Genomic DNA, 57,671 nt, shown 5'->3' on the forward strand with positions numbered 1-57,671 from the left:
CGATGATTATCTGGGCGACGTTTTGAAGCTGTGCCAAGACCGTCGTGGCATCCAGATGGACCTGACCTATGCGGGCAGCCGCGCGATGGTGGTCTATGACCTGCCGCTGAACGAAGTGGTGTTCGACTTTTACGACCGCCTGAAATCGGTGACCAAGGGCTATGCGTCCTTTGACTATCAGATGATCGGCTACCGTCAGGACAATCTGGTGAAAATGTCGATCCTTGTGAACGACGAACCTGTTGATGCGCTGTCAACGATGGTGCACCGCGACCGCGCCGAAATGCGCGGCCGTGCGATGGTTGAAAAGCTAAAAGACCTGATCCCGCGCCACATGTTCAAAATCCCGATCCAAGCGGCGATTGGCGGCAAGGTGATTGCGCGCGAGACATTGAGCGCGATGCGCAAAGACGTCACGGCCAAGTGTTACGGTGGGGACGCGTCTCGGAAACGGAAGCTGCTGGACAAGCAGAAAGCCGGTAAGAAGAAGATGCGCCAGTTCGGTAAGGTAGATATCCCGCAGGAAGCGTTTATTTCAGCGCTAAAAATGGACGGCTAAAAGCCGACCATTTTTAGCGACGGTGGGCGAAAGAGTTTGGCGTAGCCAAGCGCGTAGCCCACTGGGTGAGGGTGAAGCACATTACATTAGGTATTGAAGGTCACTAGTCTAACTGCCTATGGTTGAATTTTAACCAATGGAATAAGAAAATTGACCAATTTGCCATATCTAGCATCCCCAGGAAATATACCAAAGGCACTCGATGCAATTAGGCGAGCCCCAACGCCCCCGAAAGTTACCCAAGACTTTGTCAAAACTAAATTAGGGATACCGGGTAGTTCTGGTGATCAGATAACCACATTTCTCAAACGTATTGGGTTGGCTGAAACCGATGGCAGCCCTTCTGATATTTATCGTGGTTTACGAACTTCCGATGGGGGGAAAGCCCTAGCTAGGGCGGTAAAGCATGGATACAAACCGCTGTATGATCTAAATGAGTATATGCACGATTGCTCCGAGCAAGAATTAAGAGATTTAGTAATCCAAGCGACGGGTTTGGCTTCTGATGCGCGGCCCGTAGGTTTGATACTTTCGTGTTTGCGGCACTTGATCGACGCTTCTGATTTCGACCATACCGAAGGAACGACCTTGCAAACAAATAGGCCCAGCGAGAGGCCAGATGAATCGGCTTTTCGAGAGCAAGTCCAGCAGCCTGCGACCCCCAAACCTCAGGAACTTGGCCTTAATATTGGGTACAATATAAATTTGAACCTTCCAGAAACTACAGACATTGAAGTTTTCAACGCTATATTTAAGAGCCTGAAGGAGCACCTGCTTAGAAATGACGATATCTAGAAAATCGGAAATGATAGTTCGTGCTTTTGGGATGAGCGGCGCTCAAATTCAATCTGAACTCAAAAATGTAAGCGAGCAAACAGGTCATAGACTTCTGGTTGTGAGAGATGAGCCCGGTGTACGCAAGCTGGAGCAATATAAGAATTTTGAAGGTAACGTTCGAGCAGAAGCCGCCCGTATGTCCGAATACTATGAAATCTTTTACTGCTTGGAAGTGTCAATCAGAAATTTGATAAAAGATACGCTTATAGACGCTGAAGGATCTGGGTGGTGGGAGACACAAAGGGTTGCCGAAGGTATCCGTATTGAAGTAAAGCGAAATCGTGACAAAGAACAGCATGCGGGTTTAACTTTGCGATCTGCCGACCCCATTGACTACACTACGTTTGGTCAACTTTCTCAATTGATTACTGATAATTTTGAACTTTTCGAGCCTGTGCTTTCATCCAAGTCGGCAGTTTCGCGCGTTCTTAACCAGCTAAATCTATTGCGTGGTCCAATTGCGCATTGTTGTAGTCTAGCAGCTGATGAAAGTGATCGTCTCGAGTTGTCGGTTAGAGATTGGTTTAGGCTATTGAGCTAGTGAAACCCACGCGTCACTCCCCCTCAACCGTGCGCAACGCGTGGGTTTCACCCACCCTACGTTACATACTCGCCACGTCTGATTGCCCGATGGACCGTTGAATATGGCCATTCTTCCGGTCGCTCGACAAACCCGTGTTTCACGGGGTTCCAATGGCAATATTCGACATGGGCGGCGAAATCGGCTTCGTCGCGGATGCAATGCTCCCAAAACCGCCGTTGCCAAATGCCGCGTTCATTTTTGCGCGCCTTGCTGGCACTGACCGATACGGGGTGTGGATAGTGGCGGGTGAAAGTCGATTTGATTTTCTTCCAGCGAACAGAGAAATCAGCGTCTCCGTCTGGCAATGTCCACACAGCATGAATGTGGTCCGGCAGCACGACCATGGCGTCGCAGGTCACCGGGTGCTCCGCCATGACCGAGGCATATGCAGATCGTAAAAGCTCAACTTCACGTATCAGCAAGTCTGACCCACGGTCTGCCAAGTTAACGGTGAAGAAATAGGTGCCTCCTGGCACGTAGATGCGTCGGTATCTGCTCATGATTTGATATTGTGCGATCACGGTAAACAAAAGATTGCCAGTGCTGGGTGCGCGGCCTAAACCACCGCCATGACATGCCCCCTTTGCACAATAGATGCCCCGCTCGTCGCCGTCCCTGTAACAGGCGGCCCTGCTGACGCGAGCATCGATATTTGCGCCTTGTGCGCTGACCCGCAAACGCCTGCCGATCACTTCCGCCCCATCGCGTCAACGATGTGGACCGAGGATGCTGCGCTTCAGGTTTATGCCGCGCGGACGCTCAAGCGGCTTGATACCGATTGGTCGCGTGATTTGCTGGATCAGCTGTACCTTGATGACGAAACCCAAGCGTGGGCGGATAATGTCACGGCAGAGGTCATACATACCGACAGCAACGGTCAGGTCCTCAGCCAAGGGGACACGGTCGTGTTGATCAAGGATTTGCCTGTCAAAGGCGGCGGCTTCACGGCCAAGCGCGGCACGGCGGTGAATAAGATATCGCTGGTTGCGGATAATCCGGCCCATATCGAGGGGCGCGTCGAAGGCCAGCGGATCGTGATCCTGACCGAGTTCGTCAAAAAGCGTTAACCGCGGTCAGGCGGCGGTCAAATCCGCGGGCGTCGCACCACCGTCCAAAAGCGTTGCAAGGCAGCGTTGCGTGAAATCCCAGATTGCTTGGTCATGCACGAGATGATGTGTCAGAAACCCCATGGGTTCGGTCGTGTCGGTGATCCCATGTCTGCGGTCCTGCAGCAGCTGCACGATATGCGCGATCAGCTCCTCCGGCGGTACAAGGCCACGCCCGCCGCGCCAAAATATCGGGTCGATATGGGTGTTGATCTGGGCAAGGCCTGGGGCTACCCATTTGGATTTGCGCGGCAGATAGGTCGACACGGCGGTATAGCCCAGCGGTGCAAGCTGCGGCAGCAATGACGCGTCGATGCGGTTCCACGGCGGCACAAAGACGGGCAGGAAACCTTTGCCAAACAGCGCGTTCATCCGGGTCAGCGCACGTTCTGCGTCGGCTAGGGCGGTGTCGCGAGGATGGCCAAATTCGGCTTTCTTCTGCCCTTGGGGCGCGTGGCTGAGGTGCTGCCAGCCATGAACAAGCGGGACGACCACTTCATGATTGGCGCAGAACGCTGGCAGGGCTTCTTGCGCGTGTTTCGGGATCACGGCCAAGTGGACAGGCAGATGCAAAGCTTCGGACATTTCGGTCAGGCGGTCCAACGCTAGCGTCGGTTCAACAGCGTCATCATCGCGCCACCATATCGGCAACGCGCGCTGCTCTGCACGCCATATAGACAGCTCTGCGATCAGCGGTGCCCAGTCTACTCGCATCGCTGACCCTCTCGCATTTCCTGCGTGATCCGCACGGTTTGTGCGGCACCGTCAAATCCGTGGTCGCGTGGGGGGCGCTTGGGGGCGTTCGGCACCGCCGTTACGGCGTCCAACAGCGTTGCCGCATCAAGGTTGGCGTTCCGCAGAACGGCAATACCATCCATCTGTGCCAAGGCATCGGCGCGCAGACCCTGTTCAACCTCGCCGCCCGCATCAAAGGGGATGAACACCGCAGGCGCACCGCTTTGCAGGATGTCCAAAGCGGTGTTGTACCCGCATAAAGACACAGACGCGGCGGCGTGATAGAGCATCTGCCGGAATTCGGGCCGTGCGGGTTCGATGATGACATTTGCCGGCGCATCGCGCATCAGATCGTCGCTGCGTCTTGCGGCATCTTGCCCGCCGAGCAACAGCCGCCATTGCCGCTTTTCGGGGTCCTGATTTGCCGCGGCAAGGGCCGTATCGAACACATGCTGGCCGACGTCGCCGCCGCCAGCACTAACTATGATTTCATTTGTGCCCAACCCGTCAGGGTGCGGCGTGGCGGCGGGTGGAGCGACGTATCCAGTATAGCGCAGCTTGCCTGCCAAAGCGTCCGATACCGGCCAGCTGAGCGACAGGGGCGCGACCTCTGCATCTGAATGGACCAGCACGGCGTCATAGAACTGTGCGATCAGATCATCGGCAAGCGCCGCTTTGGCGGGCTTGGAGGGCGGCGCAAGGATGTCGCGGACCGAGGCACAGATCAGCGGGCGACGGGGCAGGGTCTTTGCGGCGTTCAGCAGGGCTGTGAATTCGGCGCGAAGGATGCGTCTGCCAAAAGGAAACAGCTCGGTGATCAGAACATCGGGTTGCTGTGATTGAACCGTGTCGATCAGCATCCTTGTTCGGGCGTCAAATAGGGCCGCGTCAGCCTCGTTGCCATCGTCATCCAGCAACCGTGCAAAATTCACACCATCGGACCGAAGCGGCGGGAGCTGCACCATTTCCACGCCATCGTTTGACAGTTGCGGCGCTGCCATCCCACCCGAGATCACGACGGTTTCATGCCCTGCGTCGCAATAGGCGCGCGCCAGTGTCAGGGCGCGGGCCAGATGGCCGGTGCCCAGCAGATGCGTAACGACGATGCAAACTTTCATACGCGGTTTTCCAGTCGGATTTGGTCGGGGGATGTCTGCCATCCGGTGGGGTCGATCTGGATCAGATATAGGCGGTTCCGTTTGATCTGAAAGGGAGGATCGCCCTTGAAATTCCAACCCATCGCATGGCCGAGCAACACACGCATCACGCCGATATGGCACACCGCAACCGTATCACGGGTCAGCGCATTGGCCCACGGGATCAATCGGGCGCGCAAATCAGCTGGGCTTTCGCCGCCGGTGGGCGTGTAATCCCAGCCCCAATATTCGATGTCCCGAAAACCGCTGGAGGGGTCTGCTTTCAGGTCTACGCCGCGCAGGCCTTCCCATTTGCCCCAATCCATTTCCATCAAGGCGGGGGTGGTCTGGGGTGGCCTGCCAGCAACCAGTTCGGCGGTTTGCACGGCGCGGGCCAGCGGGCTGGATACCAGATCGGCGCTGTCCCACGGAGCGGGCAGGCACTGCCCCGCAAGCTGGGCGTGCGCATCGTCATCCAAAGGAATGTCAGTGCGCCCTTGGATACGGCCCGCGCGGTTCCAATCTGTGTGGCCATGGCGCAAAAGGGCGAGCTGGATCATCGGTACACTCCGCATTTGGCGAGGCCTGAACACAGCGTTGCCGAAGCTGCGGGCAACAGGTGATGCGCCGCTACGTGGGCTTGGGCAGCGTGGCCAAGGCGGTGCCGTAGGGCAGGATCGGCGAGAAATTGTTGCAAACGCGCGGCTAGGGGTGGGGTGCCCTTGTCAGGATCGGGATAGTAGCCGGGGGCCAGCACGTCACGCACACCGGGGCGGTCTTGCGCCACCACCGGCAAACCCGCAGCTTGGCCTTCAAGATACGCAAGACCGAAGGCTTCGTTCACGCCGGGCCAGAACAACAGCGACGACGTGCGATAGACGTCAGTCAATGCGTCGGCATCCAGCTGACCCAAGAATTGCACCGCCGGGCCAAAGGGGGCCATCAACGCCTCGACGCGTGCGCGCGCGGCCCCGTCGCCCGCAATGCGCAGCGACCAGTCGATGTCGGGCAACTGCGCCAATGTCTCGGCGATGATCTGATACGAGGCGAGCTTGTCCCCCTCGCGCAGCATACCAACGGCGAGCATGGGGCCATCGGGCACTGCCGCCGTATCGACGCGGTCACGCATCAGAAAGGGCGGCAGGTGGATCAACTGCTGGGTTCCGGAGCGGTCGCGTTCAAGCGTTTCGGCGTCGCGGTGGGTGAAATAGAATATCACATCTGCCGCGTCGCTGGCGGCTTCGGCAGCGTGGGCAAATCGCGCCCAAGGGCCGATCAGGCGCTTGCGCGCGCGGGATGCTTCGATCAGCAGATAGGGAATGCCCAAATGGCGCGCGACGGATGGCCCGATCAGGTCAGGCGCTTTGTAGTAATTATGATAGGTGATCCAGGCCCGCCATCCCTCTGCCCGCCCAACGCCGCACAGACGGGTGATTTCCCCCTGTGCCTGATCCAACAGCTGGGTCTGAAGATCAACATCGCCGCTGCCGTCTCGGGATCGCAGGGGCGAGGCCAAGGTGACAGTCGCCCCGCCATATTCCAACGCGGCAATCAACGCCCGCGCCATCGCGCGATCCCCTGACGGGGTGGGATGATCGGGTGCCTTTAGCGGCGCGTAAAACGCAAGGCGCATCAGGTCGCGGGGGACAGCATCGCCCCAAGTCGTTGGTAAAGATGGGCAATGCCGGGTGCCATGGTGAATTCGGCGTGCAGACGTTTATGCGCGGCCTCGGCCAGCCGCGGCCCCAGTTCAGGATCGGCGGCGAAATCCCGCATCGCTTGCGCCAGTGCAGCGGGGGCATCGTCGCTTAGAATGCCGCTGGTGCCGCTGTCGATGAATTCCGGGATCGCGGACACAGGCGTGCTCAGGATCGGGAGCTTTTGGCTTGCGGCCTCCATCAAGACATTGGGCAAACCGTCGCGGTCACCGTCCTTGGCGATCCGCGAGGGCAGCACGAACAGATCGGCCTTGCGCATTTCGGCGATCACCTCGGGTTGGTCGCAGGCACCGCGCCATGTGATGCGATCATTGATGCCGTGGGTTTGGGCGCGGGCTTTCATTTCGTCTGACAACGTGCCGCCGCCGATATGGGTCCAGTGCCAATCAAGCGTTTTGGGCAAAAGCGCCAGCGCGTCGATCAAATTATCGAACCCTTTCTTTTCGACCATGCGCCCGACCGACATCATTTGAAAGGTGTCAGTTACGCCGCGCACCGCGCGGGCCGGCGCGTCAGGAAACCGCGACAAATCAAGGCCGTGATACACCAAATCAATCCGGTCTGGGTCGGCGGCCAGATCGCGCAGATGTTCCGCGCCAAAGGCCGTGCATGTGGCCCCGAAGGCAGCGCCATGTGTTTCGGGGTTCAGCTTTTCGCGCAATTCCCACTCGGGCGAGGTCCAGATATCCTTGGCATGGGCAGAAAAGCTCCACGGGAGGCCACGCAGGATTGCAGCATAGCGCGCGACTGATGATGGCGTGTGCAGGAAATGGGCATAGATGCCGCGGGTGTCGGCGGGGAGTTCATGCGCCATCACGCAGGCCTGACCAAAGCGGCGTTTCCGGTTGGGGGTGTCGTCGCGGGCCAGATCCCGTGCAAAGGCGTCAAGCGCTTGGGCATAGCCCGGCATAGCTTGTGCAGCTTCGCGGGCGGCCGAGACGCGGGCCGGATCGTCGCGCAAATATTCCGGCAGATACCGGACTTGGGCGCTTAGGCGATCATGCAGCGGGTGGGTTTTCGTGTCGGTCGGGTGGCGCAGCGACCAGATGTCGAAGCTCAGGCCTGCTTCCTCTAGTGCGACAAGTTCCTGTGCGATAAAGGTCTCTGACAGGCGCGGCCAGCCTTTGACCACAATGGCGAGTGGGGGATTGGTCATTTAGGGGCATCCATCAATGCCGTGCCACGTTCAATGACCACTTTCAGCCCGTCCAGAATGCCATCTGATCCGGCTTGGGACGGCTTGTTTTGATGGGGCAGGTTGCGAATGGCCGAGATCATCGCATCGGCGGTCATGCCATCGCGGCTTTCATCCAGCATCCGCACAAGGCCCAATTCCTCGGCGCGGCTGGCCCTGATCCACTGCTCAAGCCGGGGCACGGTGCGCGGTACGATCACGGCACGTTTGTCAAAGGACAGCACCTCGCAAAAGGTGTTGTAGCCACCCATACAAACGACGCCCTCAGCACCGACGAACAGCGCCTCGATCCGGCTGTCAAAGCCTACGGCGGTGACACGACCGTTCAGTTTCTCGACCCGTGCATCAAATGCCTCGCGTGTATCGCCGGACAGGAACGGCCCATAGATCAAAACGGCATTCGGGGCCAAATCCGGGTCTTTTTCATAGGCCTCAAGCACCAGCGATACCATCGCGGCACCATCGCCGCCGCCACCGGGGGTGATCAGAACATAGGGGTGTTCGGGCAGGTCAACCTCGTCCGTGGTTTCGCGGCGCAGGTATCCGGTCCAATGCATCCGGCTGCGGGTATTGTCCGACAGGGCCAGCCCCTTGGTCGGGTCATAGATGTCGCGATCGCCATAGACCCAGATTTCATCATAGAATTCTTCTGTCGCCTCGATGGCGTTTTTACGTTCCCATTCGGCGGCCAGCACCTTGGGTTCGTCCAACACGTCGCGCAGGCCCAGCACAGTTTTGGTCGTGCCGTGGTCGCGCAGCCATTCAAGGCTGGGCAGCAGTTCACCGCGAAAGCCCGATGGCTCTTTATCAACGATGAGCAAATCGGGTTCGTATTTCTCGATAGCCGTCTTGATCAGGCCGGACCGCAACGATGTGATTTCGTCAATATCCAGCCCCAAGGTTTGCGACACATAGCTGCCATCGGCCAGTTTGGTCACACCGGGCAGGCGGATGTGGTCTACGCGCTCGGGAAAGGTAAAGCGCCCTGCGACGGGCGATCCGGTCAGGATGATAGCCGATGCGGTTTCGTCGCCTTGGGTCAGCGCCGTTGCCAAAGCCCGAGACCTGCGTAAATGGCCCAGACCGAACGTATCATGGCTGTAGAACATGATGCGGTGCGAAGGCTGGCCCTTGCGGCTTGGTCTCGTGGGCAATTGGCTCATGCGCCGATCCTAACTTGGTCTGGAAGCCTTGCGGCACAGGTCACTTCCTGTGTCGCCAAAGAACCCCTAAATGTCAAAAATAACTTTGCCGATACGGGCAAAACTGCGCGGTCTGATATTCAGCTTTTGCAAAGATGCAAACCGCGCAGGCATCTGTACGGTTCCGCCGCGTAATGCAAGGCTGATCATATGAGGGTCCTTCGTCAGGTTTTGCGACGGCTACGCGTGGTAAATGGTTAACATCACTTTGCTGATTTGGCACGATTCAATAGGTCTGGGCACGCGAACGGCCCGCTTGCGACTAGGACCGGCAGTTAGTTCCATATGGCGCGATTGCAATGGGTGCGGCACTGGCTTAGCGTCTTTTGAGGTATTTTGGCGACAGCGAGGCATTATGCGGCACATTATTTCAGTATTTTTGCTGTCACTGTTTTTGATCCCTTTTGCAGGTCAGGGCGACGCACAAGGGCTGCAAACCCTGTTCCCCACTGCTAAATCCGACACCAGCGACGAAGATGCCCGCGTTCAAGAGATTATGAAACAGGCCGCGGAAAACGGTGTCGGCGTGGTGGTCATCGACAGTAAGGGCAACTTGCTGAACCAGACGGATGCCGCGGCCGCGCCGGCTGATCCGGCGGGGGCCAATGATCCGGGGGCAGAGCCGCAGCATTCCGCGCTCATGGCTCTCCAAGAGCGGACGAACGGCTTTCGCAAGGCCCTGATCCAACGCATCATTCAATTGCCCGATGCGATCAACGAAGTTCTTTATATCCTGCGCGCTGCCAGCCCGGACGGGACGCTTTGGGCCTTTGGCAAGGCGCTGCTGTATTCCTTGATCCTGTTTGCCATCGGCGCGATTGTCGAACTACAGATTTTCGCCAGATATTTTGCACGGCAATTTGTCACCTCGCGCGTTTTGGAAAAACCCGTCGGCTATGGCGAGAAAATGCCATTTCTGGTGTTCCGCTTTTTCATGGGCGTCATGGGCATCTTGGTGTCAATGGCCGTGGCCTATATGTTGGGCGCGATCATTTTTGGCAGCCTTGAAGACACGGCGATGCAGTTCACCGTCACGCTGATTAATATCGGCTATTTCGTGTGCCGTTTCTTTGCGGTGCTGTGGCGGATGATCCTATCCCCCTTCCTGTCGCAATATCGCATCCCTGTGTTCAGCGATAAAGATGCAAGAAGGCTGCACCGCTGGCTGTGGATTTTGGCCAGTCTTGATACATGCGCCATCCTATTCGGCGTCTGGATTGGTGAGTTGGGGCTGAACTACGACGTCTATGCATTCATATCATCGCTGCTGTCTGCGACGATCGTGTTGGCCAATATCCTGATGGTGCTGGTGAACAGGCGCGCGATTTCAAACGCGCTGCGCCACGGCAGACCGGTGGAAGAAGTCAGCGTTGTCGCGCGGATACTGTCGAAGATTTGGGCACCTGTTGTTATCGTCTATGTCCTGTTCGCATGGGTGGAGCTGACCTATGATCTGGTGCTGGCCAACCCCAGTTCCATCCCGCTGATCGCGGGGGCCTACGGGATTTTGGTGTCGATTATTGTGGTCTACGGGGCCATCAACTTTGCCATTGAGCGCGGCTTTGCACGGGCGCGCCACATGCGGCGGCTGAACGAGATCCGCAGCGAACAAGCGGCGGTGCGTGACGCGATGGAGGATGGTGCGGACACCGTAGATGGCACCTCGGCGGCTATGCCAGAGGCAGAACGTCTGTTCGAGGCCGAAGAAGAGGCCCGCGCGATGATGCCCCCGCGCCGGACGCTGAACACCTTTGAGGCGCTTGCCAGACGGGTCGCTGCCATTCTGGCCTTTGTCGCAGGGGCCTATGCGTTCTTTTTCATCTGGGACAATGAAAGCGCGCAGATTGTCGAAAGCCTCGCGGACCGGCTGCTGGATGTCATGGTCATTATCTTTATCGGCTATATCATCTACCATGCTTTCCGGATCTGGATTGACACCAAGATCGAAGCCGAAGCTGGCGACCAACCCGCCGCAGAGCTGGGCGACGAGGGGAGCGGCGCCTCCTCGGCCAGCCGCCTTGCGACGTTGCTGCCCTTGTTTCGGAACTTCATCCTGATTGTCGTCGTCGTCACCATCGTGCTGATTGTGCTGATGGAATTCGGCATCAACGTCGGGCCCTTGTTTGCCGGTGCCGGTATTGTGGGCGTTGCGGTTGGGTTCGGGTCTCAGGCGCTGGTGCGCGACATCTTTGCGGGGGCATTTTTCCTATTTGATGATGCGTTTCGTAAGGGGGAATATCTGGACGTTGGCGGGGTCAAAGGTACCGTTGAAAAAATTTCGGTCCGGTCCTTTCAACTGCGCCACCATCTGGGGCCACTGCATACTATTCCGTTCGGCGAGTTGCAGGTTATGACCAACTATTCCCGCGACTGGGTGATTATGAAACTGCCCTTGCGCGTGACTTATGACACCGATGTGGAAAAGGTGCGCAAGCTGATCAAAAAGCTGGGCGTTGAGTTGTTGGAAGACCCGGTGATTGGCGAAAACTTTATCCAACCGCTGAAGTCACAAGGCGTGATTGAAATGCAGGATTCCGCGATGATCATCCGGGTCAAGTTTATGACCAAACCCGGGGATCAATGGCTGATCCGCAAACGGGTCTACGAGGAAATTCGATCCCTGTTTGAACGCGAAGGCATACGCTTTGCCCACCGCGAGGTCACGGTGCGTTTGGCCGATGGGAAGGTGGATGATCTAAGTGATCAGGAACGCAAAGCCGTCACCGCTGCCGCGCAAGCATCCATCGAGGAAGACCAGTTAGACGCGCCTGAAACAAACGGCGACGACCGCTAACGGCGGTGTGATCGAGTTCGAAATTGAAATGGATGCGGCGCGGGCTATCTGAGGTTGTAGTTTAACAGGAGGTTCCAATGACACAGTCCAGACGTACATTTCTAACCACTTCTGCCGCCACCCTAGGTGTGATTACCATGCTGCCCTATGCCGCGCAGGCCGCCGCCCATGGCGGCAACACCTTTCCTGCTCAGGGCGGTGACATCACAGTGCACCCCGTCGATCATGCGTCCTTTGTGATGGAGACGCCGATTGGCGTGATTTACAGTGATCCGGTGGGCGATGCCGCAAACTATGCCGATTTCGCGACCCCAGATCTGGTTTTGATCACCCATGAACATGGTGACCATTACAATGCAGATACGCTGGCCGCTGTGGTTGGCGAAAACACACAGATCATCACCAACCCCGCCGTTTACGAGATGTTGCCCGAGGCGCTGAAGGCCAAGGCAAGCATGGTCGCCAATGGCGAAACTGCAATGTTCAAAGACCTGAGCATCGAAGCGATCCCCGCCTATAACACGACGCCAGAGCGCGCGAAGTTCCATCCGATGGGGCGCGATAACGGCTATGTCCTGAACCTGCCCGGTTTCCGGGTCTATATCTCGGGCGATACCGAAGGCACGCCAGAGATGCGCGCGTTGGAAAATATCGATCTGGCGTTCGTGTGCATGAACTTGCCCTTCACCATGGACGCGGAAGCCGCTGCCGCAGCGGTGTCCGCGTTCAAGCCGTCATTTGTGTACCCCTACCATTTCCGTGGGCGTGACGGTGGCACGCAGGACCCGGCAGAGTTTGCCAAGATGGTCGCGGCGGGTACCGAAGTGAAAATTGCGGGCTGGTACTGAGTTCTGGTTTCCGGTTGCCTTTGGCAACCGGACCGACGCGGGGGGGCCAGCCCCCCGCACCCCCCGGGATATTTATGAGCCAGAGAAGCTGATTTAGGTTTTGTAAGGGTCCAGGCAGGCACGCAGGCCGTCGCCTAGGAAGTTGAAGGCCAAGACGACTACGATGATCGGCAGCATCGGAATGGCTGTCCACCAGTAGATTTCGATGCTGGCCAGGTTTTGCGCATCGTTCAGCATGACCCCCCAGCTGACGGCGGGCGCGCGCAGGCCAAGGCCAAGGAAGCTGAGTGCCGTTTCGCCAAGGATCATCGCCGGAATGGACAGGGTGGCGCTGGCGATCAGGTGGGACATGAAGTTGGGCAATAGATGTCTGCAAATAACCCGCGTGGGTTTGGCCCCCATCATTTCGGCGGCTTTTACATATTCTTCTTCGCGCAGGCTTAGGAATTTGGACCGGACCGCACGAGCAAGGCCGGGCCAATCCAGAATGCCCAAGATAATCGATATGACGAAGAAGACTGAAACCGGGCCCCAGTTCGACGGCACGGCCGCGGAGAGCGCCAGCCAGAGGGGGAGTTCAGGTAGTGAGCGCAGCACCTCGATCATGCGGTTCACGATCCAGTCGGTTTTGCCACCGAAATAGCCAGCCAGCGACCCAAAGAAGATGCCCAATGCGAAGGAAACCGTGATCCCGATCAGACCAACGGTGAGAGACAGTTGCGCGCCGAACAAAATCCGGCTGAACACATCGCGGCCCAATCGATCAGACCCCCACAGGAACACGGTCGCCCCTTCAGGTGCGCAGAACAGGTGGGTGTCAGAGGGGATCAGGGCGAAGATATGATAGGTTTCGCCTTTGCAGAAGAATTCAAGCGGGCGCGGTTTGGTTTCATCCGTCTCGTAGACCCAGCGGAAGTTCACCAGATCCGCGGTGCCGGTTGTTTCATAGACATAGGGGCCGATGAAATTGCCCTCGTGCCACAGGTTAATGCTTTGCGGGGGGGAATAGAGATGTTCGGCGTTGCGTTCGTTGGGCGTGTAGGGCGCGATGAAACCGGCAATCGGCAAGATCAGATAGCAAAAGGCGAGAAACAGCCCGGAGGCCAGCGCCAGTTTGTGGCGGCGGAATTTGCGCCACATCAGCCGCGCGACTGAGGCATCCATATCGGAGCGTTCGGGCGCGGAGAGGTCGACCACGTCCGTCCACGGTGTGGTGTCAACAAAGCGGTTGTCGGGTTGAATGGCCATTATCCACGCGCCCCATAGCGAATGCGTGGGTCCAGCAGGACCAGCAACATGTCTGAGATCATCGTGCCCATCAGCGTGAGCAGTGCCACGAACATCAAGATAAAGGCAGCGAGGAACTGATCTTGGGATTTGAGGGCGATCAGCAGCGCTGGGCCGATGGTTTGCAAGCCTAAGACAACAGACACCAGAACCGAGCCTGAAATCATCGCGGGCAGCAGGTTGCCGATGTCTGCCACGAACGGGTTGAAGGCCATGCGCAGCGGGTATTTCGCCAACAGCCGAGCCGGGCCTAGCCCTTTGGCCTTGGCCGTATCGACATAGGGTTTGTCCAGCTCGTCCAGCATGTTCGCGCGCAGCCGCTGCATCATCGCGGCAGCCCCTGCGGTGCCAATCACAAAGGTCGGGACAATCAGATGCAGCAGGATGGATTGCACCTTGGCCCAAGACATCTGTTGGCCCTCAAGCTCGGGTGCCATGAGGCCGCCGATGGGCAGGTCGAAATAGCGATGCCCGTAGTAGAACAGGATCAGCGCCAGCAGAAAGTTGGGCGTGGCAAGGCCAAGATAGCCGATAAATCCTGCGGTATAGTCGACCCATGTTTCAGACTTGGCCGCCGCCAAAACGCCCAAGGGCAGGGCGATGAGGTACACAAACAAGACCGCAGAAAGATTGACTAACACCGTCATCCACAGCGCGTCGCCCACGATTTCACCAACGGGGCGGTCAAATTCGAACGACCAGCCAAAGTTGCCCTGCAGCAACCCTGCATAGCCTTGCGGGCCCGGGGCGGCACCGGCCCAGATCAGGTATTGCTTCCAGATCGGTTGATCCAACGAATATTCGTGGCGTAGAAATTCGGCCTTTGCCACACCTGAGGCCTGACCCGTTGCGCGCAATTCGGCGATCTGGTTTGATAGATAATCGCCCGGCGGCAGGTTGATGATGACAAAGACCAAAACCGACACGACCGCGAGGGTCAGGAGCATGGTGATAAAACGCCAGACTGCGTATCTGAGAAAGATCATTTGCTCACCTGTACGAGAGGGTCTTTGAAATAGAATTCGTCAATGCGGTGGATGCCGAAATGCGCGCCGGGGTCATAGGCCCAAACGCCTTCCTGCGGCACGTTCATGAGACGGTTGGATACGACAACGGGCTGGGGGGCCTTGGAAAGTATCCCGATGCCAAATTGCTGTTCGGCATGGATCGCAAGCATGCGTTTCCAAATCTCGGTACGCTCTCGGGTTTCCTCAGCGCGGGTCCAAGCGTTTGCCAAATCCATAAGCTCTTGGGCCGGTTGCAGATCGGGGGCTTCGCCGAATTGGCCCATTGTTTGATAATACTGCCCCCATTTGGGCCAGGCAAAAAATTCCTGAGTGGTCGGGGCGAGGTATTTGGGCGATGTTGCCGGGCCGGGGATGCCATTATCCCAACCGAACCAGACGGCGGCCATTGTCGTGCCTGCGTAGATGCGATTGCGCAGGATATCGCGGTCGAGCGGGCGCATGATCAGACGGATACCAAGGTCACGCCATGTATCGGTGATGATGGCCAGCGCGTTTTCTTCCTCGCTCCGTTCACCGGCGGTTTCCACGACGAATTCCATCGGCCGCCCATCGGGTAGTTTGCGCAAACCAGATGGCATGCGTTCGGTCAGGCCCATGTCATCCAGCAGCGCGTTTGCAGCGTCGATGTCGAACGCCGCCCATGCATGTAAATCGGCCTCGTTAAACAGCGGGCTTTGCGGCAGCGCTGTCATCCCGCCCTCTTGGGCGAGGCCAAAATAGAGAGCACGGTTGATCATCCGGCGGTCGATGCCAAGGCTAAGCGCGCGGCGAAACCGCACGTCGCGCATCACCTCGCGCCACACCGGGTCGGCGAAATTCAGGTTGGGGTAAATGGCGATCTGGCTGGCGGCACCATTGGCCCATAAAAGGACTTTGTATTTGCCGCCGTCAACCTCGCCCTTTTTCAAAATCGAAATGTCAGGAAAATCCAACCCGCGCGCCTGAAGATCGACTTCGCCCGCATTGGATTTGGCCGCGATCAGGCCGCCGCCAACAATATCCATATTCACCACATCGATATAGGGCAGCTGGACACCACGGCTGTCGATACGATGGTAATACGGGTTTTTGACAAACAACTGACGCGACCCGTCACTGTTGCTGGTGTTAATCCAAGGCTGCAATGTCGGCTGTTGCGGGTTGTCGAATTTGTACATGTTATCGCGCTTGTTGTGCAGCGCGGCCCAGCTTTTCACGCGGGCGTTTGTGACCTCTTGGAACAGGCTGTCGGGGTCGGCGAAATCGAGGTGAAACTGTTTGAGATAATGGGCGGGGCGATAGATGAAGGGCGGGCTTGCTTGCGCAAGAAGCGGCAGGAAATCGGGGTTAGGGTCGTCCCATTCAAAGACAACGGTCAGCGGATCAGGGAATGTGACACGGCCCAGCTTTTCCTCGACGAACATGAAATCGGGCGGACCACTGGGGGTGATTTCGGCGTTGTTAACGACCTTTTCCCACCAGTATTTGAAATCATCTGACGTAAAGGGGGCACCGTCCGACCAGCGATGCCCGTCGCGCAGGTGCAGCGTATATTTGCGACCCTCTTCAACATCGACAGCTTTCAGAATGTCGGGGGCCAGCGAATAGTCGGGCTGATAGCCCACCAGCCGGGCATAGCCATAGACAACCATCTGCCTTATGTCTTTGGAGCGCGACACCAGGGTGCGCAAGGTGCCGCCCTGGGTACCGAAACTACGCCCCTTTGCCGCCAGGTCGACGATCAGCGGTTCGCGGGGCAGGCGGGCCTCAATCGGGGGCATGTTGCCGCTGTCGACCTCTTGCGCCCAGAAGGAGCTTTCTTGCAGCGGCGGCAACGTGGGTTGCGCCCAAAGCGGCGAGGTGAGAAGCGAAAGGGCAAGGGCAAGCTTACGCATGGCATCTGACTTTGTGACCGGGTTCCAGTTCGCGCAGCGCAGGTGCTTGCATCCCTTCAAAGCGGTATGCCTCGGGCCACAGCCGTGGGGAACCGGCCCCTTTGGCCACCAGATCAAGGTCGATCGGGCGGCTGATGTCAGGCTCTGGCTGGGCGGCGATCAACGCTTTGGTATAGGGATGCTGCGGGTTGTAGAACAACGTATCGGGGGCGGCCTGTTCAACGATGACGCCCGCGCGCATCACCGCGACCTCGTCCGCGATCCGGGCCACAACGGCCAGATCATGGCTGATGAACAGATAGCTTAGATTGGCACGTTCGCGGATGTCTTCGAGCAGCGACAGAATTTGATCTTGGACAGACACATCCAGCGCCGATGTCGGTTCGTCACAGATCAGCAATTTCGGGTCCAAGGTCAGTGCGCGCGCGATCGATAGCCGTTGACGTTGCCCGCCTGAAAAAGCGTGGGGAAAACGGTGCATCATGCTGGCGTCGAGGCCGACCCAGCTTAACATCTCGGCCGCTTTTTCGCGGCGGTCGGATGCCGACCCGATGCCGTGAATTTCCATCGGTTCGGTCAATGCCTGTTGGATGCGCATACGCGGGCTAAGGGATGAATACGGGTCCTGAAACACCATCTGTGCTTGGCGCTGAAACGCCGTGCGCTCGGCGCTGTTCATGGTGTGAACCGGTATGGCATCTGCGTTTTTGTCTGGCCTGAACAATACCTCGCCACCCAAGTCGGGCGTCTCGGCACCCATGGCGATCCGTGCGCAGGTGGTTTTGCCGGATCCGCTTTCACCGACAATGGCTAGTGTTTTGCCCCGCTCTACTTGCAGATCAACGTTCTGACAGGCGGGAATGCTGATCGGCTTGCGCCACGCCCCGGCCCGCATTGTATAGGTTTTCGACACGTCGCGCAGATCAAGGATCACATCATCATGCTTGGGTGCACGGGCGGGTGTCGCGACCTGCGGGATCATCGGGGCGGCTGCAAACAGCTTGGCCGTATAGGGATGCGCCGGTGCGCCAAGCACGTCAGTCGCGGTGCCGCTTTCCATGACACGGCCCTTGTTCATGACGACGACCTGCTGCGCCATATTGGCGACCACGCCCAGATCATGGGTAACAAGGATCACGCCCATGCCCGTTTCTTTTTGCAAGCTGCGGATCAGGCCCAAAACCTGCGCCTGTGTGGTGACATCAAGCGCGGTTGTCGGCTCGTCCGCGATCAGCAATTCGGGCTTGGCAACCATCGCCATGGCGATCATCGCACGTTGGCGCATGCCGCCTGACATCTCGAACGGATAGCTGCACCACGCCCGCTCAGGGTCCGCAAACCCGACCTGTTCAAATTGTTCCAGCACGCGGCGCTTGGCCTCGCCGCGGCCCATGTTGCGGTGCAGCCACAACACTTCGGCCACTTGATTGCCCAAACGGTGCAGCGGCGATAGTGCGCGCATCGGTTCTTGGAAAATCATCGAAATGCAGTCGCCGCGAATGTCGCGCATTGTCTTTTCCGGCAAAGACATCAGATCGGCAGACCGGCCTTCACCGTAAAAGTTGATGGACCCGCTGCGCAATTGCGCAGCATCGGGCAGAATGCGCAGCACTGATCGACAGGTCAGCGTCTTGCCGGACCCGCTTTCACCGACCAAGGCCAGTGTTTCGCCTGCGTTCACGCGAAAGTTGACGCCATCCACAACCGAAGGGGCGTCGCCGAACCCGATTGCCAGGTCATTCACTTCCAACAGGACAGTCATTTGGATCCAAAAGCGTTAAAACATGTTGTTACACTTTTGAGTGAAGCCGATAAACTGTTCTGCGTCTAGGGGCCTTGGTCTTTAACCTTGGGGCACTACCTATGAATGACCCGAGCAGTGAATGCCCTAGTGGCAAATAAGAAAGAGAGCCTAAAAAATGAGTCGTCTGGATCTATTTATCGACCGCATGGTGTCACAGCGCGCCTGCCTTGATCACGCCGCTAAAATCACTGCAGGTCAACCCGGCCCGGTATTCGAGCTGGGCTTGGGAAATGGCCGCACTTTCCACCACATGCGAGAGATCATGCCAGAGCGTGATATTTATGTTTTCGAGCGGGAAATCGCGTCGAACCCCGACAGCACCCCGGCAGAAGATCGGGTGTTACTGGGGGATGTGTATGAAACACTTCCCAAGGCGTTGAAACGGTTCGGCGCAACAGCGCGGCTTATTCATGCGGATTTGGGCGGTCATAATCTGGCGAAAAACGATGCCTTTGCCCGGGCTATATCGCCGTATATCGAACCGCTTTTGGATCGCGGTGGTATCATGGTGTCAAGCGACCGGATGTATTTCGACCACCTGCAAGAGATTCCCTTGCCCCCAGGTGCGGTCGAGGGGCGTTGCTTCCTTTATCAGCGCGGCTGATATCGCGCCGACCGTCTAAAAAGTTGAAAAACTAGCAGATATTCGCGTCCCACACGTAAAATCCGTGTGGGCGCAATATCCGCTTGCGCGTTTCCATCTCCGGTTCTAGGTTCCGCCGTGACATAGTGAAACCAAGTTTTACATAGTAAAACAAATTTCTTGGGAGGGAAATTCATGTCTTTTATCAAAAACCTATCTTTCGCCGCTGCCATGGGCTTTGCTGCATCGGTTGCGGGTGCTGAAACCGTGTTGATCCACGGCGAAGCGGGCCCAAACCGCGGCGCGCGCGCCAATGCATTGCAGTGGTTCGCCGACCAAGTGGCCGAGCGTTCGTCCGGCGATTTGCGCATGGACATCCAATGGGGTGGCGCGTTGTTCAAAGCGAACGCAGCTGTGCAATCCATCGCGGATGGCGTTGCTGACACCGGTTCCGTGATCGCGGTCTATTATCCGCAAGAGATGGCGGCCTATGGCATCGCCGATCTGCCCGTCAACAACCCTGACGCTTGGGTTGGCATGCGCGCCACGGACGAACTGATGCGCACCAACGAAGCTGTTGCTGAAAACCTTGCCGACAAGAACCTTGTCTATATCGGCACATGGACCACCAGCCAGGTAAACATCGGCTGCAAAGGCGACGCGATCCGTTCGGTTGCAGACATCGAAGGCAAGAAAGTTCGCGGTGTGGGCGCATACGGCAAAGTGTTCGGCGAAGCAGGCGCGAACATGGTTAATATGTCGATCTATGACGCGTACCAAGGTCTGGACACCGGCCTGATCGATTGTAGCCAAGGCTACTCCTATGCTGTTGCCGCGCTGAAGCAGGCAGAAGTTATGGACAACTACACCATGCTGAACTGGGGCCAAGTTGGCGGCGTCGGCATCTTTATGAACAAAGACATGTACGATTCCCTGACAGCCGAGCAGCAAGAGGTTCTGACCACAACTGGAGCAGATATGGCTGACGAATTTGGCCGTATGATCACCATCGCCAACGACAAAGCCATTGCATCTATGAAAGAACAAGGCGTCGAAATCATCGAGCTGCCCGCAGAAGAACGCGCAAAGCTGGTTGAGGGCGGTCAAAAGTTCCTGGCTGCTTGGGTCGAAACAGCTGCAGCATCAGGCCTTCCGGGTGATAAGATGCTGGAAGACTACACCGCATTGATCGCCAAATACACGCAAGAGCGTGATACAAACGGCTATCCTTGGGCACAGTCCGGTAACTAAGCACATATCTTGAGGGAGGGACGGGACCATGTTGGTACCACTAGAGAAAATCCTGCTGGGGTTGGGCGCGATTGCGGTCATCCTGTTGGGGGTCTTGATTACAACCAATGTGGTCGCGCGTGCTGTCTTTTCCTCAAGCGTGCCTGACAGCGTCACCATGGTGCGGGAATTGATGGTTGCGGCCATCCTTCTGCCCCTTGGTGCCGCGACGGCCAACCGCGCACATATCAGTGTCGCGTTTATTTCTGATCAGTTTGGGCCACGGTTGCGGTCCTGGCTGATTGTCATGGGGTCGGTGATGGGGCTGATTGCCCTGGCCGCATTGCTTTATGCTGGTACCCGCGAATTCCTAAGCGTTTGGGAAAAAGGCAGCTTTTTCTATGGTGACCTGAACCTGCCGAAATGGCCCGGACGTCTGTTGTTTATCATCGGCATTGGGGCCTGTTGGTTACGTCTGGCCGAACTGGCTATTCGTGACACCCGCACGCTTTTGTCGGGCGGTATCGTATCGGACGAACAAAACCACACAATTGATGCCCTTGCCGAACAGGAGACGCTGTAATGGATGCTGCAACCATTGGTCTGATTGCGTTTGGCGCGGTCCTTTTCTTGCTGGCCATGCGCGTGCCTATCGCCTTTTCCTTGGCGTCGGTCGCGACAGTCGGCACCTTCTTTATCTTTGCGTTTCGCACGGGCACCTTCATGCCGGAACGTGCCATTCGCGCCACCACATCCATGGTGTTCTCAAACTCATTCGACCTGATCCATTCCTATGATCTGTCGATGATCCCGCTTTTCGTGGCACTGGGGCATATTGCCTATCGCGCCGACATCACGACCAAGATTTACCACGCGGCCAAGGTCTGGCTGACCCGTCTTCCCGGTGGGGTCGCCATGGCATCCGTCATGGGCTGTGGCGGTTTTTCTGCGATTACGGGCAGTTCGATTGCTTGCGCGTCGACGATGGGCCGTATCTGCACACCCGAGATGCTGCGCATGGGCTATGACCCGCGCCTTGCGACCGCATCGGTGGCGGCAGGCGGCACATTGGGATCGCTGATCCCACCCTCCGTTTTGTTCATTATCTACGGTATCTTCACCGAAACCTCGATCTCGTCGCTGTTTCTTGCGGGCGTTCTGCCGGGCTTGTTGACGCTGGCTGGCTTCATCCTCGTCATCGCGGTTTGGGTTTGGTATTCCCCCGAAATCGCACCGCCAACCGATGTGCGCTATTCCTCAAAGGAACGCTTTCAAGCGGCCATTGAGAGCTGGCCTGCGGTCATGCTGTTCGTTTTGATCATCGGCGGCATCTATGGTGGCATCTTTACTGCTACCGAAGCGGCAGCTGTCTGCGTCGTCGCTGCCACCCTGATCGGTTTTGCCCAACGTAAACTGAACCTGCGCGGCTTGTGGGAAGCAGTCAAAGAAACCTGCATTCAGACGTCAGCCATCTTTTTCATTGCAGCGGGTGCCAAGATTTTCGTGGCCTTCATCGCGCTGACCAACGTCGCCCCCATGATCGTGAACGTGGTGTCTGACGCCCAGCTGTCTGTGGTGGTTTTGATGCTGGCGATTGCGGTGATCTATCTGGTGTTGGGCATGTTCCTTGATCCGATTGGCATCATGGTTTTGACCCTGCCGCTGATGATCCCGCTGGTCGAAAGCTATGACCTGAACCTGATCTGGTTCGGTGTTGTGGTGATCAAGCTGCTTGAGATCGGGTTGATTACCCCGCCCGTTGGTCTGAACGTATTCGTGATCGCCAACGTGGTCGGCAAAGACGCCCCGATTGACAAGATCTTTGCCGGTATCACGCGCTTCCTAAGCGTCGACTTTATCGTGCTGATCCTGATCATGTCCTTCCCGATGATCTCGTTGCTGATCCCCTTGGGCGCGCGATGACGTCTGAAGGGACAGATCGCAAGTTTGCGAACACGCTTGCCCGTGGCTTGGCCATTTTACGGGCCTTTCGGGCAAGCGACAGTGGGCTGACACACGCGCAGATATCTGACCGGACGGGCCTGCCAAAACCCACCGTGTCGCGGCTGACCTATACCTTGTGCGAATTAGGGTATCTTAGCCACGGCGGGCGCAATGACAGGTTCCGTTTGGGGCCATCGGCCATTGCGCTTGGGTCTGTTGCATCGGTCGCGGTCAACTTTCTGGATCTGGCGTCTGACGCGATGCAGAAACTGGCCGATGACACGGGCACGCTGGCACTGGTCGCGGTGCGCGACGATTCTAAAATGTTGCTCGTGCGCACGTGGCGTCCGCGCAATGCATCCACCATCTGGCTTGAGCCGGGGCACCGGATTCCGGTGTTTGGGTCGTCCTCTGGCATGGCCGTCGTGGCGTCACTTGGCCAAGAACGCTTTGCGCAGTTGACGCCTGAAAAGTATATGCGACAGTTCCGCTCGGAGGGATATTCACAATTGGTCGAGCATGGTTTCACATACGCACTCAAGGGTACGCGTTATGCCAGCACCATAAATGCCGTAAGCGTTCCCTATTTCGCCGAGGAATTTGGCGAACCGGTGGCGTTTACCTGCGGGGCAATGCCCAGCGATTTATCCGACGATCGGATCCGAGACGAAGTCGGCCCCGCGCTGCGCGATCTGGTGCGCGCACTTGAACAACGCACAGGCCGCACCCCGGCGCTGAGCCGCCGCGACTAAAAGAACAGACAGGAATTTGACAGATGAGCGATAAGATCAAATACACACGCAAAGGCGATGTTGCCGTGCTGCGTATTAAGAACCCACCGGTAAACGCCTTGTCCCACGCGGTGCGCGAAGGTCTGGTTGCGGGCATGGCCCAAGCCGAGGCTGACACCGGTGTCAAAGCTGTCCTGATCGTTGGCGAAGGCCGCGCCTTTATCGCCGGCGCTGACATCACCGAGTTTGGCAAGACCCCGCTGGAGCCCTATCTGCCCGACGTGTGCAAACGGATCGAAGCATCGCCGCTGGTCGTGGTCGCGTCGATGCATGGTGTGTCCTTGGGCGGCGGTCTCGAGATTGCGTTGTCCGCGCATTACCGCATTGCGCAGCCCTCTGCGCGCGTTGGCCTGCCCGAAGTGCATTTGGGTCTGATCCCCGGTGCCGGTGCCACCCAACGTTTGCCGCGCTTGGTTGGTGTGGATGCATCGCTTGATCTGATCACCACAGGCCGTCAGGTCAAAGCGGACGAAGCGTTGAAGCTGGGCATCATCGACAAGGTTGCCGAGGGCGACCCCGAAGAGGTTGGTTTGGCCTATGCCGAAAGCTTGATCGCCGACGCGGCCCCGCGCCGTGCGGTCAGCGAAATGCCTGCGCCCGAACCGATTGATTGGGATGCGGCCTATGACGGGACGCTGAAAAAGGGCCGTGGCCAGATTTCGCCTGCCCAAGCGGTACGCGCCGTTCAAGCCGCATCGGAACTGCCCTTTGATCAGGGCATGCTGGCCGAGCGCAAGATGTTCATGGACCTGATGGAAACCGATCAGCGCCAAGGTATGATCCACGCATTCTTTTCCGAACGTGCCGTCAGTAACCTGCCCGAGTTGAAAGGCGTTGAGCCACGCGCGCTGCAATCCATCGGGATCATCGGCGGTGGTACCATGGGGGCTGGCATTGCCACAGCCGCCTTGCTGGCCGGTTTCAACGTCGTCCTGATCGAGATGACGCCCGAAGCTGCCGAAGCTGCACGTGGTCGCATCGCAGGCAACCTGTCGGGAGCCCTCAAGCGCGGCAAGATCACCCAGATGAAATACGACGCGATGACCACCATCGCCCTTGAGGTGTCGATTAACTATGACAGCCTGTCGTCTGTTGATCTGGTGATCGAGGCCGTTTTCGAAAACATGGACGTTAAGAAAGAAGTGTTCGGCAAGCTGGACGCCGTGTGCAAACCCGGTGCGATTTTGGCGTCGAACACATCCTATCTGGACATCGACGAAATCGCCGCCAGCACGTCGCGCCCGGCCGACGTGATCGGGCTGCACTTCTTTTCACCCGCGCATATCATGAAACTGCTCGAAGTCGTGGTGGCAGACAAGACCGCGCCCGATGTGGTCGCTACGGGCTTTGCCCTTGGCAAGGCGCTGAACAAAATATCCGTGCGTGCGGGTGTCTGCGATGGCTTTATCGGCAACCGCATTCTGGCGACCTATCGCACCGCCGCCGATCACATGGTGCTGGACGGCGCATCGCCTTATCAGATCGACAAAGCTTTGGTTGATTTCGGCTTTGCCATGGGGCCGTTCGCCGTGGGCGATCTGGCGGGTCTTGATATCGGCTGGGCCACACGCAAACGCAAGGCGGCAACCCGTCACCCGGCTGAACGCGTGCCGACATACCCTGACAAAATCTGTGAAGCGGGTAATTTTGGCCAAAAGACCGGCAAAGGGTTCTATATCTACGAAAAGGGCACCCGCGGCTCTGTGCCCAACCCAGAAGTGCCCGAACTGATCGCGGCGGAACGTGCAGAGTTGGGGATCACACCGCGTGATTTTACCGACGCTGAAATCACGCGCCGCTATATGGCCGCGATGGTGAACGAGGCCGCCAGATTGCTGGGTGAGGGCATCGCGAAACGCCCGCTTGATATCGATATGGTGCTGCTGTTTGGCTATGGTTTCCCGCGCTATTGGGGTGGCCCGATGAAATGGGCGGACCTGCAAGGGCTACCGGCGGTGCTGGCCGACATCGAAAACTATGCCAAGGAAGACGCATGGTTCTGGCAGCCCGCGCCGCTGCTGAAACAGCTGGTGGCCGAGGGCCGCAACTTTGATGATTTAAACAAAGACGCCGCAAAATAAATGAACAAGGGCGCAATGCCCGAACGACATAAACCGGAGGAACGATTAATGGATCTGAGCTATAGCGACGAAGAAAAGGCATTCCGCGCCGAAGTGCGCGCCTTTCTAGAAGAGAAGCTTCCCAAGGAAATGAGCGATAAAATTCGCAAAGGGGAAGAACTGGGTAAAGAGGGTCAGGAAGAATGGCATGCCATCCTGAACAAGCAGGGCTGGTTGGCCCCGAACTGGCCCAAGAAATTTGGCGGTGCAGAATGGAACGCCGTTCAGCGCCACATCTTTGAGGAAGAAGCCGCCGCACACTACGCCCCGCGCATTGTGCCGTTTGGCTTGTCCATGCTGGCCCCCGTGCTGCAAAAATTCGGCTCGCAAGAGCAAAACGATTACTGGTTGCCGCGCCTCTTGGCGGGCGAGGATTGGTGGTGCCAAGGGTACTCCGAGCCGGGTGCCGGTTCCGACCTTGCGTCGCTCAAGACCGAAGCCGTGCTGAACGAAGAAGGCACGCATTACATCGTTAACGGTCAGAAAACCTGGACCACGCTTGGCCAGCACGCCAACATGATTTTCTGTCTGGTGCGCACGGACAAGACCGTGAAACAGCAAGAAGGCATTTCCTTCCTGTTGATCGACATGGAAACCCCCGGCGTCGAAGTGCGCCCGATCATCCTATTGGATGGCACCCACGAGGTGAACGAAGTTTGGTTCACGGATGTGAAAGTACCTGTCGAAAACCTGGTCGGCGAAGAAAACAAAGGCTGGACCTATGCCAAGTACCTGCTGACCCACGAACGCACGAACATCGCGGGCGTCGGGTTCTCTCAGGCCGGTCTGACTGCGGTTAAACGCATCGCGCGCGCCGAAATGGCGGGCGGTCGTCCCCTGATTGAAAACCCGCATTTTGCAGCACGCGTTGCACGGGTTGAAATCGACCTGATGGCGATGAGCACGACAAACTTGCGTATTGTCTCCAAGGCGGCAGCGGGTGCGGCACCGGGCGTTGAATCGTCCATGCTCAAGGTTAAAGGCACGATCATCCGTCAGGAAATCAACGATCTGGCCCGCCGCGCTGCGGGTGCCTATGCGATGCCATTCGCATCCGAGGCGATCGAGGGGTCGAACCTTAACCTGCCTGATCCGTTGAATGCTGGCCCCGTGGCCGCGCAATATTTCAACAACCGTAAACTGTCGATCTTTGGCGGCTCGAACGAAATCCAGCGCCAGATCATTGCCAAAACAACGATGGGAGGTGGAGCATGAACTTCGACCTGACAGAAGAACGCCAAATGCTGCAAGACAGCTTGCGCCGTTTCCTGCGTGACAAATACGATACCGCAACACGCAACAAAATCCTTGAAAGCGACACAGGGTTTTCCGCTGATATCTGGAACGGCCTTGCCGAACTGGGCGTCATTGGTGCGCTGTTCACCGAAGATCAGGGCGGCTTTGGCGGCGCTGGTTTCGACATCGCGGTTGTGTTCGAAGAATTGGGCCGCGCAGGCGTGGTTGAACCGTTCTTGGATACGGCCGTTCTGGGGGGTGGTCTGATCGCCGATTTGGGCAATGACGACCAAAAGGCCCATGTCGAGGAAATCATCGGCGGCGCGTTGCAAGTGGCATTCGCCCATGGCGAACCTGCCAGCCGCTATGACACGAACCGCGTCACCACCACGGCCAAGGCCGATGGCGACAACGTCGTGCTGAACGGTCGCAAGGCCGTTGTTGTGAACGCTGAAAACGCCGACATGCTGGTGGTTTCGGCCCGCGAAAGCGGTGACGCTGGCGACGAAGATGGCATTTCGCTGTTCCTCGTTCCGTCTGATGCCAAGGGTGTCACCTTGCAGGGTTACGCCCTGTTGGCCGGTGGCCGCGCTGCGGAAATCACGCTGGATGACGTCAGCGTTCCTGCCTCGGCTCGTTTGGGCGACGCAGGCAAAGCGTTCAAAGCCATCGAAGCGCGCGTTGCGGCAGCAAACGTTGCGATTTGCGCCGAAACGCTGGGTGCTATGGAAACCGCTTGCCGTCTGACGCGCGACTATCTGATGACGCGCAAACAGTTCGGCAAACCAATCGGCACATTCCAAGCGCTTGCGCACCGCATGTCCGATCTGCTGATCGAGATGGAGCAAGCACGGTCTGCCGTGATCGTCGCTGCGGGCCATCTGGAAGCTGGATACAAAAGCCGCGAAAGCCACGTATCTGCTGCCAAAAACCTGCTGGGCCGCGCGGGCCGTCTGGTTGCCGAAGACAGCATCCAGATGCACGGCGGTATTGCCATGACCCAAGAATACGAACTGGCCCATATCGCCAAGCGTATCATCATGTCAGACCACCGCTTTGGCGATACAGACCACCATCTGGAGCGATACATTGCCATTGCAGCAGCCTGACGAAAGCCTGCTGATCCGGGACGAGACCGGCACCCAAACCCTGGTCGGGTATGTCGTTGACATATCCGATCCGGCCCACGGGCGCTGTCACCTTGATCTGGGTCCGCAACATCTTAACCGCCATGGGGTTCTTCATGGCGGTATCGCGGCCACATTGCTGGACAATGCCTGTGGCATGACCGGATCGCTAAGCGTCGATCCAACCGGCAGAAACCCGTTTTTGACGATTTCCCTGACCACGCAATTCTTGGCGGCGGGCAAACCGGGGCGGGTGACTGCGACCGGCTATATCAAGGGCGGCGGGCGCAGCTTGCTGTATATCGATGCCGAGCTGGTCCACGAAGACGGCACCGTGATCGCCACATCGACGGGCGTGTTCAAACGTGTCCCACAGGAGAAACTGACATGAGCGCACGGATTGAAGACAAGGGCGACCGGATCATTGTTTGGAACGGGAACGCCCATAAACGCGGCGCGCTGTCGCCGGAGCTGTATGCCTGCATCACGCAGGCTGTTGAGCTGGCACAGGAGCCGCGCGTACGTGCCGTAATCCTGACATCCGAGGGTGATTTTTTCTGCGCTGGCGGGGATCTGAACGTATTGATCGCGCGGCGCGATCTGGCCGAAGATGAACGTCGCGGCAAGATCGACGAACTGCATGATGTGGTCCGCGCCATTCGTGGCTGTCCTGTGCCTGTGATTGCCGCTGTCGAAGGCGGTGCCGCAGGTGCGGGCCTGTCCTTTGCACTGGCTTGCGATCTGATCGTCGCCGCGAAGGGTGCCAAATTCACTGCGGCCTATGTCAAGGCGGGGCTGGTCCCCGATGGCGGGCTGACGGCGTCGCTTGCGCGCGCGTTACCACGACAGTTGGCGATGGAAATGTGCCTGTTGGCGCTGCCTGTCACCGTTGACCGTATGCATGATCTGGGCGTGGTTAACACGCTGGCTGAACCGGGTGCGGCGATGGACGGGGCAATGGCATATGCCGACCGTCTGGCCCAAGGGCCACGGCAGGCGCAATCGGTGATCCGGGCGTTGGTGGCACAAGGCTATGACGTGACCGAAGCCGCGCAACTGGATGCAGAACGCAATGCGATGGCCCATGCAGCTGGCGCAGACGAAGCCGCCGAAGGCATCGCCGCGTTCTTGGAAAAACGCAAACCAAATTATGGCGGCTGAAAAGCGGCCAATGTGAATATGTGCTTTGAGGTCTGAAAAGGCCAAGGGCGGAAATTACCTGCGAGGAGGCAGAGCTTATGGCACGTGTAGAGGATTATCTTGCACAACAAATCACATCCCGAGGCGATGCTCAGGCGCTATCTGACAGCGTAGGGACCAGCTGGACCTTCAATGACTACGGCAAGGCGGCTGATGCCATCGCTGAAACGCTAAAGGCAGCAGGGGTCAAACCCAATGACCGTGTGTTGCTGCTGTCTGAAAACTGCGGTGCCGCTGCGGCCACAATCTTTGGCACGTGGAAAGCGGGGGCTGTGATTATTCCGGTCAACGCGCGCCAGACCGAAGGCGAAGTAAAACGCATTCTGGATCACGCGACACCAGCCGCCATTCTAATGACAACCGGCGCATCACCCGACGCTGTCAAACACGCCGAAAACATGGGCGCAAAAGAGGTCACCGGCGCATTCGGAACGATGCATCTGGCCACGCCCATCGCCAGCAACCCTGACGCTGACCTAAGCGACGTTGCGGTTTTGCTGTATACAACGGGCACCACTGGCGACCCCAAGGGCGTGATGCTGACCCATGACAATGTGCGCTTTGGCGGTATGACATCGGCCAACCTGCGCGGCATGGCACCGGGTGATGTGGTTTACGGCGTGTTGCCGCTGACCCATGTATTCGGCCTGTGTTCGGTCCTGACAGCGTCCTGCTATGTCGGCGCTGAAATCCGGCTCGAGGCGCGTTTTTCGGCTGAGAAACTGTATAACGCATTGACGTCGGGGGTGAATTTCCTGTCCGCCGTGCCGCAGATGCATGCGCTGCTGATGCAATACACCAAGGAAAAAGGCCTGACGCATCTGAACTCGAAAACGCTGCGCTATGTCTCGTCTGGGGCGGCACCGCTTGACCCTGCATGGAAACGCAAGGCCGAAGGGTTTTACGGCGTCGCCATCCAGAACGGCTATGGCATGACCGAAACCGCCGCCGGTACCTCCGCGACCTCCAACCCTATCGGATCGCCCGATGTGTCCGTCGGCCCGCCGCTGGCGGGGATCGAGGTCAAGATTGATGACACAGTCGAAGGCGGTGGTGTCGGCACGGGCGAAGTGATGACCCGTGGGCCGCAGATCATGAAAGGCTATTACAAAAACCCGACCGAGACCGCAAAAGTGGTCGATGCGGACGGATGGCTGCGCACCGGCGATCTGGGCAAGCTGGACGAGAACGGTTTTCTGCACATTTTGGGCCGGTCAAAAGAGCTGATTATTCACGGCGGGTTCAACGTGTATCCCCCCGAAGTCGAAGCCGCGATCAACGACCATCCGCAAGTGATCCAATCCGCCGTGATTGGCCGCAGCAAAGATGGCGACGAGGAAGTGCTGGCCTTTGTGCAAATCGCCGAGGGTGACAGTCTGGACCCCGACGACCTGCGCGCTTTTGTGCGGGAGCGGCTGACCGGCTATAAGCGACCCAAGCATATCATCATTGGCACAGCCCTTCCGGCTGCGCCAACGGGCAAGATCCTGAAGCACAAATTGCTTGAGACGTTCAAAGATCAAATGACCTAAGCCGGTTCGCATCATACAAGAAAGGCCGGACCCTGTAGTGGGGCACCGGCCTTTTTCTTTCTTAGTCTCGGTGTCGCTTAGCGTTTAGACGTACACGCCTGTCGCCGCTTCGCGGATCGCACGGATGTTATCGCCGTATGGGCCGGGGTTCGACACGGACCCGCCCCTGAACACGGCAGAGCCTGCAACCAGAACATCGGCACCCGCCTGCGCGACAGTGGGGGCGGTGTTCACGTCCACGCCGCCATCAATTTCAATATGGATCGGACGGTCGCCGATCATCGCGCGCAGCGTTTTGATTTTGTCAGACATGTCGATGAATTTCTGCCCGCCAAAGCCGGGGTTCACGGTCATCACGCAAACCAGATCGGTGATGTCCAGTAGATGCTCAATGGCCGAGGCTGGCGTACCGGGGTTCAGGGCCACCCCCGCCTTGGCACCTGCGCCACGGATAGCTTGTAACGTGCGGTGAATATGCGCGCCTGCCTCAACATGGGCGGTAATGAAATCGGCCCCGGCATTTGCGAAGGCTTCGATATAGGGATCAACGGGCGCGATCATCAGATGCACATCCATGATACCCTTGATATGCGGGCGGATGGCTGCGCAGGTGGTGGGGCCAAAGCTGATATTGGGCACGAAATGCCCATCCATCACATCGACATGAACCCAATCGGCCCCTTGTGACTCAATAGCTTCGCATTCGGCCCCGAAATTCGCGAAATCAGCGGCGAGGATGGAGGGGGCGATTTTGATAGAGCGGTCGAATGTCATATTTGCTGGCCTTATTGGGAGGGTTAGCCGCGATATAAGCGCTGGCAGCGCTGGTGGCAATTGGTGGAGCCTTCGGCGAGGATTTTAGACCATTTGGAAATCAGGGTTAGGTTTCATAATAGTCGCTGTGCCCGAGGGTGAAATTGTGTTGCAGGATTGTACGGCCCGCGGAGATGTGCGGGTCATAGATCGATCTCCAATACGCCGTTTGGTTCTGCCGCGCGGGATTGGCAGAGGATGATCTCGGTTTCTCGTTGCTTGGCGGATAAGACGAAATCGCGGTGTTCCGCTGCGCCTGACAGCAGGTTGCATTTACACACACCGCATATGCCATCGGCGCATTTGATGTCCAGTTTGATATCTGCGGCGATCAGCGCGTCGCTGGCGGACTCGTCGGCGGTGACTTGGATTTCGCGGCCATCGGTCAGACGCAGAGTGAAGGGATGGTTGATGTACTCGGGCACCGTGGGGGGCGCGAAATATTCCAGATGCAGTTTGTCCTCGGGCAGGCCGTTTGCCTCTCCTGCATCCATCACGGCTTGCATATAGGCGTCAGGGCCGCAGGTATAGACATGGGTTCCTTTGATGGCTTGCGAGAGTAGTGCTGACATATCGGCGCGGGTGTTTTCAGCACTTAGATGTTTGTGAACGCGGTCGGCCCATGCGACACGCGCAAGCATGTCGATAAACGGGGCCGTCGCGCGGGATGGGGCAGAGTAGTGCAAATCAAAAGGTTGGCCAATCGCGTGGAGGCGGTGGGCGAAGGCGATCATCGGCGTAATGCCAATACCGCCGCCAAACAGCAGGCTGTGCGGGGCGTCTTCGACCAGTTCGAAATGGTTCGTGGGGGCAGACACAAACACGCGGCGGCCTTGGGTGAAAATACGGTGCAGTAGTGCCGAGCCACCGCGCCCTTCGTCTTCGCGCAAGACGGCAATACGGTAGCGTGTCCGGTCGGCAGGATCGCCCAACAGCGAGTAGGGGCGCAGGTATTCAGGGGCCACGACAAGATCAAGATGCGCGCCCGCCGTCCATGGGGGCAGGTCGGCACCGTCCGGGTGCACCAGATCATAAAGGGTGACTGCGTCGCTAAGCTGTTCGACCCGACCGATGCGCAAATCCAGCACAGGTGTATCTGCGCCCGCATCATAAAGATGCAAGTGATCGGTTGCGCCTGCGGCATTGCGGGCGCGGTGTTCATCTGCGGTAAGCAGGGCGGCATGCGCCTTGATCCCGGCCTCGCGGTTCATCGGGTCGGGATAGGGCCACGGATGCGGGGCAAGCGGGGCGGGGTAGACGGCCAATGTCTGATCCTCGGCCCGCAGTTTCAGGTCGGGCTGAAGGTCGCGGGCATTGACCGGATGGGTAGGGGCAGTCACCGCGCCGCCGCGCTGGTGTTCGATGTCCCACCACCACTTTTTAACCGGGTTCAGCCCGCCACGGCCCAAGGCGTCATCCAGCCGCGCCAATAGGGGTGCGGCGGCGGGGATGGTGCTGGCGGCCCAGCGAAACGGAGCCTCGGCGAACAGCCCTTCGAGGTTCCACGGGCAGGTTTTCATGCAACGCCCACACATCGACCCGCCCTTGTTGGTGATCCGGTAGGTGGCGCATTTCTGGCTGTCTGATTTCCAGATCTCGTAGCCGTTGAACATCTTTTTCGGGCCTGCCGTGATCGCCCCTGACGGGCATTCACGGGCGCATTTATTGCAGGCTTCGCAGAATTTTTGCAGGCCGAAATCGATGGGCTTGTCATGGGTCACGGGCATGGTGTGGGTCACAATGCCGGATTTCAGACGCGGGCCAAGGAAGGGGTTCAGGATCACCTCGCCGATCCGGCTGACCTCGCCCAGGCCTGATAGCAGCAACAGCGGTGGCTGCAAAACATCGCCATCCATCACCGTATGCGCCTTGGCGTCAAAGCCAAGGTTGCGCAGTTGCTGTGCCAGAATGCCGCCCAGAACGGAAAACCGCAGATAGGCGCGCATGGATTGGGCGGTGCTGATCCAGTCATCGCCGGATGCGCCCTCCATCGTTTCAAAGCCTTGATCGATGATCAACCCAAGCGATTGATCGTGGGGCGGCACGATAGGGGTGCCGGTGGCGTCATGGCTGTACCATGTCCAATCCGGACAGGCAGAGGACCCAGCGGCATCGACGCCAAGGAAATATGCCGCCGCTTTCAGGTTGGCCGCGTTGCGCTGCGGGTCTGCGTCCAGAACGGTCGGGGCAGGTGTGCCTTTTTGCAGCAAGATCAGCGCGCCCAGTAATCTGCGTTGAGCCGATGCGGGGGCGGATTTGACGATATGTTGTCCGCCTTTCATGGCGTCCTGCACTTTGGGCCCCATGTCGCCGAATTGGCCGCGTGCAAACATGTCCGTGCGCTTGGGGATGCGCGGCACATTCGGGGCATCGATATAGGTGGTCGGGTTGTCAACGCGTTTGAGGGTTTCAAACGGATGCGGGCCATTTACAAAGGCGCGCTTGGCATAGGGATCGTGACCGCGCGCGCTGGCCCCGCCGTGGGTGCCAAGCTGCCAAACATGGCCGCGCAAAACCGATGCGGGTTGCTGCGCAAGGGGGCAAAGCGGCAGGTCGGGGGCCATGACCATGTCGGTGGTGATGGCCGCAAGGCCATAGCGCTGGCCCAGCCATGGGGCGCAAGGCGTGCCGTCTTGCATCACCGTTAGGCCCGCCGCCAGCGCCAGTTTGGGGAGGTGCACATCGCTGGAGGTTACCGAATGGGCGCGGGCGTCAAAGCCCAGGATACGGATATATTCGGCGAGCACCGTCGCATTTTCGGCGGCGCGCAGGGACGCCCGTTGGGCCTGCGCATCGGTGATCCAGTCGCTGCCAGCTTCGTCCTTGGACGGGTCGCGCGGGTAGGCGACCAGCACAACAATCGCATGGGTATGGTGCGCAACCGTGCCCGCATCCGCGCCCGCAGTATCGCGCAGGTCGGCCATGATCGCGTCAATGCCAGTGGCAAGGGTCGTGGTCTGGCGATGTTTTAAATCGTCCACCAGCGCCGTGACATCTGGGTTCTTCCGAGGGGCGGGCAGGATGGCGTTTTGGGGCAGGGCACAAACCCCCATCATGGAGGCATCGTTGTAATAGCCAAAGGCCTTAAGGTGCTGCGCGCGTTCGACCGGATCATCGGGGATCTCGGCACGGGTGCTGTTGACCGCGCCTGACCGCAGCGCATCCATCATCGCCTGAAACGGGCCCATCGCATTAACGATGCTTTCGGGGTTGTCGGGCGCTGAAAACGAGACTTCGGGAAAGGTCAAATCTGGCAAATCCACATGCGGCTTGGTTTCCCTGTGCAGCCGCTCAAGCGGGTAGGGGCCAAGATGCACGGGACGGGATTTGCCGGAGAATATCTTCATGATGGTGATCGTGACATTGGGGGTAAGGAAAGGACAGTCCAAAGATCGCAGAAATGCGCGAAACAGCCGTGCAGGGAACTGATCTGCGCCCACCCTCGTTCTTCTACCAATGGTCCCTGTGGGGACGGCAGCGGCACTGAAAGGGAAACGCAGATGGCAGAGATTTCGCAAGGCACCAAAGTCACTTGGAACTGGGGGCAAGGCAAGGCCAGTGGGACGGTGCAAAAGACATACAGCACAAGCGTCACACGCACCCTGAAAGGCACCGAGGTTACGCGCAATGGCACCAAGGATGATCCCGCGTTGTTGATCGAACAGGAGGACGGCGACGAGGTTTTAAAGCTGTGCTCGGAAGTGGACGTCGCTTGAACGATGTCGCAGGTCGCTGGACCTAACCAATAGGGCGAAACCCCTCAACCAGTTGCCGCAGCCCGATCAAGGCCCCTAAAACGATGCAGGCCAGTGTCACCGGCGCGCTATAGGCCAGGACCGAAAAGGCCGATAGCCCCTGACCAACGCTGCATCCAACGGCGACCACGGCACCAAAGCCCATCAGGACCGCCCCGCCAATCTGACGGCGCAATTCGCGGGGGTCTTCGCAGGCTTCCCACCGCATATGGCCTTTGATCAGGCAACCGGCCAGCGCGCCTAAAATTACCCCCACAACCGATCCGGTGCCGAAGCTGATCGTGTTGCCCGAGGATGTCATGAGGTACAGCAATGTCTCGCCCACAGGTGCGGTGAAGGTGTGCGAGATGATGATGCTGCGGTCAAAACCGTGTGCGGTGATCCATTGGGTCGCGGCCCAGCCCGAAACGATGGCGATGCCCACAACCACACCCCACAGAATTGATGCCGTGCTGTCGCGAAGCCCCTTGTGCAGCAAGGTTCCCGCGATCAGTAGTCCACCCAACGCAAGGCCCACCAGATGCAGATCTACGGGCAGATACCGGGCGATCAGATGGGCAATGCCCGGGGGCGTCATACCAGCCTCGGCCATCGGGAAGAGCATCAGCCGCAGGCCAGAGAGCGGCCCACCAAGCGCCACATAGGCGGACACGCCCATGACGATTACAATCATGAAGGACCGCAAATCCCCGCAGCCCATGCGCGCCAGCGCGCCGTAGCCACAATTGCCCGCAATCGCCATGCCATATCCGAAAACCAAGCCTCCGATGATGCTGGCCCACGGGTTCCATGCCAGCGACAGGTATAGCGTGTCGGTCATGTTCAGCAGGCCACCAGCGGACAAGCCGAATGCACCGATCATCGCGACGCCAAGGGCAATGCCCCACATGGCAAAACGGGTCGAGGTTGCGCCGTAGTATAAGTCTTCGATAGCGCCCAAGGTACAAAATCGGCCAAGGCGCGCGGCAAGGCCCAGCAGGATGCCGCCAAATAATCCGGCAAAGGCCATCAGCGTCGGTTCGGAAAATCGATCCAACAGCAGCGCGCCAATACCGTTCATGTCAGATCAATCGGCGCGGCAGAACAGATCATAGACGACTTCCATGATCTGCTTGGGCCGATCATCGGCAAGCCGGTAATAGATGGTTTTGCCGTCCCTGCGCGGGATCACCAGGCCTTCTAGCCGGAGGCGTGACAGCTGTTGGGACACTGCGGCCTGACGGGCAGATAACAGTTCTTCCAATTCGGTCACGGATTTTTCGCCCGACGCCAGATGGCACAGGATCATCAACCGACCTTCATGGCTGATCGCCTTTAAAAAGTTGGACGCTTGCACCGCATTCGACGCCATCTTGTCGAGGTCTTCGGCACACATATTCTTGTCAAAAACGGGTAGACCCACAGGATGTTTTCCTCAGTATTTCAGTCACATTAAAAACTGCTTTGGTCGATCCAACGCAGCGGCTGGGGCTTAGCTTCCGTTTGGTGGCTGCATTAGTTTGGCATCAAACATCATTTTTTCCAATACTCCCCAAAAGAAATCCTCTCCGGGGTATCCTTCGATGCGCGATATTTCCTGCCCGTCTTCCATCAACACGAAGGTCGGCGTGAACCGCAAGCTACGCTCAAAGTGAAGATCGGATGGCACGTCAGCCTTGATATCAATCCGGCGCAGCGGGGCGGTTTTTCCGGCTTGGGTCTTGGGATAGATCGGCGCGATTTCTTCGTTCCAGCGGGCGCACCAGATGCAACCCTTTTCCTCGACCATGACGAGGGACACCTCGGCCATGGCCTGTCCTGACCAAGTGATCAGGGCGAGAAATGCAAAAAGGATCGCGCGGATGCGTATCATTAAAAGACCTATTGATTTCGCATAACATAATGCGAATATGTGCATGGCACAAGATAAAGGCGGCCAATATGCTTGAAATTACATTCATCGGTGCGGCGGTTGCTGGATTATTGTCCTTTCTGTCACCGTGCATTCTGCCGATCGTGCCGTTTTATCTTAGCTATCTGGCAGGCGTCGGGATGAACCAGATCACCGCTGATGGCCCCGTCGATGCGTCAGTGCGCCGCCGCGCTGTGCTGGCCTCGCTGTTTTTTGCCGCTGGGGTGATCACGATTTTCATGGGGCTGGGCGCTGCGGCTTCCAGCTTTGGCCAAGTCGTGCGGGAATATTTCGACTATCTGCGCTGGATCGCTGCTGCGATCATCATCGCCATGGGGCTGCATTTCCTGGGAGTGATCCGCATCGGCGTCTTGTACCGTCAGTTTCGCGCTGATGCGGGCGATACCCAAGCGACCAGCCTGATCGGGGCCTATGTGATCGGCCTTGCCTTTGCATTCGGTTGGACCCCTTGCGTGGGCCCGGTGCTGGCGGCAATCTTGTTTACTGCGGCGGGGACGGACACGGCAACGAACGGTGCGCTGCTGCTTTTCACCTATGGGGTCGGCATGACAGCCCCCTTTGTTCTTGCGGCGATGTTCATCGGCCCGTTCATGCGGTGGATGGCACGGTTCCGCCAGCATCTTGGCACGGTTGAAAAAATCATGGGCGCGTTGCTGGTCCTTTTCGGTGTGCTAATCGCCACAAATTCAGTAAATTATATCGCCCAATGGATGCTGGAGACCTTTCCGGTTTTCGGCAACATCGGATGAGCTTGGATAAACAGGAGTATCTAAAATGAAACTTTTGAAAGCCTGCCTGACCGTTGTTTCACTGGCCCTTGCCGGGTCGGCGTATGCTGTCGAATTGGGTGATGATGGCCTGCACAAAACCGACTGGATGCGCGACACTTTCAAAGATTTGCGCGACGATCTGGCCGAAGCCAATGCCGAGGGCAAACGCCTGATGCTGACGGTTGAACAACGCGGCTGCATTTACTGTACCAAAATGCACCAAGAGGTGTTTCCGCTTCCCAAGATTGATAGCTATCTGAAAGAGCATTTCTTTGTCGTTCAGATCAACATGTTCGGCGATGTCGACGTGACAGATTTCGATGGGGAATCGCTGTCTGAAAAAGACATGGTGCGTAAATGGGGGATGATGTTCACCCCGACGCTGGTGTTTTTGCCGCAGGATGTGGCCAAAGATCAAACCGCCGCGCAGGCCGCAGTTGCAACGGTGCCGGGGGCCTTTGGGCCGGGGACGACTTTTAATATGTTGCAATGGGTTGTCGACAAAGAATACGAGGGCGACGAGCCGTTTCAAAAATACCTGGCCCGCAAAATGGCCGAGCAGAACGACTAACTTACCGGTGCGTAAGACCACATGTTGCTAGTTTAAAATCAATTTAAAATTCACAAAAGCGAATTTATAGTTGCGTCAATATGGCGGTGGGTCTACGCTGGTATACAAATAAGAGTCTTTGGGAGGACACATGAGAGTTTCAATATACGCCTTGGTGGCGTCCGTTGCTGTCACCACAAGCGCATTCGCAGCCGAAGTCGAACCAACTGCCGTCAGCTATGAAGACGGGGCTGTCGCAATGTCTTTGACCGGTGTGGCTGGCAACGCTGAAGAGGGTGCTAAAATCGTTGGCAGCAAAAAGCTGGGCAACTGCGTGGCGTGCCACGAAGTCAGCGCGCTGCCAGACATTGCATTCCAAGGTATGATCGGCCCCGCACTTGATGGCGCTGGCGACCGTTGGAGCGAGGCAGAGCTGCGCGGGATCGTGGCAAACGCCAAGATGATGTTCGAGGGTACGATGATGCCGTCCTTTTACAAGGACACCGGCTATATCCGCCCGGGCAAAGCCTATACCGGCAAAGCCGCCGATGACACGCTGGGGCCGCTTTTGTCGGCACAGCAAATCGAAGATGTAGTGGCGTATCTCGCCACGCTCAAAGACTAAAAAGCCCCGCTAAAAGGGTTTGTTCAGGAGTATGACAATGGAATTCACAAGACGTAGTGCGATCGTCATGGGTGCAGGCGCATTTGCCGCGCTGGCGCTGCCAAAGCTGGCCGTTGCGGCCGCCGGCGAAGACGCAATTGCTGCCTTTACCGGTGGCGCAGAATTGGCAGACACAGGTGTGACACTTACCGCGCCCGAGATTGCTGAAAACGGCAACACAGTGCCAATCGAAGTCGACGCCCCCGGCGCGACCGAGATTATGGTTCTGGCCATGGGCAACCCGACACCGGGCGTTATAACCTTTGGTTTTGGTCCGCTTGCCGGATCGCAACACGCGTCCACACGTATCCGCCTTGCGGGCACACAAGACGTGGTGGCAATCGCCAAACTGGCTGACGGCTCCTTTGCGAAAGCATCGAGCACGGTAAAAGTGACAATCGGCGGCTGCGGCGGCTAAGGCTTTATAAGGAATTATTGAAATGGCATCTGGTGTAAAACCCCGCGTCAAAGTACCAAAATCCGCTGCAGCAGGTGACACGATCACCATCAAAACGCTGATCAGCCACAAAATGGAATCGGGCCAGCGCAAAGACGGCGACGGCAACGTAATTCCACGTTCGATCATCAACCGCTTTACCTGCGATTTTAATGGTCAGAATGTGGTGGATTTCACATTGCAGCCGGCGATCTCGACCAACCCATACCTTGAATTCGACGCCCTCGTGCCTGAGGCCGGGACGTTCACCTTTACTTGGTATGACGATGATGGCGACGTCTATGAAGACAGCAAAGACATCGCAATCGGTTAAGCGTCTGCATTCTCGGGAGGAATAAGAATGAATAAATTCACCAAAGGGTTAGGGGCCTGCATGACCGCGATTTTCGTGGCATCAGGTGCAATGGCCGAACCAGCAGACGATACTCTGGTCATCAATGATGAGATCGAAATCGTCACACGCACAGCAGCCCCTGCGCATCTTTCCGATGCGCTGGACGAGGTCATGTCGGGTTGGTTGTTTCGGGGCGCAGAAACCCGTGACATGGAACGCGATGATTTCGACAACGCTGGCATGATCTTTGTCGAAAAGGCCGAAGACAAATGGAACGCGGCTGACGGTTCCGAGGGTAAATCCTGTGCGGATTGCCACGGCGCGTCCGAGGAAATGGCAGGCGTGCGTCCGGTATATCCAAAATACGTCGAAGCCGCTGGCGAAGTGCGTACCTTGGAAATGCAGATCAACGATTGTCGTGAAAACCGCATGGGTGCCGAAAAGTGGAAATACACTGGTGGCGACATGGTGAACATGACGGCGCTGTTGTCGTCGGTGTCACGTGGCATGCCTGTGAACATCGCCATCGATGGTCCTGCACAATCCACGTGGGAACAGGGCAAGGAAATCTATTACACCCGTTTTGGTCAGCTTGAACTGTCCTGCGCAAATTGCCACGAAGATAACTATGGCAACATGATCCGCGCAGACCACCTGAGCCAAGGTCAGATCAACGGTTTCCCAACCTACCGTCTGAAAAACGCCAAGCTGAATTCGGCGCATGCCCGTTTCAAGGGCTGTGTACGTGATACACGCGCCGAGACATTCAACCCCGGCAGCCCAGAGTTTGTGGCGCTGGAAATGTATGTCGGTTCGCGCGGCAACGGTCTGTCTGTCGAAGGGCCGTCCGTCCGCAACTAATTAACCAGTACCCCGCCCTGCATTCGCGGGGCGGGCTTTTTCGTCCAAGACCCATTCAAACATGCGCATGTGAATGCGTAAGATTAAGGCCAGTCGCATGATCTCTCGCCGTGATTTCCTCCAAGCCAGCATGGCTGCAACCGCCCTTTACGGGGCATCATCTTTTGGTAACTGGGGCAAGCTGGCCGCGCAGCAAGCATTGACCCAAGACAAGCTGCTAGAGTTTGATACCTTTGGGAACGTCAGCCTGATCCATATCACCGACATTCACGCGCAGCTAAAACCGATCTATTTCCGCGAACCATCAATCAACATCGGTGTGGGCGGTAACAAAGGGGCCGTGCCCCATGTCACCGGTGCCGACTTCCGCAAGCTGTATGGGATCGATGACGGCAGCCATTCGGCCTATGCGCTGACCTATAATGATTTCTCGGCGCTGGCCCAAGGTTATGGCAAAATGGGCGGCCTTGATCGCGTGTCGACAGTCATCAACCAGATCCGCGCCGACCGCCCTGACGCGTTGCTGCTGGACGGTGGCGATACGTGGCACGGCAGCTATACCTGCTACCAGACCCAGGGTCAGGACATGGTTAACGTGATGAACGCGCTCAAGCCTGATGCGATGACGTTCCACTGGGAATTCACGCTGGGGTCTGACCGCGTAAATGAAATCGTCGAAGGGTTGCCCTTTGCCGCACTTGGCCAAAATATCTTTGACGCCGAATGGGACGAACCGACAGAGCTGTTCCCCCCTTACAAGTTCTTTGAATCCGGTGGCGTAAAAATTGCCGTTATCGGGCAGGCCTTCCCCTATATGCCCATCGCCAACCCCGGTTGGATGTTCCCAGAATACACCTTTGGTATCCGCGACGAACGGATGCAGGAAATGGTCGACGAAGTCCGCGCTAAAGGGGCTGAACTGGTTGTTTGCCTTAGCCACAATGGTTTCGACGTGGACAAACAGATGGCTGGCATCGTCACCGGCATTGACGTAATCCTGTCGGGGCACACCCATGACGCGCTGCCTGAACCTGTGCTGGTCGGCGAAACCATCATCGTTGCCTCGGGATCGAACGGCAAATTTGTCAGCCGCGTTGATCTGGACGTGCAGAATGGCCGCATGATGGGCTTCCGCCACAAGCTGATCCCGATCTTCTCGGATGTGATTGCGCCGGATAACGCGATCACCACCTTGATCGACGAACAGCGCGCGCCCTATGCAGAGCAACTGAGCGAGGTGATCGGCAAGACCGCTGACGACACGCTGTTGTACCGCCGCGGTAATTTCAACGGCTCGTGGGATGATCTGATCTGCGACGCGCTGCTGTCTGAGCGCGAGGCCGATATCGCGCTAAGCCCCGGCGTGCGGTGGGGCCCGTCGATCCTGCCCGGTCAGGACATCACCCGCGAAGACATCTGGAATGTCACCTCGATGACCTATCCCGAAGCGTACCGTACTGAAATGACCGGCGAATTCCTGCATGTCGTGCTGGAAGACGTGGCCGATAACCTGTTCAACCCAGACCCCTATTACCAGCAGGGCGGGGATATGGTGCGCACCGGTGGCCTTGGCTACCGGATCGACGTGACCAAGCCGCAAGGCAGCCGCATCACCGAAATGACCCTGCTAAAAACAGGCGAGCTGATCGACCCCGCCAAGACCTATCAGGTTGCCGGTTGGGCCAGCGTTAACCAAGGCACCGAAGGTCCGCCAATCTGGGACGTGGTCGAAAGCCATATCCGCAAACTGGGTACCGTTTCGCTTGGCGAAAATACCAGCGTAACCGTCGACGGCGTCTAACGCCGACACCAATCAAAAAGAGGGAGGGGTTTGTCATGTCAGACACCTTTGAAGTCAAAAAAACGAACCGGCGTGCGTTCTTGCGCGGCGCGGCAACCGCAGGGGTCGGCGCATTGGCCGCCGGGTCTGCGCGCGCGCAAACGCCTGATCCGCTGATCACCGAAACCCAAGACTGGGCGCAATCCTTTGGGGACGGCGTTGATGCCGCGCCTTACGGTCTGCCGATCGAGTATGAAAAAGATGTCGTTCGCCGCACGGTGGAATGGCTGACGGCCGACACGGTCAGTTCGATCAACTTTACGCCGATCCACGCGCTGGACGGCACGATCACGCCCCAAGGCTGCGCGTTCGAGCGTCACCATTCCGGCGCGATCGAGCTTAAGAAAGAAGACTACCGGTTGATGATCAACGGCTTGGTCGATCGCCCGCTGGTGTTCACCTATGCTGATCTTGAACGCTTTCCGCGCGAAAACCACACCTATTTCCTAGAGTGCGCCGCCAACACCGGCATGGAATGGGCCGGCGCGCAGTTGAATGGCGCGCAGTTCACCCATGGCATGATCCACAACATGGAATATACTGGCGTGCCACTACGCACCCTGCTTGAAGAAGCAGGCTATGACACCGCTGGCAAATGGGTGTTTGTCGAAGGCGCGGATGCGTCGTCGAACGGGCGTTCGATCCCGATGGAGAAAGCGCTGGACGACGTGCTGGTCGCGTTCAAAGCCAACGGCGAGGCCCTGCGCAAAGAACACGGGTATCCTGTGCGCCTTGTGGTGCCCGGTTGGGAAGGCAACATGTGGGTCAAATGGATCCGCCGTATCGAGGTAACGAATGCCCCGGTCGAGAGCCGCGAAGAAACCAGCAAATACACCGACACGCTGGCCAACGGTATCAGCCGCAAATGGACATGGGAGATGGACGCGAAATCTGTCGTCACCTCGCCCAGCCCGCAGGCACCGATTACCCACGGCAAGGGTCCGTTGGTCATCACCGGTCTTGCATGGTCCGGGCGCGGTGCGATCACCCGCGTGGATGTGTCCAAGGATGGTGGCAAAACGTGGGAAACCGCGCGCTTGGCCAAGCCGGGAGAGAAAATGGCGCTTACGCGCTTTTACCTCGACGTTGATTGGGACGGCGAGGAAATGTTCCTGCAAAGCCGCGCGATGGATGAGACCGGATATGTGCAGCCCACCAAAACGCAGCTGCGCGACGTGCGTGGGCTGAATTCGATCTATCACAACAACTGTATTCAAACCTGGTGGGTCCGCCCGAATGGGGAGGCTGAAAATGTCGAAGTTTCTTAAATCACTCTCTGTCGGTGCCGTTGCCACAATGATGGCGCTGCCAGCGGTTGCGCAGACCTATGGTTTGGGCCGCGCAGCGCTGCCCGAGGAAATTGCCGCCTGGAATTTGGACGTTCATCCCGATGGCACGGGCTTGCCTGACGGCCAAGGGGACGCGATTGTTGGCGAAGAAATCTTTGCCGCCAAATGTGCCGCCTGCCACGGCGATTTCGCAGAAGGGATCGGCAACTGGCCGAAACTGGCTGGCGGTATGGATACGCTGGACCACGAGGACCCGTTGAAAACGGTGGGGTCGTATTGGCCCTATTTGTCCACCAGCTTTGACTATATCCGCCGCTCAATGCCCTATGGCAATGCAGGGACGCTCACGGCTGACGAGACCTATGCGATTGTGGCCTATATCCTGTATTCCAACGACCTGATCGAAGACGATTTCGTGCTGTCTAAGGATACGTTTCTGGACGTCGAAATGCCAAATGCCGACGGGTTCATTCTGGATGACCGGATGGAAACCGAGGTCGCGATCTGGTCTGGCGAGCCGTGCATGACCGACTGCAAAGACAGCGTCGAAGTCACCATGCGCGCACTGGTTCTGGATGTGACCCCGGAAGAGGAAACAACCGAAGCCGCAGCAGAAGAACCCGTCGCCGCCGAACCGCAACCAGCACCAGAGCCTGAAGTGGCCGCTGTTGACCCCGCCTTGATCGCTGCAGGGGAAAAGGTATTCCGCAAGTGCAAAGCATGCCACCAAGTCGGTGACGGTGCCAAGAACCGGTCAGGGCCAATCCTGAACGGTGTGGTTGGTGCCACTGCTGGTCACATTGACGGATTTAAGTATTCCAAAGCCCTGATCGAGAAAGCCGAAGAAGGTTTGGTTTGGAACGATGAAACCCTTGCCGCATTTTTGGCAGGCCCCAAAAAATACATCAAGAAGACCAAGATGGGTTTTGCCGGCCTCAAGAAAGATGCGGATATCGAGGCCGTTATCGCTTACCTCGCGACTTTCACAGCGGACTGATTGGCACAGTAAAGGTCGCGCAGCGATAGCCCGCGCGACCTATGCCACCGCCAGCGGGTCACGAGACTGTTGGTATTTGGGCGCTGCAGGGGCTATGATTGCATAAGGTATCAGGCGGGGCTGTACCGGCACCGCCGTGCCCAACCCTGAAAGGATGCATAAGATGAAACGAACCTTTGGTGCCCTTTTACTTTGCCTTGTCGCCGCGCCCGTCGCGGCCCAGGATCAAGCGATCACGTTCCCCTATGATGGCAGCTTTGAGGACGCGACCTTTGCCGTTGAAAATGCAATCATCGGCAAGGGGCTGGTGATTGATCACGTTAGTCACGTGGGCGACATGCTGAACCGTACCGGTGCCGATGTGGGCAGCGATGTCGAGATTTACGCAGCCGCAGATGTGTTTTTGTTCTGCTCGGCCGTGTTGTCACGCAAGGTGATGGAGCTCGATCCGATGAACATCGCCCACTGCCCCTATAGCGTTTTCGTGACCGATATTGATGGCCAAGTTTCCATCGGCTACCCCACCTATCCCGAGGGACCAATGCAAGAGGTTCAGGCGTTTCTGGACGATCTCGCACAAAACGCGCTCGACGGGTTCTAGAGCCTATTCAAACTCCATCTGTTCGAACACGCGGCCCGCATTTTTAGTGGCCAGTTCCTCGAACGTATCCAGATGGGCATAGGGCGATTGGTCGACGTAATATGCGTCGGCCAGTGATCCGCCTGCATCTAGATGATCCCCGATTTTGCCACGCAGATATTCCAGATACCCCTTGGTATAGCGCCGCACCTGCGCCATGTTCGTGGGGTGGCCGTGGCCGGGTATGACATAGGTCGCGCCTAGGGCTTCGAACGGGCCGTCCCAGGTTTCCAACCATTCATCGGTCAAAGTATCGGGAAAGATCGGCAGCATCCGTTCGTGAAATGCCATATCACCCGCGATGACCAGACTTTGTTCGGGCAGCCAGACCACAATATCACCGGGGCTGTGCGAAGGGCCAAGATGCAGCGCCTCGATATGAAAATCACCCATTTCAACGGAATATGCGTCGTCAAAGGTTGCCGTGGGCGGGGTCAGTTCGGTGCTATCTGCACGTTCCTTTAGCCGCGCTTGGGCGGCGCGCAGCGATCCGGGGCCTTCATCCTCAAACGCTTCTGCGGCATCGGTCTGGGCAATGATCGTGACGCCTTGTTCGGCCCAGTAGGTGTTGCCCAGCATCGCGTGGCCTTGGCCGTTTTCGTTGAACACCAGCTTGACCAGTTGGTCGGTGACGGCCTTGATCTCGTCATGTAGGGCCTTGGCCAGTTGATACGAGCCGCCGCTGTTGATGACGACAACCCCATCGCCGGTCACGATGAAGCTGAGGTTGTTGTTATGCCCCGCGTTTTCATAGGTGGGCGGCGCGGTGGCCCCGATGGCTGAAAATACATGCGGGATGAATTCCACCGGTTTGGAGTATAAAACCGAGCCCGGATATTGATCAGCGATATCCTCGCTGGCGAAAGCGGGCAGGGAGACCAGGGTGATGGCAACTGTCAGCGCGCGCAGGGTCATAGGTCGGTCCTGAAGGTGAAGCCGTCGCTGGTTTTCTCGATCCGCCCCAGCCCGCCATGACCTAGGTGAAAGCCGACGATGGGCATGTTTGCGGTTGCCAGATCATTGATCAGTCCGACCCGTGTTTTCGCGGCACGCGCCGGATCTTGGTCAGATCCAGATTCCCACGCGGGTCGGGCCAAGGCGATGTGATCATTGCCGATACTATCGCCCACAATCATCACGGCTGTATTTTCAGCACGTACTTCAAACGCCATATGGCCGGGGGTGTGGCCGGGGGTCATGCGCGCACCAACACCGGGCAGAACTTCGTCGCCGTCTTTAAAGAACTGCATCTGTTCAGCCACAACACCCAACCGCCGCGCGGCCCCCACGGCAAAGGCCTGACGGCCGCTGTCGATGGTGTTCACTGTATTCGGGTCGGTCCAATAGTCCCATTCGGTTTGTCCGATATAGTGGGTCGCGTTGGTAAACAGGGCATCGCCGAAATCGTCCAGCACCCCCCATAGATGGTCGGGATGGCCGTGTGTCAGCACCAAATCGGTGATGTCTTCCGGGGCGACGCCTAGGGCATCAAGTGCATCCATCATTTTGCCAGCGGTGGGCATAAACTCTGATCCTGATCCTGCGTCAAACAGCACGACACGTCCGTTTCCGCGCAGCAGGCTTAGGTTGCAGGGCGGCGTGAGTTGATCATATTCCTGCCCCAACCGGTTCAGGATTGGCATCAAATCATCTTTGGGCATGGGGCCGAAAATAAAGCTGCCGGGAAGCGTCAGGTGGCCATCGCTCACCACGTCCAGCGTCATGTTCCCGATGGCCATTTGGGCATGCAGCAAACCGGGCAAACCCACCATTACGCCGGCTGCGACACCTTGCAGCATGAAGTCGCGCCTATTCGTGACCATAATCCGCTTCCCTCTTTAAAAATTCCATAGTATGAATATGTATTAAGACGCGCCGTCGCGCAAGACTTGTTCGCGATGCGTTTTTCCGCTGTAGAGGAGCATGATGCCATGACGGACTACCCAGTAGATATGAGCGTAACCCCAGAAGTTTCTGGCCATTTCGACCCGGCAACCAACACGATCAGCTATATCGTGCGTGACCCCAACTCGAATGCCTGCGCGATTGTCGACTCGGTCATGGACATTGATTATGCGGCGGGTCGCATCACCTATGACCACGCCGACACCCTGATCGCTGAGATCGAGAATAAAGGCCTGAAGTTGGAATGGATCATCGAGACCCATGTCCACGCAGACCACCTGTCAGCCGCGCCCTACATCCAGCAAAAGCTGGGCGGTAAAATCGGCGTCGGTGAAAAGATCATGGTGGTTCAGGACACCTTTGGCAAAGTGTTCAACGAGGGCACCGAATTCCAGCGGGACGGGTCGCAATTTGATGCTTTGTTCAAGGATGGGGATACGTACAAGATCGGCGGCATGGACTGCTTTGCCATGTACACGCCCGGCCACACGCCCGCCTGTATGGTGCATGTGATGGGCAACGCTGCCTTTGTCGGGGACACGTTGTTTATGCCCGACGGCGGATCGGCGCGCGCGGATTTCCCGGGCGGCGACGCGGGCCAATTGTACGACAGCATCCAAAAGGTACTAAGCCTGCCGGACGATATGCGCCTGTTCATGTGTCATGACTATGGCCCCAACGGCCGCGATATTCAGTGGGAAACCACAGTAGGCGAAGAAAAAGCCCACAACATTCACGTCGGCGGCGGCAAAACCCGCGAGGAGTTCATCGCCTTCCGCACGGAACGTGACGCACAACTGGATATGCCGAAACTGATCATCCCGTCGCTGCAGGTCAACATGCGGGCGGGCCACATTCCCAAAGACAAGGACGGGAATACGGTGCTCAAGGTGCCCGTGAACGGCCTGTAAGTAAGCACACACCTTTCGGGCAAATGCTCAAAAACCGGCGGCGCGGACATCTGTCATCCATCTGTTGGCACGGGCTGATGCAAAAAGGCCGTAGTGGGCAGACCACGCCCGAGGTCTTGTTTGCGAAACTTGACCAATATCAAGGGTGACAGTCCCCGAGTAAGGGACAACCCGAACAGGCTGGATGTCATCCGGCCTGACATCACTTAACGAAAGTCTGCGCGATAATGCCTCAGAACCTGACCAAATATCTGCCGATCCTTGATTGGGGGCGCAGCTATAACAAAACGTCGCTGTCCAACGATCTGATGGCCGCAGTGATCGTGACGATCATGCTGATCCCGCAGTCCTTGGCCTATGCGCTGTTGGCGGGGCTGCCGCCCGAGGCCGGGCTTTATGCATCGATTGTGCCCATCCTTCTTTATGCGATCTTTGGCACCAGCCGCGCCTTGGCCGTGGGGCCGGTTGCCGTTGTATCGCTGATGACGGCGGCGGCCTTGGGCAATATCGCCGATCAAGGCACGATGGGCTATGCCGTTGCCGCCCTAACGCTGGCGTTTCTGTCGGGTGCGATTTTGCTGGCAATGGGTGTGTTCAAGCTGGGCTTTCTGGCCAACTTCCTGTCCCATCCGGTGATCGCAGGCTTTATCACCGCGTCCGGTGTGATTATCGCCGCCAGCCAGATCAAGCACATTCTGGGCATCAGTGCGTCGGGTGAAAACCTGATCGAGCTGCTCCATTCTATCGTGGTCCATCTGGGCGACACGAATTGGATCACCATGATCATCGGGGTGTCGGCAACGGCGTTTCTGTTTTGGGTCCGCAAGGGGCTTAAGCCGTTTTTGAAATCCAAAGGGGTCAGCGCAGGGGCGGCAGATGTCGCGACCAAAGCCGGACCTGTGGCGGCTGTCGTTCTTACGACTGTCGTCGTCTGGCTGTTTGATTTGGCGGGCCATGGCGTGCGCATTGTCGGCGCTGTCCCGCAAAGCTTGCCACCGCTGACCATGCCCGACTTTTCCTTTGATTTGATGGGCGCGCTTTTGCTGCCTGCGATCCTGATCTCGGTCATCGGCTTTGTTGAATCCATTTCGGTTGCGCAGACCTTGGCCGCAAAAAAGCGCCAGCGTATTGATCCCGACCAAGAGCTAATTGGCCTGGGCACTGCCAACCTGGGTGCCGCGTTTACGGGTGGTTTTCCGGTGACGGGCGGGTTTTCCCGATCTGTTGTGAATTTTGACGCGGGGGCTGAAACCCCGGCTGCGGGGGCATTTACCGCTGTCGGCTTGGCCATTGCCGCGCTTGCCTTGACGCCCTTGGTGTTTTTCCTGCCGCAAGCCACGCTGGCGGCGACGATCATCGTCGCGGTGCTGACCTTGGTTGATTTCACCATTCTCAAGAAAGCATGGGGCTATTCCAAGGCTGATTTCGCGGCTGTCCTTGCCACCATGCTCGTCACCTTGGGAAGCGGTGTTGAACTGGGCGTGACCTGCGGTGTGGTCCTGTCGATATTCCTGCATCTTTATAAAACCACCAAACCGCACATCGCCGAGGTGGGGCTGGTGCCCAGCACCGAGCATTTTCGCAACATTCACCGCCACGCGGTCGAAACCGACCCCACCATTCTGACCCTACGCATCGACGAAAGCCTATATTTCGCCAATGCGCGTTTTCTTGAGGATTATATCTATGACCGTTTGGCGGGCGATGTTGATATCAAGCACGTTGTGCTCATGTGCTCTGCCATCAATGAAATCGACTTTAGCGCGCTGGAATCTCTTGAGGCGATTAATGCCCGGCTCAAGGATATGGGGATCAAACTGCACCTGTCCGAGGTCAAAGGCCCTGTGATGGACCGGTTGCAAAAGCAGCACTTTATCGCGGATCTGACGGGCCAAGTGTTTTTGTCCCAGCATGCGGCCTATGACGCGCTAAAAAATTCCGCCACGTAAGTTACATCCATTTGCAAGTTTATTTCTGATCGTTACAACGGTCCCGAGGGCCGTCTGCGAAACACTGTTCCGCAGACGGCGGAGGAGCCAGTTCAGGAATAACCGATGATATCGATCAACCCACCCGTACCGCCCAGCATGCCAGCCAAGAATATCGTGGAGGCCGTGCGTGCCAACGCGCAGGCGGACCCTGACAAGCTGGCACTGGTTTGCGAGGGGCAGCAGGTCACATGGGGTGCGTTAAATACGCGGATCAATAAAATAGCCAATCTGGTCCTGTCGCTTGGGGTCAAGAAGGGTGATAATATCGCGATCATCTCGCCCAACTCGATCCCCTATGCTGAACTGTTCATGGGCATTTTGCGGGCGGGTGCCTGCGTGACGCCCCTGTCGACAATGGCATCGCCCGATGCCTTGCAAAAGATGCTGACCGATTGCGGTGCGCGGGCGATCTTTGTCGCGGCGCAGTATCTTGATCTGGTGGATGGTTTTGTGGCCGATCTGGATATCGCCCGCTTTGCGATTGATTTCGACCATGCTGCATTTACTGCCTATGATGCGGCGGTCGAGGCGGCGGATGATACCGATCCCAACATCGCGCTGGATTTGTCGGATGCGTTCAACCTGATCTATTCGTCAGGCACCACTGGCACGCCCAAGGGCATCTTGCACAATCACGCGATGCGGACCGCGCAGATGGAACGCGTGACGCCGAACGGATATGACGACGACGCGCGCACGCTGCTGTCGACGCCGCTGTATTCCAACACCACAATCGTGTCGTTCCTGCCCACGCTTTATGGCGGATCGACCGTCTATCTGATGCCGAAATTCGACGCGCGCGGATATCTTGAGATTGTGCGGCGGGAAAAGATCACCCACACCATGCTGGTGCCCGTCCAATACAAGCGCATCATGGATGTCCCCGATTTTGACAGTTTTGATCTGTCTTCCATGAAGGTCAAATTCTCCACCTCGGCCCCTTTGCGCGCCGAGCTAAAGGCCGATGTGCTGGCCCGTTTCCCCGGTAAACTGCTCGAATATTACGGCCTGACCGAGGGCGGCGGCGTGACGGTGCTGAACTCGTCCGAACACCCTGACAAGCTGCACACTGTCGGGCAACTGGCCCCCGGCAATGACATCCGCCTGATTGACGAGGCCGGTAACGAAGTGCCCCAAGGGCAGGTCGGAGAGATTTGCGGCCGCGGACCCACCATGATGGCAGGTTATTTCGGACGCGATGATCTGACGGCCGATTACATCTGGCGCGATGCTGAGGGCAATGTATTTTTCCGCTCTGGTGACATGGGCCGCTTTGACGAGGATGGGTTTCTGATCCTGTCAGACCGCAAGAAAGACATGATCATTTCGGGTGGCTTGAACATCTATGCGGATGACCTTGAACTGGCGCTGCTGGCCGATCCCGACGTGACCGATGCCGCCGTGATCGGCGTGCCGTCTGACGCTTGGGGCGAGACGCCGTATGGCTTGGTCGTCCTGCGCGATGGGGCCACCCGCACTGCCGAACACATCTGTGCCGATGCGAATGCGAAACTGGGCAAAAGCCAACGCCTGTCAGCGGTCGAGGCGCGCGAGGTATTGCCGCGCAGCTCCATCGGGAAAATCCTGAAAAAAGAACTCCGCATCCCGTTTTGGGAAAATGCGAACACCTGAGCCAAAGGAATATAACGTGAGTACCCCAGACGATACGCCAATGAATGGTGCCGAAAGCCTTGTGAAAACCCTGCTCGATAGCGGGCTGGATACATGTTTCACCAACCCCGGCACGTCCGAGATGCACTTTGTTGCGGCCCTTGATCATGTGCCGGGCATGCGGTCGATCCTTGTACTGCAAGAGGACGTCGCCACCGGTGCCGCCGACGGGTATTTCCGCATGGCTGGGAAACCCGCCTGCACGTTGCTGCATCTTGGTCCGGGTCTCGCCAATGGTTTGTCGAACCTGCACAACGCGAAAAAGGCGGGTTCTGGTGTGGTGAACATTGTTGGCGAACATGCCGTCAGCCATATCGAGTTGGACGCGCCGCTGACTTCGGATATCGAAGGCATCGCAAGGCCGGTTTCGCATTGGGTGCACACGTCGCTGTCGGCCACTGATGTGGGCGCGGACGCGGCCAAGGCTGTGCATGCGGCCAATGTGGCACCGGGTCAGGTGGCCACGCTAATGCTACCCAGCGACACCGCATGGAACGACGGCGGCAAAGTGGCTGCGCCGCTCGCGGCGACCCCGCGGCCCAGCTATGACCAAGACGCATTGGAAAGCGCCATCGCGGCGTTGTCCGGCCCTGACAGCCTGTTGTTGCTGGGCGGTGCCGCGTTGGATGAACAGACGTTGGAAACAGCCGGGCGCATTGCCGCGAAAACGGGCTGCAAGTTGCTGTGTGAATGGGCCAACTCCAAGCTTGAGCGCGGGGCAGGGCGGGTCATCGTTAACCGCGTGCCATACCCGATTGATCAGGCGCTCGAGGCGCTGGCACCGTTCAAACGGATTGTGCTGGTCGGTGCCCGCGCGCCCATCGGGTTCTTTGCCTATCCGGGTAAACCCGCGATCCTGACGGCACCGGGGACGGATATTATTGATCTGTGCCAAACATCCCAAGACATCGCGGGGGCGCTGGATGCGCTGTGCACGGGCGCAGATGCGCAAGACTCAGCGCCCGCAAAAGTCGCCCAATCTGTTGTGCCGGAAAAACCCACCGGCCCGCTGGACCCCGACGGGATTGCATCGGTTCTGAGCCGCGTGATGCCTGAAAACGCCATCGTCGTGGACGAGGCGATTACCACGGGCCGCGCATTTTTTCCGGTCACGGCAGGGGCACCGAAACATACGTGGCTGAACAACTGTGGTGGATCCATCGGCTATGGCTTGCCGGTCTCAATCGGCGCGGCGGTGGCCTGCCCTGATCGCAAGGTTCTGGCCTTGGTCGGCGATGGCAGCGCGATGTACACCATTCAGGCGCTTTGGACGCTGGCGCGCGAACAGCTCGATGTGACAATCGTGATTTTCGCCAACCGCGTTTACAAAATCCTGCGCGGAGAGTTGACCAATGTGGGTGTCACCAACGCAGGTCCCAAGGCGATGGACATGCTGTCTCTGGATCAACCCACACTAAAGTTCGTCGAGATGGCACAGTCTATGGGCGTCGAGGCAACGCAGGTCACCGATTGCGAGGCATTGGAGCTGGCGATTGAAACCGGACTGGCGACCAAAGGCCCGTATCTGATCGAAGCCGTGCTTTAGAAGCCACTGGCCGATTAACAAAAAAGCCCCCCGCTTCGATGTAAAGCGGGGGGCTTTTTCTATCTGCTGAATGGCCTTAACGCTCTGCGCCGCCTTCTGCATCATTCGTATCATCACTGTCAGGCACATCGTCCTTCTTGATCTGCTTGGTCTTGCTTTTCTTGGGCGATGACTTTTCGTTTTTCTGGGGGCCTTCGATCTTGAACGGCTGGGTGGTGCCATCCTTGTTTTCGCCCAGCCAGATGGTTTGCTGTGGGAACGGAATTTCAATGCCGCGTTCGTCAAACACCATCTTGAGATACCCATTAAACATCCGGCCAATTGTCCATTGCTTGCCGGGTTTGGTCTTCATCCGCGTGCGCAGCACAACCGCGCTGTCGCCCAAGGATTGCACACCGAACCATTCCAATTCACTGATGATGTCATCAGCGATATCAGGCTCGTTTTTGGTCATGCGGTCAAAGGCCTCGAACATGGCTTGCTTGGCCTCTTCGATATTCTCGCGGTAGGCGATACCCATGTCGGTGACGGTATAGGCAAAGCCGCGCATGTAGTTGCTGACCATATCCACCGTCGAAAACGGGATCATGTGGAACACGCCCTGCACATCGCGCAGCGATACCGACCGCACAGACAGCTTTTCAACTGTCCCGGTGGTGCCGCCCACCGTGATCACATCGCCGACGTTGATGACGTTTTCAAACTGGATGAAAATACCGGTGATGATGTCCTGGACCATCTTTTGCGCACCAAAACCGATGGCCAGACCCAACACCCCAGCCGACGCCAGCAGCGGGCCGATATCCAGACCAATCTCGCTTAGTACAAACATCAGCGTCAGGATGATCAACGCAATCGTCGCGGCATTGCGCATCAGGCCCCACAATGTCGTCTCGCGGGATGTTGGCACCGCGCCATATTCGGGGTTCAGTTTGTAATCGACAAAGGATGTCAGGGCCAACCAGATGCCAAAGGCTACAGTCAGGATCAACCCGACCGAGATCAGGGCCGTGGTCACCGCCAGCCCGAATTTGCTTTCCAGCCAGCCTTTCATGTCGATCATGCCGATGACATCCAACGCGAACATCAGCACGCAGATCAAAAGGATTAACCGCAGCGCACTGAACGCCCGTGGGACAAAGGTGTTGATCCGACGTTCAAGCAGCGGCAGCTTTTCGTTGATGTCTTGGGGCAGTGAAATGCCGCGATGAACGGCGCGTGCCAGCACGCCGGACAGCAAAGCCGCGATAATGATCGCCGCCAGAATTTTGCCCGACCCCACGATAGCGTTCCATGTGACATCAGCCGGTTGGGTCATCACGACAATGAACATCGCGGCGATATAGGCCAAGACGACCCAGTGCCAGATGCCGGCGAGCGCCCGCAGGAACCGCATGATGAAGCTGTCCTTGCGGTCCTGCACGGGGGGCTGTTCCGCGGTGGCGGGCTGATCGGGGTTTGGTTCATCTTGCAGCCAGAGGGCCACATCCTTGCGGCGGCGCAGGACGACATAGACCAGATAGAGCAGCACAATCACCGACAGCAGCGCAGATACGGCAGAAGCAGCTGCGGCGTTTACGTTCTGGTTGATAATCGGCACGATCAGCAATTGGCCATAGCCCAGCACGCTGACGACAACGCCAAGATACAGGTTCAAAACCCGCGCCGCGAAATCGCTAACCGGAACAATGCGCAAGCCGGATGCAACGGGCGAAAGGAATGCGCGGATCACGACTTTGGTCATTTCGACCAGCAAAAATGCGTTGAGGTATAGCGATTGTGTGATGCCAATCTCGCCGGACTCTCCGATCACCAAAAGGGCAATCAAATAGCCCGCTGCCCATGCAACGATCACGATGAAAGCATCAAGCAGGTTTGACCGGATGAACAACACGATAGAGCGGAAAATGCCGACATTTTCAGCCCGCTCGCCCATGCGCGTATAAAGGCGACGGGCAAAGTAGCGCAGGACAAAGAAAATGGCGAAGGTGATCGCGATCACCGCCAAAAGGCTTGGAAGTACGTCGATCAGCACGGAAAGCTCGGTCCCGCTTAGGCCGGAAAGAACGCCCTCGCCCCCGGTGACACCGCCCTTGAGCGATGCCCAGAACGCCGTCACCGTCGCGGCAGAGCTTTCGACGAATTCTTGGGTGGTTGTGGCGATCTGGCCGACAATCGACATGCTTTCTTCGCCTGCGGTTTCGGTGCTGGTTTCATCCTTTGCCGCTTTTTCGCCTTCGTTTTCTGGCGTGACGGTCTTTTCCAGATCCGCGATCAGTTCGGCGCGGGCGTCATCGTCTTTCAGAACTTCAAGCAGGGTCGCCAGCGGCGTTTTATCACCCTTGGATGCCGTGTCCGAGCTTGCGTCGCTTGAGCTGGACCCACCACCGCCGGTGAACAGCGATTGCGCCTGTGTTGAAATCGGGAATAGCGATAACAGATTGACTATGATGACCGCCGCAATAAGCTGTAGAATTTTGCCGGGGTGGGCAGTTGCCTTGGAAAGGTTATTCATTGTCACTCTCTTTTTCAGACCGATTGATCACGCACAGGGGGCGCGCCGCGCCCGCCGAATGGGCTGGTGCCTTATGGGGGGAGCGGGCTGTAAAGAAAAGTAAGTTGTTTGGTGTAAATGTCGACCATTTGCAGGGTCGAAGGGATCAATTGGCCCTATCAACGATGCTTGGGGCAGATCCACTTAAGGCAAATTTTAAGGGGGGGGCTGTGCAGCAACGATGCTGACAGGTGCCCGGTTGCCCGGACACCTGAGTTAGATTTACGCGTTGATCGCGGCCAGAATATCATCTGGGCGGATCGGCAATTGGCGCATGCGTGCGCCGACCGCGTTATAAATCGCGTTGGCAATCGCGGGGGCGATCACGGTCGTGCCGGGTTCGCCCAGACCGACAGGTACTTCCGTGCTGTCAACAAAGGCGATTTCCATGTCAGGCGTGTCGATCATCCGCAGCGGGGTGTAGGTGCCAAGATTGCGGTCAACGACATTGCCATCTTCAAACAACGTCCCTTCATACAGCGCCATCGACAGACCCCAGAGCGCCGCACCCTCGCATTGGGCGCGGGCACTATCAGGGTCCACAACGGTGCCGCAATCAAATGCCAGCCACATCTTTTGCACGTCAATTTCACCAGTCGCGCGATCAACGTGAAGCTTTACGGCACCTGCTGTCCAAGTTGGCATGCTGCGCGATTGGCCGAACGTGGTGGCAATCCCGATGGCCGTGTCGGCAGGCAGATCGGTTGATCCATAGCCCGACATCTCGGCCACCTTTTGCAAAACGTTTGCCTGACGTGATGCACCGCCAACGGCATTCGGTGCAGACCCGGCGTTATAGCCTTGGGCCTTCAGGTGCTGAAGACGGAACTCCAACGGATCAGCTTTGATCTGGTGGGCCGCCTCGTCCATGAAACTTTCCACGGCAAAGTTGGTCCAGCCCGGCCCGACAGACCGCAGCCAGCCGGGGCGGAAGGTTTGGTTCGCCAGATCGTTCGAGATCGCCCGCACCTGATGTGCGCCCACTGAATACCAGTGATCCGCCCCATCAATCGCAAAGGGGTCATACGGTTGGCCGTTCACACCATTGGGCATAAACGACGGCACCACGACACCTGTGGGCCAGCCCGCAGCGGCGTGATGTTCCATGCCGACGACTTGCTGATTGTCGTCAAAGGCCATGCGCAGTTTTTGCACGCTGGGCGAACGGGGGCTGTCAAATTGCGCATCATCCTCGCGGAAGAACACCAGCTTGACCGGTTTGCCGCCAATCGCCTTTGAGGCAAGCGCCGCAGGCACCGTATAATCCCCGTTCAAACGCCGGCCAAAGCCACCACCGAGCATATAGGTCCGCATCACGATCTTATCGACAGGCGCGTCGAGCGCTGCTGAAAGCGTGGGCAGAATAAGCGATTGCCATTGGTTGCCCGTGTGGATTTCCCAAATACCGTCTTGGTTTTGAAAGGCGGTCGCGTTCACCGGCTCAAGCTGAAAGTGCAGCACGGTCTGCGTGGTATATTCAGCCTCGATCACATTTGCCGCGCCTTCAAAGGCGGACGTGGTATCAGGTGTTTCAGTGTGCAGAATGGCCCCAGCGGACGCATCGCCGATCAACTCGCGGGACCGCGCGTTGATGTCGGCCTCGGACACGCCAGCGGTTTCGCCTGCATCCCAGTTTACCGTGATCGCCTGCGACGCCCATTTGGCCGCCATCAGCGTTTCACCCAAAACAACGACCCAGCCCTGCACGGTGCCCGACGGATCATCCAGTGTCAGCGTTTGCA

General features: G+C 57.7%; 52 protein-coding genes (2 of these 52 running past the window's edge). 32 read left to right on the forward strand and 20 right to left on the reverse strand.

All coding sequences use genetic code 11. The features are described from left to right. The 3 genes from lepA to WNY39_RS13000 all read left to right on the forward strand — a co-directional run. A protein-coding gene (gene lepA, locus WNY39_RS12990; RefSeq protein ID WP_341233545.1) for a translation elongation factor 4 crosses the window boundary here: on the forward strand, nucleotides 1–559 show its final stretch. The gene continues 1,241 nt to the left of window position 1, outside the view; the window shows 559 of its 1,800 coding nt (coding positions 1,242–1,800); its start codon lies off the left edge, out of view; it ends in the stop codon at nucleotides 557–559. 150 nt (nucleotides 560–709) lie between these two features. Further along, entirely contained in the window at nucleotides 710–1,354 is a 645-nt protein-coding gene (locus WNY39_RS12995) for a DUF5343 domain-containing protein (RefSeq protein ID WP_342846039.1), read from the forward strand. After that, complete coding sequence (locus tag WNY39_RS13000; protein WP_342846041.1) at nucleotides 1,341–1,937, forward strand: Swt1 family HEPN domain-containing protein; 597 nt, start codon at nucleotides 1,341–1,343, stop codon at nucleotides 1,935–1,937. Before WNY39_RS12995 ends, WNY39_RS13000 begins: the two co-directional genes overlap by 14 nt. Before the next feature lie 56 nt (nucleotides 1,938–1,993). Here the strand turns inward: WNY39_RS13000 and WNY39_RS13005 are convergent, their stop codons facing one another. After that, on the reverse strand, nucleotides 1,994–2,479 hold the full coding sequence (locus WNY39_RS13005) for a transposase (RefSeq protein WP_342846042.1): 486 nt from the start codon (nucleotides 2,477–2,479) through the stop codon (nucleotides 1,994–1,996). A gap of 69 nt (nucleotides 2,480–2,548) precedes the next feature. On the opposite strand from WNY39_RS13005, the gene WNY39_RS13010 reads away from it, so the two are divergent. Then, on the forward strand, nucleotides 2,549–3,046 hold the full coding sequence (locus tag WNY39_RS13010) for an alkylphosphonate utilization protein (protein WP_342846044.1): 498 nt from the start codon (nucleotides 2,549–2,551) through the stop codon (nucleotides 3,044–3,046). A gap of 6 nt (nucleotides 3,047–3,052) precedes the next feature. On the opposite strand, the gene WNY39_RS13015 is transcribed toward WNY39_RS13010, so the two are convergent. From WNY39_RS13015 to WNY39_RS13040, 6 genes are read right to left on the reverse strand one after another with little or no spacing between them, the layout of a single operon-like run. Continuing rightward, a complete protein-coding gene (locus WNY39_RS13015) occupies nucleotides 3,053–3,799 on the reverse strand; it encodes a polysaccharide deacetylase family protein (protein ID WP_342846046.1) in 747 nt (248 codons plus the stop codon). Further along, on the reverse strand, nucleotides 3,790–4,938 hold the full coding sequence (locus WNY39_RS13020) for a glycosyltransferase (protein WP_342846048.1): 1,149 nt from the start codon (nucleotides 4,936–4,938) through the stop codon (nucleotides 3,790–3,792). The genes WNY39_RS13015 and WNY39_RS13020 overlap by 10 nt, the downstream gene beginning before the upstream one ends. After that, nucleotides 4,935–5,516, reverse strand: a complete 582-nt coding sequence (locus WNY39_RS13025; RefSeq protein ID WP_342846050.1) for a histidine phosphatase family protein — start codon at nucleotides 5,514–5,516, stop codon at nucleotides 4,935–4,937. The genes WNY39_RS13020 and WNY39_RS13025 overlap by 4 nt, the downstream gene beginning before the upstream one ends. Then, nucleotides 5,513–6,589 (reverse strand): glycosyltransferase family 4 protein, encoded by a 1,077-nt coding sequence (locus WNY39_RS13030; RefSeq protein WP_342846052.1) that lies wholly within the window; start codon nucleotides 6,587–6,589, stop codon nucleotides 5,513–5,515. Before WNY39_RS13030 ends, WNY39_RS13025 begins: the two co-directional genes overlap by 4 nt. Further along, a complete protein-coding gene (locus WNY39_RS13035; protein WP_342846054.1) occupies nucleotides 6,589–7,830 on the reverse strand; it encodes a glycosyltransferase family 4 protein in 1,242 nt (413 codons plus the stop codon). Before WNY39_RS13035 ends, WNY39_RS13030 begins: the two co-directional genes overlap by 1 nt. Continuing rightward, a complete protein-coding gene (locus tag WNY39_RS13040) occupies nucleotides 7,827–9,032 on the reverse strand; it encodes a glycosyltransferase (RefSeq protein ID WP_342846056.1) in 1,206 nt (401 codons plus the stop codon). Before WNY39_RS13040 ends, WNY39_RS13035 begins: the two co-directional genes overlap by 4 nt. A gap of 394 nt (nucleotides 9,033–9,426) precedes the next feature. Between WNY39_RS13040 and WNY39_RS13045 the strand changes: the two genes are divergently transcribed. Continuing rightward, nucleotides 9,427–11,865, forward strand: a complete 2,439-nt coding sequence (locus WNY39_RS13045) for a mechanosensitive ion channel domain-containing protein (RefSeq protein ID WP_342846058.1) — start codon at nucleotides 9,427–9,429, stop codon at nucleotides 11,863–11,865. A gap of 77 nt (nucleotides 11,866–11,942) precedes the next feature. After that, the gene (locus WNY39_RS13050) at nucleotides 11,943–12,713 is read left to right on the forward strand and encodes an MBL fold metallo-hydrolase (protein WP_342846060.1); all 771 of its coding nucleotides are present in this window, start codon (nucleotides 11,943–11,945) and stop codon (nucleotides 12,711–12,713) included. Nucleotides 12,714–12,806: 93 nt separating this feature from the next. Here the strand turns inward: WNY39_RS13050 and WNY39_RS13055 are convergent, their stop codons facing one another. The 4 genes from WNY39_RS13055 to WNY39_RS13070 are packed head-to-tail and all read right to left on the reverse strand — an operon-like array spanning nucleotide 12,807 to nucleotide 18,664. After that, nucleotides 12,807–13,961, reverse strand: a complete 1,155-nt coding sequence (locus tag WNY39_RS13055) for an ABC transporter permease (protein WP_342846062.1) — start codon at nucleotides 13,959–13,961, stop codon at nucleotides 12,807–12,809. Beyond that, a complete protein-coding gene (locus tag WNY39_RS13060) occupies nucleotides 13,961–14,986 on the reverse strand; it encodes an ABC transporter permease (RefSeq protein ID WP_342846064.1) in 1,026 nt (341 codons plus the stop codon). The genes WNY39_RS13055 and WNY39_RS13060 overlap by 1 nt, the downstream gene beginning before the upstream one ends. After that, a complete protein-coding gene (locus WNY39_RS13065; protein ID WP_342846066.1) occupies nucleotides 14,983–16,902 on the reverse strand; it encodes an ABC transporter substrate-binding protein in 1,920 nt (639 codons plus the stop codon). Before WNY39_RS13065 ends, WNY39_RS13060 begins: the two co-directional genes overlap by 4 nt. Then, entirely contained in the window at nucleotides 16,895–18,664 is a 1,770-nt protein-coding gene (locus WNY39_RS13070) for an ABC transporter ATP-binding protein (protein WP_342846068.1), read from the reverse strand. Before WNY39_RS13070 ends, WNY39_RS13065 begins: the two co-directional genes overlap by 8 nt. 157 nt (nucleotides 18,665–18,821) lie before the next feature. Here WNY39_RS13070 and WNY39_RS13075 point away from each other — a divergent pair, with 157 nt between their 5' ends. The 11 genes from WNY39_RS13075 to WNY39_RS13125 all read left to right on the forward strand — a co-directional run bounded on the left by WNY39_RS13075 (nucleotide 18,822) and on the right by WNY39_RS13125 (nucleotide 30,469). Then, complete coding sequence (locus WNY39_RS13075; protein ID WP_342846070.1) at nucleotides 18,822–19,310, forward strand: class I SAM-dependent methyltransferase; 489 nt, start codon at nucleotides 18,822–18,824, stop codon at nucleotides 19,308–19,310. Nucleotides 19,311–19,484: 174 nt separating this feature from the next. Then, complete coding sequence (locus WNY39_RS13080; RefSeq protein WP_342846072.1) at nucleotides 19,485–20,540, forward strand: C4-dicarboxylate TRAP transporter substrate-binding protein; 1,056 nt, start codon at nucleotides 19,485–19,487, stop codon at nucleotides 20,538–20,540. A 28-nt stretch (nucleotides 20,541–20,568) separates the two neighbouring features. After that, nucleotides 20,569–21,102, forward strand: coding sequence for a TRAP transporter small permease (locus WNY39_RS13085; protein ID WP_342846074.1), 534 nt, complete (start codon nucleotides 20,569–20,571; stop codon nucleotides 21,100–21,102). After that, complete coding sequence (locus tag WNY39_RS13090) at nucleotides 21,102–22,442, forward strand: TRAP transporter large permease (protein WP_342846076.1); 1,341 nt, start codon at nucleotides 21,102–21,104, stop codon at nucleotides 22,440–22,442. The genes WNY39_RS13085 and WNY39_RS13090 overlap by 1 nt, the downstream gene beginning before the upstream one ends. Then, a complete protein-coding gene (locus tag WNY39_RS13095) occupies nucleotides 22,439–23,215 on the forward strand; it encodes a helix-turn-helix domain-containing protein (RefSeq protein WP_342846078.1) in 777 nt (258 codons plus the stop codon). Before WNY39_RS13090 ends, WNY39_RS13095 begins: the two co-directional genes overlap by 4 nt. 23 nt (nucleotides 23,216–23,238) lie before the next feature. Beyond that, entirely contained in the window at nucleotides 23,239–25,335 is a 2,097-nt protein-coding gene (locus tag WNY39_RS13100; RefSeq protein WP_342846080.1) for an FAD-dependent oxidoreductase, read from the forward strand. A gap of 48 nt (nucleotides 25,336–25,383) precedes the next feature. After that, entirely contained in the window at nucleotides 25,384–26,589 is a 1,206-nt protein-coding gene (locus tag WNY39_RS13105) for an acyl-CoA dehydrogenase family protein (RefSeq protein ID WP_342846081.1), read from the forward strand. Beyond that, nucleotides 26,586–27,719, forward strand: a complete 1,134-nt coding sequence (locus WNY39_RS13110; RefSeq protein WP_342846083.1) for an acyl-CoA dehydrogenase — start codon at nucleotides 26,586–26,588, stop codon at nucleotides 27,717–27,719. Before WNY39_RS13105 ends, WNY39_RS13110 begins: the two co-directional genes overlap by 4 nt. Further along, on the forward strand, nucleotides 27,700–28,128 hold the full coding sequence (locus tag WNY39_RS13115) for a PaaI family thioesterase (protein ID WP_342846085.1): 429 nt from the start codon (nucleotides 27,700–27,702) through the stop codon (nucleotides 28,126–28,128). Before WNY39_RS13110 ends, WNY39_RS13115 begins: the two co-directional genes overlap by 20 nt. Beyond that, a complete protein-coding gene (locus tag WNY39_RS13120) occupies nucleotides 28,125–28,898 on the forward strand; it encodes an enoyl-CoA hydratase family protein (protein WP_342846088.1) in 774 nt (257 codons plus the stop codon). Before WNY39_RS13115 ends, WNY39_RS13120 begins: the two co-directional genes overlap by 4 nt. Nucleotides 28,899–28,975: 77 nt before the next feature. After that, nucleotides 28,976–30,469, forward strand: coding sequence for a class I adenylate-forming enzyme family protein (locus tag WNY39_RS13125; protein WP_342846090.1), 1,494 nt, complete (start codon nucleotides 28,976–28,978; stop codon nucleotides 30,467–30,469). An 84-nt stretch (nucleotides 30,470–30,553) separates the two neighbouring features. Here WNY39_RS13125 and rpe read toward each other — a convergent pair whose 3' ends face one another. Beyond that, nucleotides 30,554–31,243, reverse strand: a complete 690-nt coding sequence (gene rpe / locus WNY39_RS13130) for a ribulose-phosphate 3-epimerase (protein WP_342846092.1) — start codon at nucleotides 31,241–31,243, stop codon at nucleotides 30,554–30,556. A gap of 182 nt (nucleotides 31,244–31,425) precedes the next feature. Further along, complete coding sequence (locus WNY39_RS13135) at nucleotides 31,426–34,629, reverse strand: 4Fe-4S double cluster binding domain-containing protein (protein ID WP_342846094.1); 3,204 nt, start codon at nucleotides 34,627–34,629, stop codon at nucleotides 31,426–31,428. Between the two features lie 153 nt (nucleotides 34,630–34,782). Between WNY39_RS13135 and WNY39_RS13140 the strand changes: the two genes are divergently transcribed. Continuing rightward, complete coding sequence (locus WNY39_RS13140; protein WP_342846096.1) at nucleotides 34,783–34,998, forward strand: DUF2945 domain-containing protein; 216 nt, start codon at nucleotides 34,783–34,785, stop codon at nucleotides 34,996–34,998. 22 nt (nucleotides 34,999–35,020) lie between these two features. Here the strand turns inward: WNY39_RS13140 and WNY39_RS13145 are convergent, their stop codons facing one another. The 3 genes from WNY39_RS13145 to WNY39_RS13155 form a co-directional block, all read right to left on the reverse strand. Continuing rightward, a complete protein-coding gene (locus tag WNY39_RS13145) occupies nucleotides 35,021–36,097 on the reverse strand; it encodes a YeeE/YedE family protein (protein WP_342846098.1) in 1,077 nt (358 codons plus the stop codon). Nucleotides 36,098–36,103: 6 nt separating this feature from the next. After that, a complete protein-coding gene (locus tag WNY39_RS13150) occupies nucleotides 36,104–36,439 on the reverse strand; it encodes a metalloregulator ArsR/SmtB family transcription factor (RefSeq protein ID WP_093917001.1) in 336 nt (111 codons plus the stop codon). A gap of 69 nt (nucleotides 36,440–36,508) precedes the next feature. After that, nucleotides 36,509–36,886, reverse strand: a complete 378-nt coding sequence (locus tag WNY39_RS13155; protein WP_342846225.1) for a hypothetical protein — start codon at nucleotides 36,884–36,886, stop codon at nucleotides 36,509–36,511. A gap of 71 nt (nucleotides 36,887–36,957) precedes the next feature. Here WNY39_RS13155 and WNY39_RS13160 point away from each other — a divergent pair, with 71 nt between their 5' ends. The 10 genes from WNY39_RS13160 to WNY39_RS13205 all read left to right on the forward strand — a co-directional run bounded on the left by WNY39_RS13160 (nucleotide 36,958) and on the right by WNY39_RS13205 (nucleotide 45,312). Further along, nucleotides 36,958–37,698, forward strand: coding sequence for a cytochrome c biogenesis protein CcdA (locus WNY39_RS13160; RefSeq protein ID WP_342846101.1), 741 nt, complete (start codon nucleotides 36,958–36,960; stop codon nucleotides 37,696–37,698). Nucleotides 37,699–37,723: 25 nt separating this feature from the next. Beyond that, nucleotides 37,724–38,290, forward strand: a complete 567-nt coding sequence (locus WNY39_RS13165; RefSeq protein WP_342846103.1) for a thioredoxin family protein — start codon at nucleotides 37,724–37,726, stop codon at nucleotides 38,288–38,290. Nucleotides 38,291–38,420: 130 nt separating this feature from the next. Continuing rightward, nucleotides 38,421–38,894 carry a sulfur oxidation c-type cytochrome SoxX gene (soxX, locus tag WNY39_RS13170; RefSeq protein ID WP_341233576.1) on the forward strand — a complete coding sequence of 158 codons (474 nt, stop codon included), beginning with the start codon at nucleotides 38,421–38,423 and terminating at the stop codon, nucleotides 38,892–38,894. 37 nt (nucleotides 38,895–38,931) lie between these two features. Continuing rightward, entirely contained in the window at nucleotides 38,932–39,351 is a 420-nt protein-coding gene (gene soxY, locus WNY39_RS13175; RefSeq protein WP_341233577.1) for a thiosulfate oxidation carrier protein SoxY, read from the forward strand. A gap of 22 nt (nucleotides 39,352–39,373) precedes the next feature. After that, entirely contained in the window at nucleotides 39,374–39,703 is a 330-nt protein-coding gene (gene soxZ / locus WNY39_RS13180; protein WP_341233578.1) for a thiosulfate oxidation carrier complex protein SoxZ, read from the forward strand. Between the two features lie 27 nt (nucleotides 39,704–39,730). Beyond that, nucleotides 39,731–40,585 (forward strand): sulfur oxidation c-type cytochrome SoxA, encoded by an 855-nt coding sequence (gene soxA / locus WNY39_RS13185; RefSeq protein WP_342846107.1) that lies wholly within the window; start codon nucleotides 39,731–39,733, stop codon nucleotides 40,583–40,585. Nucleotides 40,586–40,682: 97 nt separating this feature from the next. After that, on the forward strand, nucleotides 40,683–42,386 hold the full coding sequence (soxB, locus tag WNY39_RS13190) for a thiosulfohydrolase SoxB (protein ID WP_342846109.1): 1,704 nt from the start codon (nucleotides 40,683–40,685) through the stop codon (nucleotides 42,384–42,386). Nucleotides 42,387–42,421: 35 nt separating this feature from the next. After that, nucleotides 42,422–43,693 carry a sulfite dehydrogenase gene (gene soxC, locus WNY39_RS13195; protein ID WP_342846111.1) on the forward strand — a complete coding sequence of 424 codons (1,272 nt, stop codon included), beginning with the start codon at nucleotides 42,422–42,424 and terminating at the stop codon, nucleotides 43,691–43,693. Continuing rightward, entirely contained in the window at nucleotides 43,677–44,711 is a 1,035-nt protein-coding gene (locus WNY39_RS13200) for a c-type cytochrome (protein WP_342846113.1), read from the forward strand. Before soxC ends, WNY39_RS13200 begins: the two co-directional genes overlap by 17 nt. Nucleotides 44,712–44,865: 154 nt before the next feature. Next, on the forward strand, nucleotides 44,866–45,312 hold the full coding sequence (locus tag WNY39_RS13205; protein WP_341233582.1) for a DUF302 domain-containing protein: 447 nt from the start codon (nucleotides 44,866–44,868) through the stop codon (nucleotides 45,310–45,312). Nucleotides 45,313–45,315: 3 nt separating this feature from the next. Here the strand turns inward: WNY39_RS13205 and WNY39_RS13210 are convergent, their stop codons facing one another. Together WNY39_RS13210 and WNY39_RS13215 are read right to left on the reverse strand one after the other, a co-directional pair. Beyond that, nucleotides 45,316–46,266 (reverse strand): MBL fold metallo-hydrolase, encoded by a 951-nt coding sequence (locus tag WNY39_RS13210; RefSeq protein WP_342846115.1) that lies wholly within the window; start codon nucleotides 46,264–46,266, stop codon nucleotides 45,316–45,318. Beyond that, the gene (locus WNY39_RS13215) at nucleotides 46,263–47,174 is read right to left on the reverse strand and encodes an MBL fold metallo-hydrolase (RefSeq protein WP_342846117.1); all 912 of its coding nucleotides are present in this window, start codon (nucleotides 47,172–47,174) and stop codon (nucleotides 46,263–46,265) included. The genes WNY39_RS13210 and WNY39_RS13215 overlap by 4 nt, the downstream gene beginning before the upstream one ends. Before the next feature lie 108 nt (nucleotides 47,175–47,282). Here WNY39_RS13215 and WNY39_RS13220 point away from each other — a divergent pair, with 108 nt between their 5' ends. The 4 genes from WNY39_RS13220 (at nucleotide 47,283) to WNY39_RS13235 (ending at nucleotide 53,375) form a co-directional block, all read left to right on the forward strand. Further along, a complete protein-coding gene (locus WNY39_RS13220) occupies nucleotides 47,283–48,167 on the forward strand; it encodes an MBL fold metallo-hydrolase (protein ID WP_342846119.1) in 885 nt (294 codons plus the stop codon). Between the two features lie 227 nt (nucleotides 48,168–48,394). Then, nucleotides 48,395–50,116: a sulfate permease gene (gene sulP / locus WNY39_RS13225; protein WP_342846121.1), complete on the forward strand. Its 1,722-nt coding sequence runs from the start codon at nucleotides 48,395–48,397 to the stop codon at nucleotides 50,114–50,116. 105 nt (nucleotides 50,117–50,221) lie between these two features. Further along, the gene (locus WNY39_RS13230) at nucleotides 50,222–51,790 is read left to right on the forward strand and encodes a class I adenylate-forming enzyme family protein (protein ID WP_342846123.1); all 1,569 of its coding nucleotides are present in this window, start codon (nucleotides 50,222–50,224) and stop codon (nucleotides 51,788–51,790) included. A gap of 16 nt (nucleotides 51,791–51,806) precedes the next feature. After that, complete coding sequence (locus WNY39_RS13235; protein WP_342846125.1) at nucleotides 51,807–53,375, forward strand: acetolactate synthase large subunit; 1,569 nt, start codon at nucleotides 51,807–51,809, stop codon at nucleotides 53,373–53,375. Nucleotides 53,376–53,451: 76 nt separating this feature from the next. Here the strand turns inward: WNY39_RS13235 and WNY39_RS13240 are convergent, their stop codons facing one another. Both WNY39_RS13240 and WNY39_RS13245 read right to left on the reverse strand, forming a co-directional pair. Continuing rightward, on the reverse strand, nucleotides 53,452–55,890 hold the full coding sequence (locus WNY39_RS13240; RefSeq protein ID WP_342846127.1) for a mechanosensitive ion channel domain-containing protein: 2,439 nt from the start codon (nucleotides 55,888–55,890) through the stop codon (nucleotides 53,452–53,454). Between the two features lie 261 nt (nucleotides 55,891–56,151). Next, nucleotides 56,152–57,671, reverse strand: the 3' portion of a protein-coding gene (locus WNY39_RS13245; RefSeq protein ID WP_342846129.1) for a molybdopterin cofactor-binding domain-containing protein. 802 nt of this gene lie beyond the right edge of the window; the window shows 1,520 of its 2,322 coding nt (coding positions 803–2,322); the start codon falls outside the window, past its right edge — the gene reads right to left on this strand; its stop codon occupies nucleotides 56,152–56,154.

This window comes from Sulfitobacter sp. AS59, assembly GCF_038899995.1.
Lineage (GTDB): Bacteria > Pseudomonadota > Alphaproteobacteria > Rhodobacterales > Rhodobacteraceae > Sulfitobacter.

What these genes read in the sequence shown, in the direction of transcription:
- WNY39_RS13070 (WP_342846068.1), bottom strand. Translation starts at nt 18,664, where the DNA reads ATGACTGTCCTGTTGGAAGTGAATGACCTGGCAATCGGGTTCGGCGAC.
- WNY39_RS13140 (WP_342846096.1), top strand. Translation starts at nt 34,783, where the DNA reads ATGGCAGAGATTTCGCAAGGCACCAAAGTCACTTGGAACTGGGGGCAA.
- WNY39_RS13110 (WP_342846083.1), top strand. Translation starts at nt 26,586, where the DNA reads ATGAACTTCGACCTGACAGAAGAACGCCAAATGCTGCAAGACAGCTTG.
- WNY39_RS13055 (WP_342846062.1), bottom strand. Translation starts at nt 13,961, where the DNA reads ATGGCCATTCAACCCGACAACCGCTTTGTTGACACCACACCGTGGACG.
- WNY39_RS13020 (WP_342846048.1), bottom strand. Translation starts at nt 4,938, where the DNA reads ATGAAAGTTTGCATCGTCGTTACGCATCTGCTGGGCACCGGCCATCTG.
- WNY39_RS13010 (WP_342846044.1), top strand. Translation starts at nt 2,549, where the DNA reads ATGACATGCCCCCTTTGCACAATAGATGCCCCGCTCGTCGCCGTCCCT.
- WNY39_RS13030 (WP_342846052.1), bottom strand. Translation starts at nt 6,589, where the DNA reads ATGCGCCTTGCGTTTTACGCGCCGCTAAAGGCACCCGATCATCCCACC.
- WNY39_RS13200 (WP_342846113.1), top strand. Translation starts at nt 43,677, where the DNA reads ATGTCGAAGTTTCTTAAATCACTCTCTGTCGGTGCCGTTGCCACAATG.
- soxC (WP_342846111.1), top strand. Translation starts at nt 42,422, where the DNA reads ATGTCAGACACCTTTGAAGTCAAAAAAACGAACCGGCGTGCGTTCTTG.
- WNY39_RS13060 (WP_342846064.1), bottom strand. Translation starts at nt 14,986, where the DNA reads ATGATCTTTCTCAGATACGCAGTCTGGCGTTTTATCACCATGCTCCTG.
- soxX (WP_341233576.1), top strand. Translation starts at nt 38,421, where the DNA reads ATGAGAGTTTCAATATACGCCTTGGTGGCGTCCGTTGCTGTCACCACA.
- WNY39_RS13005 (WP_342846042.1), bottom strand. Translation starts at nt 2,479, where the DNA reads ATGAGCAGATACCGACGCATCTACGTGCCAGGAGGCACCTATTTCTTC.
- WNY39_RS13050 (WP_342846060.1), top strand. Translation starts at nt 11,943, where the DNA reads ATGACACAGTCCAGACGTACATTTCTAACCACTTCTGCCGCCACCCTA.
- WNY39_RS13035 (WP_342846054.1), bottom strand. Translation starts at nt 7,830, where the DNA reads ATGACCAATCCCCCACTCGCCATTGTGGTCAAAGGCTGGCCGCGCCTG.
- WNY39_RS13100 (WP_342846080.1), top strand. Translation starts at nt 23,239, where the DNA reads ATGAGCGATAAGATCAAATACACACGCAAAGGCGATGTTGCCGTGCTG.
- soxB (WP_342846109.1), top strand. Translation starts at nt 40,683, where the DNA reads ATGATCTCTCGCCGTGATTTCCTCCAAGCCAGCATGGCTGCAACCGCC.
- WNY39_RS13000 (WP_342846041.1), top strand. Translation starts at nt 1,341, where the DNA reads ATGACGATATCTAGAAAATCGGAAATGATAGTTCGTGCTTTTGGGATG.
- WNY39_RS13210 (WP_342846115.1), bottom strand. Translation starts at nt 46,266, where the DNA reads ATGACCCTGCGCGCGCTGACAGTTGCCATCACCCTGGTCTCCCTGCCC.
- WNY39_RS13090 (WP_342846076.1), top strand. Translation starts at nt 21,102, where the DNA reads ATGGATGCTGCAACCATTGGTCTGATTGCGTTTGGCGCGGTCCTTTTC.
- rpe (WP_342846092.1), bottom strand. Translation starts at nt 31,243, where the DNA reads ATGACATTCGACCGCTCTATCAAAATCGCCCCCTCCATCCTCGCCGCT.
- WNY39_RS13135 (WP_342846094.1), bottom strand. Translation starts at nt 34,629, where the DNA reads ATGAAGATATTCTCCGGCAAATCCCGTCCCGTGCATCTTGGCCCCTAC.
- soxY (WP_341233577.1), top strand. Translation starts at nt 38,932, where the DNA reads ATGGAATTCACAAGACGTAGTGCGATCGTCATGGGTGCAGGCGCATTT.
- WNY39_RS13215 (WP_342846117.1), bottom strand. Translation starts at nt 47,174, where the DNA reads ATGGTCACGAATAGGCGCGACTTCATGCTGCAAGGTGTCGCAGCCGGC.
- WNY39_RS13095 (WP_342846078.1), top strand. Translation starts at nt 22,439, where the DNA reads ATGACGTCTGAAGGGACAGATCGCAAGTTTGCGAACACGCTTGCCCGT.
- WNY39_RS13065 (WP_342846066.1), bottom strand. Translation starts at nt 16,902, where the DNA reads ATGCGTAAGCTTGCCCTTGCCCTTTCGCTTCTCACCTCGCCGCTTTGG.
- WNY39_RS13240 (WP_342846127.1), bottom strand. Translation starts at nt 55,890, where the DNA reads ATGAATAACCTTTCCAAGGCAACTGCCCACCCCGGCAAAATTCTACAG.
- WNY39_RS13015 (WP_342846046.1), bottom strand. Translation starts at nt 3,799, where the DNA reads ATGCGAGTAGACTGGGCACCGCTGATCGCAGAGCTGTCTATATGGCGT.
- WNY39_RS13205 (WP_341233582.1), top strand. Translation starts at nt 44,866, where the DNA reads ATGCATAAGATGAAACGAACCTTTGGTGCCCTTTTACTTTGCCTTGTC.
- WNY39_RS13160 (WP_342846101.1), top strand. Translation starts at nt 36,958, where the DNA reads ATGCTTGAAATTACATTCATCGGTGCGGCGGTTGCTGGATTATTGTCC.
- WNY39_RS13125 (WP_342846090.1), top strand. Translation starts at nt 28,976, where the DNA reads ATGGCACGTGTAGAGGATTATCTTGCACAACAAATCACATCCCGAGGC.
- WNY39_RS13230 (WP_342846123.1), top strand. Translation starts at nt 50,222, where the DNA reads ATGATATCGATCAACCCACCCGTACCGCCCAGCATGCCAGCCAAGAAT.
- WNY39_RS13085 (WP_342846074.1), top strand. Translation starts at nt 20,569, where the DNA reads ATGTTGGTACCACTAGAGAAAATCCTGCTGGGGTTGGGCGCGATTGCG.
- soxZ (WP_341233578.1), top strand. Translation starts at nt 39,374, where the DNA reads ATGGCATCTGGTGTAAAACCCCGCGTCAAAGTACCAAAATCCGCTGCA.
- soxA (WP_342846107.1), top strand. Translation starts at nt 39,731, where the DNA reads ATGAATAAATTCACCAAAGGGTTAGGGGCCTGCATGACCGCGATTTTC.
- WNY39_RS13025 (WP_342846050.1), bottom strand. Translation starts at nt 5,516, where the DNA reads ATGATCCAGCTCGCCCTTTTGCGCCATGGCCACACAGATTGGAACCGC.
- sulP (WP_342846121.1), top strand. Translation starts at nt 48,395, where the DNA reads ATGCCTCAGAACCTGACCAAATATCTGCCGATCCTTGATTGGGGGCGC.
- WNY39_RS13165 (WP_342846103.1), top strand. Translation starts at nt 37,724, where the DNA reads ATGAAACTTTTGAAAGCCTGCCTGACCGTTGTTTCACTGGCCCTTGCC.
- WNY39_RS13105 (WP_342846081.1), top strand. Translation starts at nt 25,384, where the DNA reads ATGGATCTGAGCTATAGCGACGAAGAAAAGGCATTCCGCGCCGAAGTG.
- WNY39_RS13145 (WP_342846098.1), bottom strand. Translation starts at nt 36,097, where the DNA reads ATGAACGGTATTGGCGCGCTGCTGTTGGATCGATTTTCCGAACCGACG.
- WNY39_RS13080 (WP_342846072.1), top strand. Translation starts at nt 19,485, where the DNA reads ATGTCTTTTATCAAAAACCTATCTTTCGCCGCTGCCATGGGCTTTGCT.
- WNY39_RS13045 (WP_342846058.1), top strand. Translation starts at nt 9,427, where the DNA reads ATGCGGCACATTATTTCAGTATTTTTGCTGTCACTGTTTTTGATCCCT.
- WNY39_RS13120 (WP_342846088.1), top strand. Translation starts at nt 28,125, where the DNA reads ATGAGCGCACGGATTGAAGACAAGGGCGACCGGATCATTGTTTGGAAC.
- WNY39_RS13040 (WP_342846056.1), bottom strand. Translation starts at nt 9,032, where the DNA reads ATGAGCCAATTGCCCACGAGACCAAGCCGCAAGGGCCAGCCTTCGCAC.
- WNY39_RS13220 (WP_342846119.1), top strand. Translation starts at nt 47,283, where the DNA reads ATGACGGACTACCCAGTAGATATGAGCGTAACCCCAGAAGTTTCTGGC.
- WNY39_RS13075 (WP_342846070.1), top strand. Translation starts at nt 18,822, where the DNA reads ATGAGTCGTCTGGATCTATTTATCGACCGCATGGTGTCACAGCGCGCC.